Source organism: Bacillus cereus group sp. N24, from assembly GCF_016483345.1.
GTDB classification, from domain to species: Bacteria; Bacillota; Bacilli; order Bacillales; family Bacillaceae_G; genus Bacillus_A; species Bacillus_A toyonensis.
In genome coordinates this window covers 115,344-156,369 of record NZ_JAEHCA010000013.1, presented here as the reverse complement: position 1 = coordinate 156,369, position 41,026 = coordinate 115,344, and the positions used below count along the sequence as shown (strand labels likewise).

Below are 41,026 nucleotides of genomic sequence, written 5' to 3'. Positions count from 1 at the left end.
ACATATAGTCTGCGCTCATGTGAAAACATGAGAAGTTCATAAGAGAACTGGCTAAGGAATTGCGCCCTTAGTTGAACGAGATACATTTAATTAAATCTATCAAACCTCATTGAATCTATCGAACGTATGTGCTATGTTAAATTCAATGAGGTAAGGATAATAATGAAATTTTTACGAGTTAGTCAAGTATCAGAATTAACAGGTTTGCATCCGAGTGCTCTCAGGAGAATGCTAGTGGAACACGCTACTATTCAGAAGAACAAATCTTTCATTAAAGGAGTTAAATTCTGATGATATTGGCGAAGAAAGTCAGACTAATTCCAAAGCCTGAACAAGAAAAAGTGCTTAGAAACCATGCTGGTGCTGCAAGATTTGCTTATAACTATTGTAAAAGAATGAGTGATAGATACTATAAGCTATTTGGAAAATCTGTTTCACAGTTAGCTTTACAGAAACGATTTACAAAGATCAAGAAGCGAAAGAGATATGAGTGGTTAGAAGACATCAATGCACAAGTTCCCAAACAGGCTTCAAAAGATTTTGATAAGGCGAGAAAAAATTCGTTCAAAAAGTACAAAAATGGTTATCACACTTCTTATAAATCCAAAAAAGATTTAATCCAAGGATTTTATGCCAATTATGAAAGACTGATTATAGGAAAGAAAGTAGTTCATATTCAGTCCATTGGAGTAGTGAAAACAAGCCAACAACTACCAAGAAACAAAAAAACATCCAATCCAAGAGTTACATTTGATGGTCGTCACTGGTGGATGAGTGTAGGGTTCCAAGAAGACTTTGAATTACAAGAACTAACCGATGAGTCGATTGGTGTGGATGTTGGTTTAAAAGAGCTTTTTGTAGCTTCTAATGGTATGAAAGAACGAAATATAAACAAAGATGCTAAGGTTAAAAAACTTTTGAAAAGGAAAAAGTCAGCACAAAGAGATATGTCTAGGAGATTTAAAAAAGGTGTAAAAATTCAATCTGTCGGATATGAAAAAGCTAAAGCTGAGCACCTGCGGTTATCTAGGAAAATTACGAATATCCGAAATAACCATATCCATCAAGCATCAGCTACATTGGTGAAAACCAAACCAATGAGGATTGTTGTGGAAGACTTATCTATCTCAAACCTGTTAAAAAACAAAAAACTATCAAAAGCATTTTCATTTCAAAAATTAAACTTCTTCTTTCAATGTTTATCATACAAGTGTGAGAAGTACGGCACTGAGTATGTAAAAGCTGATAAATGGTTCGCCTCAAGTAAGATTTGCTCATGTTGCGGCGTTAAATACGACCATTCAGTCCAACCAGAAGGACAGTGGAGTTTAAAAATACGTGAGTGGCGTTGTGTTAGGTGCAATAGCCATCATGATAGGGATGTAAATGCTGCGATAAATTTATCAAGATGGGTAAAATAAATGCTTGATAATAGGAGGTAACGATACTGCCTCGTGTGGAGTGTTATACCCCTCGTCCCTTCGGGGTTGCGAGAACACGATGAAGCACTAACTTGTGTAAATTTGATTGAATTATATAGATTTAGTTAAGTTTATCGTATCGGGATGAAAGCTATGTTCTATTGCATTAACTGTTCTGACATTCACCATGAAAAACATCCGAATGATAAAGTATTCAAAAACGGTTTTTATATTGATCCATTTTTAGGTGATCGTTATCACCTTGGTATGTGTAAAGATGCCCAAGATCATGAAACAGAGGCAAACCTTTTAACGACAAAGAAATTAGGCGCACCCCAATCTATTATGAACGTATTACCAACCCATGTTGTCCCAACATAAAGCATAAAAAAGAGCTGGCTCACCCAGCTCTTTTTTATGCTTTATAAACAATCATTGCTGAAAAACAATAAATTTGGTTTTCATCATCGTTAATAGAAACACCAACTTGGTACTTAATATCTACAAAGTGACTATCATCAATCTTTTTCAAAAACACATTTACAGCGTCTTCTAAGTCTTTTTCGTGACTTTCATCAAACACTTTCACACGAATCATGTTAACACCATCCTAGATCGCAGCCCTCCGCCGCTTGATTATTGCCACGGTGCGTATCTATGATGCGATAAAACTTTCCATTTTCATATATATATCCGTCTTCTAACACATATTGTTTATCTTCAGTATAGACATAAAACTTACCTATCATAAATTTACTCGTATATAATTCCAAATAATTTGATCTAAATTTAGCTACAACTTTATTTGTAATATCAATTTTTATTGTGTGCCCCACCTTCTCTCCCTCCTTTGCAAAGAACGGATTTAGGTATATTGTATTAGCGATTTTACATTTTATGCTTAAAAATAAGTGGATATGCCCCTTCTTCATCCTGTACTATTTTTCTAAAAAAGTCACCTATATTTATTTCACATAAAACCATAAAAAAATACATAAAAAAAGACCTTTTACATATTGACTCAAATGTATTCAATATGGTATTATATAAAATTTGACATTTTTACGAACTTATGTTATCATTAAAAGTGGTTACCACATATGGAGGTGGATGATTTGTTTCAAATTGGTGATAAAATCGTTTATCCAATGCACGGTGCAGGGATCATCGAAGCAATTGAGGAGAAAGAAATATTAGGTACTTCGCGTCAATATTGTGTGATACGCATCCTTAGTAAAGATATGCAAGTAATGCTTCCGATGGATCAATTACAAAAATCAGGTATTCGTTATATCGTCGATAAAGGTACGTTAAATGATATACTTCTTGAATTTCAAAATGGGGAATCAGACCCATCACTCTCATGGAAACAAAGATATACAATGAATATGGAAAAAATGAAAAACGGCAATCTGCAAGATAGTGCAGAAGTTGTTCGGGATTTACTTCGCCGTAATAAAGAAAGAGCATTAAATGCGAGCGAAAAACAAATGCTAGATAATGCACGTAAAATGATGATTAGTGAAGTTGCGCTCGTACAAGACGTTTCTGAACATCAAGCGACAGAATTTCTTCAAGAGACAATTAATCACTAATTTTAAAATAGCTGGCCGCTATTTTTTTTTGTGAAAAAAGGACGAAGAGTTTTATCTCTTCGTCCTTTTATATTACCCACGCCCAGCTTGAAACGATGGATATAACGTCATTCCACCATCTGCAAATAACGTAATTCCAGTTACGTAACTCGCCTCTGATGAAGCGAGCCAAGTTGCTACTGCTGCGATTTCTTCAGGTTTTCCAATGTAGCCCATCGGTATCATACTTTCTACGTCAGCACGCTGCTTTGGATCAGCAAACTTTTCAGCATTAATTGGCGTATTTATTGCACCTGGTCCAATATTATTTACTCGAATACCTTTTGGTGCATACTCTAACGCTAACGTTTCTGTCATAAGTTTAATACCGCCCTTACTCGCTGCGTAGTGCACGAATAGTGGCCACGGAATTTTCTCATGAACGCTAGACATATTAATGACAGATCCTTTAATGTCGTGTTCCACAAAATATTTAATCGCTTCACGGCTCCCTAAAAAAGCGCCTGTTAAATTTGTATTGATTACTTTATTCCAATCTTCTAACGGCATCTCATGCGACGGTACCGCGTTTTCTATTCCTGCATTATTAATCATAACGTCGAGCGTACCAAACTCTTTCACAGCAGATTGAATGAGATTCATAACATCAGCCTCGACCGTCACATCACCTTTTACAGCAATCGCTTCTCCGCCTACCTTTTTAATTTCTTCTAACACATCATTCGCTTCTGAATCTCGCGAGCGATAGTTAATAACGACCTTTGCTTTCTCCTTAGCAAACCTTACTCCCATCGCTCTTCCGAGACCCGTTGCTGATCCTGTAATAACGACGACTTTCCCTTCTAAATCACTATACATTTCCATACCTCCTTAACCTTTTGCAATTCCTAACATAATTCCGGCTGCAATAATAAAAACGATGCCAACAACGATACCTGTTAATTGACGTTTCGTTTTTCTTTCGCCTAATATAAGAATCCCGCCAAGCGTCGAAATAACAATTCCCATTTGCGATAGCGAAAAGCTTGTTGCGACTCCGACACGTGGCTGCGAAATGAATAAAAACATATTTCCAGCTGCCCAAATTAATCCTGGAATAATATTTCGTATCGCATATTTATTAAATGGATGATGTTTAAACGTAAGTAAAATACCTCCTAACACCATACCAACTGCCTGTGGTAATAAAGCCGACCAACCATCTACGTTAAATAGCCTAATAACTACTACATAAACTAAATAACCGACTGTTGAAATTAATAAAATTATGATGCCCCTTTTAAAATTTGCCGCTTGCTCTGCATTTTTTTCTTCTTCACTTTGAAGTGACGTTAAAATAACACCGATAAGAATACAAACGAGCGCTAAAATTCCAAGGACGACTGAAATTGTCGTGGACCATTCATGAAATACGATAACGCCAAATAAAGTCGTCGCAACTAATTGCAGTCCTGTTGAAATTGGCATCGTCCTCGAAACACCCATTAAATCAATACTTTTCAATTGATTCGCCTGACCAAGTGCCCAAAATAAACCTGACACAATCCCAACTCCAATAACGGTAGGAGTTAATACTGGCTTTACAAAAATATAAACAACAATCGAGAAAATAAGTGCACCAAGCGTTGTGCCAAGCGTTTGACTATACGGTCCACCGCCCAGTTTCACGTTAAATAGCACAATACTTCCCCAAAATATAGCTGGTAAAATCGCTAAAAATATATCCATGGCTCATTACCTTTCTTTACGAAATGTCATCAGTTACCGCTCTACACCGTTAGAGTGTGCTTTCATTTTTTCCTTCGCTCGTGCGCAAACCTTTTCTGCGATCGCACTAGAAACATTTTTTTCTCTTTCCACTTTCTTGATCTTTATGTGATCTAAATTATCTTCCAAAGTAAGTGTAACTTTGTCATTTGGCGGATTATGTGCACCTTGAAAAGTAAGAAATTGTAGCGTCACTTCAAATCGAGGAACGAATTCATCTTTCTTGCCGAGACGCTTTATATTTATAACTGAATCACATTCATATTGATCTTCTGTCGCTTGCCTTATAACGGAGTAATATCGATTTAAGAGCGCACTCTCTAAAAGTTGTTCTTTCGATTCTTTCGCCAAAGAGTCGCTTGGAGAAAAGAGAAAGATAGAACATATCATCGTCATCATTACACATATTTTTTTCATAATGCCCTCCTTGTTCTATAAATTAGTGTTCTCAAAAATGCCATAAAAAAACGACTTCCCCTATTCAGGAAAGTCGTTTTAATGAATCCAATATTAACCACCGCTCACTGGTGGTATGAGTGCAACAACATCACCAGATTGAATTTTATCATCTTCATTTGCGTATTCTTCATTAATTGCAACCATAATTGGCGCTGATACTGGTACATTATATTCATTGGCAACAATATCTTTTAACTCTGCAACCGTAATATTTTCTTTCTCTATTCGTAATTCACTTGTTCCTGCTTCTTCTTGCAAATGCGCAAATAACAATACTCGAATCATACTTATAACTCCTTCCCAGGCTCTCCCGCCGGATATGGCGTTTTTTCTAATTGGTCACCAATCCACGAGTCACCATCTTCCCAAAACTCCTTTTTCCAAATGGGAACAATTTGTTTTATGCGTTCCATAATATATTCATTCGCTTCATAGGCCGCTTTACGATGCGGTGTTGAAACAGCCACAACAACCGCGATATCAGAAATTTGCAATGTACCGATGCGATGCGTGATCGCAACGTGTGTACCTGGCCATTTCTCCTTCACTTCTGAGCCGATTTTCTGTAGCATCTTTTCTGCCATCGTCTTATAAGCGACATACTCTAAGTATAATGTACGACGCCCTTTCGTAAACTCCCTAACCGTTCCAATAAACGTTGTAACAGCACCGCATTCACGGCGAATTACTTTCTTGGCTACCTCTTCAATCGAGATTTCTGTATCAATTACTTCATAATATGTATTTGTCATTTCGCACTCCTAACCGTTTGTAAAAACCAGTCTATGTACAACTTTTCTTCTGTTATATGAAATACTTTATATTCTTCTCGTAAATTTACCGGCGCATTATACCACGTAATGACCGCTACTACATTTTCTACTTTATGTACAAGTTCAATGTCTTCTGCAGAACGAAGTAATACTACTTTCGGATAGTTCTCTTTTTTATAGCCCTCTATTAAAATTGTATCCACTTCAAAAAACTCATATAAGTGAATAATTTCTTGTAAGGACCATTCCTCTCTTAACGAAGAAAGTGAAAGTAATCCCGCACCTTCTACACTACTTACGACAGCACCGGCTTTTCTGTGTCTTTCACTATCTTTTTGCGCTACTGTTGGAAAACCTCCGTGCCCGTGATGTTTAATTGTAGCAACTTTCATTTCACTTTCGGCTAAAGCATGCACAACTTTTTCTACAAGTGTTGTTTTCCCGCTATTTTGATATCCTACTATTTGTATGATTGAAGAGGCTTTGCCCAAGGCCAATCACATCCCTCCGAGTGCTCTAACAATAATACGGATACTTTCATCCCTGCCTCAAATCCTCTCGTTCCTCCGGGCAACACGATAAACGCATTTGCATCCGCAAGTGAAGAGACCGCACTCGATTTATCTAAACCGACCGGCATCGCTTGTAATGCCCCATCCACGATCGTCACGTTTGCTCTTACGAAACGAGTAAATGGATTTGGCTTTGGAAAATCTTTTTGTAAAATAGCATCAGCTCTATATACGTGAGGCTCCTTCGCATACAAATACGTTTTTATAATCGGATGCACAAATAATTCAAAGCCTACATAACAAGCGGACGGATTTCCTGATAAACCGAAAAGTAACTTCCCATCAACTTCAGCTACTGTCGTTACACTTCCTGGTCTCATAGCTATTTTATTAAAGAGGACATTCGCCTGTAATCTTTCATATATAGCTGGTAAGTAGTCATAATCTCCTACCGAAACACCGCCTGTTGTAATTAAAATATCAACCTCATCCATCGCCGATTGAACAGCTGTAAAACATGCATCTAGCTCATCAGCAAGTTGGCCATAATATCGGACCTTTCCACCAGCTTTCATAATTTGAGCGGCAATCATATAAGAGTTACTATTTCTAATCTTTCCTGGCTCTAACGACTCGTGTACTTCTAGTAATTCACTCCCTGTCGTTACAATACCGACAACAGGCTGTTTTACAACTTTCACAGTACTATATCCAAACGTCGCTAATAGCGCAGCAACACCTGGATTAATTGCAACACCTTTCTTAACGAGAACTTGATTTTGTTTTATATCTTCTCCTTTAAATGACACATTGTCACCACTATTAAAAGGACGCTTTAACCTCATATATGTTTTTCCGTTCTTCTCAAATCCTTCTGTCAGTTCTAGCATTACGACTGCATTGCAATCCTCTGGAATAGCTGCTCCCGTCATAATACGAACTGCTTCAAAAGAACCTACCTCTTCTACAAAAACAGACCCCGCTCCAATTTCTCCTATCACTTCAAATTCAACTGGATTCTCTTGATTCGCTTCTTTCGTATCTTCTGCTCGAATTGCGAAACCATCGTAAGGAGAACGATCAAAATGAGGAACGTCATGATCTGAGACAACATCTTCCCCAAGAATTCTCCCGTAACTTTCCGTAATAGAAACTTCTTCTACTTCACCATGCTTCGCATATTTCATTACCCGCTCTACTGCCTCAGCAACTTGAATTGGAATTCGTTTTTCTACCATCGTTTCTCACCTCATATTTGCAATTTTTTTTATCTCGATTAAACTTTATATATTAAACAGAAATTACTTCAAGGAGGAATTCCATGTCTTCATTCACACACTTTAATGACCAAGGACGCGCGAAGATGGTTGATATAAGCGACAAAAAAACAACCGTTCGAACAGCAATTGCGTGCTCTAGCATTGTAGTTACGAAAGAAATTTACGATAAAATCTCTCACAATGAAATTGGGAAAGGTGACGTATTAGCAGTTGCCCAAATCGCAGGCATTATGGCTGCAAAACGTACTTCTGATATTATCCCAATGTGCCATCCTTTATTATTAAAAGGTGTTGACGTTTCTTTCGATTGGAAACAATCAGAAGAACAATATCGATTACTTATTGAAGTAAAAGTTAAAACAGAAGGTAGCACTGGCGTTGAAATGGAAGCTTTAACAGCTGCTTCTGCTACGGCTCTTACCGTGTATGATATGTGTAAAGCTGTTGATAAAGGTATGATTATTGGTGAAACGTACTTACTTGAAAAAACAGGTGGAAAAAGTGGAGATTATACGAGAAATTCGTAATCCTCTCCGTTGAACCTAAAGGATTTCCTTTAGGTTCAACCTATATATCTTGCATATAAACTTTTCGCTACATTCATATCATTTGTCCCATGAATAAATGCCCTACCATCTGTAAATAGAACAAATCGATATTCTTCTATCGGGAATGATAATAAATAAGGTGTTGCCTTTACCTCTACACTTTTTTGTAAGCGCTTTTTAATTTCTTCTAAATTAAAATCTTTCCGCACCCCTGGACGAATTTGTACTGTATTCCGCCCACATAACACTTCCGTTTTCGTTTGTGCTTCAAATGTTAAACTCGGATATGTACGTAATCTTCCACAAGATAAACACGTATCTTTTTTCTGCCTATTCACTTTAAATGCCATCTGCTGATTATTCCAAAGGTCAAACGATAGCATCGTTTCACGAAGCGCACCAAAGTCTTCTACTAATATTTTCAATGCCTCTGTTATTTGATGCGCAACTACTAACTGCACCGCTGGCTGTATAATACCAACTGTATCACATGTTGCTCCACTCGCCGGATGCTCCATTAAACAGCGGAAACACGGTGTTTTCCCTGGTAAAATTGTATAAGTCACTCCGTAACTTCCGACACAACCACCATATATCCACGGAATATTATACTTTTGTGAAATATCATTAATGAGAAGACGCGTTTCAAAATTATCTGTCGCATCTAATATTAAGTCTACACTATTCACTAGTTCTTCCATTTCTTGCACCGTTACATCAGTTACAACTGGATTAATTTCCACCTCAGAATTAATCGCTTTTAAATGTTCTGCTGCCGCTACCGCCTTCGGTTTATACTGCTTTGCATCTTCTTCTGTATATAATTGTTGTCTTTGTAAATTGCTCCATTCTACATAATCACGATCTGCAATCGTTACTTTTCCAACACCTGCTCTAACAATCGCTTCTGCATTTGCCGCACCTAGGGCACCAGCGCCGATAATAAGCACATGCTTCTCTCTTATTTTTCGCTGCCCTTCTTCTCCAACACCAGGAAATAATATTTGTCTTGAATATCGCTCCTGCATACGATAGCCCCCTTCCTTATCCTCCTATATAAGACATTTCAATTTTCGGACGATTTTTTGCACTTTCTTCTGTCCGTTCATCTGAATATCTATCTTTTCTATTCATCCATACATCTTGTATAACATGTAATAGCTCTTCATCCGAAAGATTATCTCTAAGAAGTTCCCTTATATCCAATCCTTCCGTCGCAAACAAACAAGTATAGAACTTTCCATCCGCCGAAATTCTCGCTCTCGTACAAGAAGAACAAAATGACTCAGAAACAGAAGTAATAAAACCGACCTCTACATTTGTTCCAACATACCGATATCGTTTCGCAACTTCACCAAAATAATGCGCTTCAGCTTGCTCAAGCGGATACACTCCATGAATCGTCTCAATTAATTCCCGCTTTGTAACTACTTGATCAAAATTCCATCCATTCGTACTACCAACGTCCATAAACTCAATAAATCTAAGCGTGATTCCTTGTTCTTTAAAATATGCAGCCATCGGTAGTACTTGATGATCGTTCATCCCTTGTTTCACAACCATATTTACTTTTACTTCAAGTCCTGCCTCTTTTGCTGCTATAATGCCCTTAATCACAGGTTTCGTATTAATATTTCGACCATTAATATTTCTAAATGTATCATCATCTATCGCATCTAAACTAACATTCACTCTATGTAATCCAGCTTCTTTTAATGCCTTCGCTTGTTTCGTTAAATGAATCGCATTTGTCGTTAACCCTATATCTACTAGCCCGTCAATTTTCACGAGACGTGCAATAAGTTTTGTTAAATCTTTACGAAGCAGTGGTTCGCCACCAGTAAGTCTAATTTTTCGTACACCGATGCTAACAAACACTTTTGCCAAACGTTCAATTTCATCAAATGTCAGTAAAAACTCATCTTTCAAAAAAGCATAATCAGGTCCAAATACTTCTGCTGGCATACAATATGTACATCTAAAATTGCAACGATCAATGACAGATATGCGTAAATCTTGAAGTGGGCGTCCAAAAAAGTCTTTAACCATCTCCTGCATCGCCACCCTCCCTTTCTGCCAAATTTCTTTCTTTTCATTCTATTATAATATATTTTCGAACTGCGATGTTTTTGCTAAGGCGAATAAAGTGAAACTTTAAACAATAGGAGGTTATCCATTCCCCTCTGATTAGCCAGGTTGCTTCTTAAATACTAGGATAAAAAAACCTTGAAACATAAAAGTTCCAAGGTTTTCTGTTTATTAACTTAATCTAATAATAGTTAGAGTAGCTCCTGGCGTTATTGTAGATAATGTAGCTATTGCAACTAATCCAAATAATTGCAAGCTAACAGCGGCTCCAGCAGGTAAGTTAGCAATTATCGGTGCACTAAATGAACCAGTAGCCACTGCCGGGGAGTTTATCGTTCCCGCAAGCGGACTGCCATTTACAGTTATACGAGAACTTACAACTAATCCTGCCGTTAGATTAATTGTATAGGCTATATAATAATTCCCTGCATTCGCAACTGTAAATACAGTATTTCCACCACTAACGGTTATTCCTGGTCCAATATTTTGATTGTTTGGTAATGGGATATTCGTACCGCCTAATAAAACGGAAATAGCGGTTCCTGATGTATTATTCGCAAATGCATACGTTGCAGTTGTACTAACTCCAGTCACCCCGGTCGCCCCAGTGGCTCCGGTTGCTCCAGCTCCGGTTGGGCCTGTTGGACCTTGGATTCCTTGTGAACCTGTTGGACCCGTATCACCAGTTGAACCTTGTGAACCGGTTACTCCCGTGGCTCCGGTTGGACCTTGGATTCCTTGCGGGCCTTGAATTCCTTGTAGCCCTGTTGCTCCGGTTGCTCCGGTTGCTCCGGTCGCTCCCGTGACTCCCGTTGGGCCTTGAATTCCCTGTGGGCCTTGTAAGCCTTGCACTCCTTGAGGACCTGTTGGACCTATTTCCCCTTGCACTCCTTGTATTCCAGTTGGGCCTTGTGGACCGGTCGGACCTTGGATTCCTTGTATCCCTTGAATTCCCTGTGGTCCTTGTGCTCCCGTCGCCCCGGTTACTCCTTGTATCCCTTGTAGACCTTGTTCTCCTTGAATTCCTTGTGGTCCAGTTGGCCCTTGAATTCCTTGAGGACCTTGTATTCCTTGTGGACCTTGATCTCCCGTCGCCCCAGTTACTCCTTGTATCCCTTGTGGACCTTGTATTCCTTGCGGGCCTGTTGGACCTATTTCTCCTTGCACACCTTGGATTCCTTGTGGACCCTGTAAACCCGTCACTCCGGTTGCTCCCGTTTCTCCTGTCGCTCCTGTCACTCCAACCGGCCCTGTCGCTCCGGTATCTCCGGTTGCCCCTGTCGAACCGGTTGCTCCGGTCGGGCCAGGTGGCCCACCGGATGGACCTGTCACTCCTGTCGGACCTGATGGTCCCGTTGGGCCAGTCGGTCCTGCTGGTCCTCCTGAAGGTCCCGTTACCCCTGTTGGACCTGTTGTTCCAGTTGGACCTGTAGTTCCTTCCCCTGTCGCCCCAGTTGCTCCCGTATCTCCTGTCGCTCCCGTCGGACCTTGTATCCCTTGAATTCCTTGTGGTCCTTGCACTCCTTGTGCACCTGTTGCTCCTTGAATCCCTTGAATTCCTTGCACTCCCTGTGGCCCCATCGGACCTGTTGGACCAATTGCCCCTTGAGCACCTTGCACTCCTTGCGGGCCCTCTGGACCGGTTGCTCCTATTTCCCCTTGTATCCCTTGAATTCCGGTTGCTCCTTGTGCTCCTGTTGCTCCCGTTATCCCTTGCACACCTTGTATTCCCTGTATTCCTTGTGGACCTTGTGGACCTGTCGCTCCTACTGGCCCTTGAATTCCCTGGATCCCTTGAGGACCCTCTGGGCCTGTTGCTCCAACTGGTCCTGGCACTCCTTGGATTCCTTGCGGGCCCTGAAGTCCTTCTGGCCCTTCCGGACCTGTCGGTCCTATATCTCCCATCGGACCTTGAATCCCTTGAACTCCTTGCGGGCCCGTTGCTCCTTCTGGACCTGGTACTCCTTGTATACCTTGTGGACCTTGATCTCCTGTTGCTCCTGTTACACCTTGAGGTCCTATAGCTCCCTGTATACCTTGTGGGCCTTGATCTCCGGTTGCTCCCGTTATTCCTTGAATCCCCTGAACACCTTGGATCCCTTGCTCACCAGTTACTCCCGTCGGACCAGGAATACCTTGAATTCCCTGTGGCCCTTCTGGACCTGTTGGGCCAATTGGCCCTTGAATTCCTTGTATCCCTTGTAGCCCCTGCGCACCTGTTTCTCCTGTACTTCCTGTCGGACCGGTTAGCCCCTGACCTGTTGCTCCAGTATTTCCAGTTGCTCCTGTTGGTCCTGTCACCCCTGTACTTCCACTCGGTCCACCCCCAGGACCTGTTGCTCCTGTCGGGCCAGTTGGACCTGGAGGGCCTCCTGAAGGTCCAGTTATACCTGTTGGACCTGTTATTCCTGTCGGGCCTGTAATCCCTTGACCTGTTGCTCCTGTTGTTCCCGTACTTCCACTCGGTCCCTCTGTCCCTTGGATTCCTTGCACTCCTTGAATCCCTTGTGGACCTGTTGCTCCCGGTATCCCTTGCACTCCTTGGATTCCTTGAGAACCCTCAGGTCCGGTAGCTCCAATCGGACCCTGTAATCCCTGTACACCCTGTATCCCTTGTACTCCAATCGGACCTGTTGGACCAATGGGCCCTTGTAATCCTTGCACACCCTGTAAACCTGTCGCTCCAGTTTCTCCTTGTGGTCCTCTCAATCCTTGTGGCCCCTGCTGTCCTTCTGGTCCTGTCGCACCTATTTGTCCGACTGGCCCTTGAATTCCTTGCACACCTTGAGGTCCTGTTGGGCCCATCTCCCCCATCGGGCCTTGAAATCCTCTTGGTCCTTGTGGGCCAGTTGGACCTTGTGGACCTGTTGGGCCAGTAATCCCAATGCCAGTAAATCCCGTTGGAACGGGAGGAAAAGTAGGGCCAATAAGATTTGGTGAAATTCTGAAATTAGAGTTTAATGAATTTTGTTTATCGCGCTCTTTCACACTTTCACCACCTACATACCATCTTTTTTTGACATTAAACAAACCTTTTCTTCTTAATATGTATTTACAAAAACAATCTCAAAGACTATTTTTATTTCAAATAAATAAAAACCCCCTTAATTCCTTAAGGGAGTCCAGCAATCGAATCCATATTATCTGTATTCGGGACAGCTTGCGCTATACTCGATGCATTTACACTTTGCCCCATATTTGTTCCTGTTACAGTACCAGCAGGAGTACCTCGTGTATATGTTGTCGTCACAGAATCACCCGGCTGTAAACAAAGCTTCGTCTCTGTTCCTATTACTGTAACAACATCAATCCAAGTACATCCCATTGAACCACTATACGATTTCGTAGCAGTAAATGAAGTATCACTCAAATTGTCACCTGTAAATATATTCCCAGTATTATTAACAATAACAAACTCTTTTATATGCGCAGGCATAATTACACTCTACCTTTCCTCTACGAACCTAATGTACGTGTACTCGTTGCTAATGGCGGAAGGAATACTGATGTTCTAATCACCGCTTCTGGCTGCCTTTTTCCATTTAAAAAAATAGCCGCACTCGATCCTCCAGCACCCGCGTATATTTTCGCTACAGCTAAAGGTGAGATATCATAACAGTCACCGACATTAACAGCTCCTGTATTATTAATAATTTTTACTTTACGCAAATTAATCCCCATTTCCCCCTCCTCCTTTTGTATACTGTATGCAAAAGAAAAAAACTTGAAACAGACTCGTTTCAAGTTTTTAGTAATTAACTATTTCATTTCGCCTTCATATTGAAGCATACCGCCAACCATATTCACTGTTTTAAATCCTTGCTCATTTAAATAATGGCATACATTCTCACTGCGCATTCCCGAACGGCAAATAAAGATATATTCATTCTCTTTATTAAAGAAGTCTACTTTATTTGGGATATCACCCATTTTAATATGTACCGCTTCTGGAATTTTCCCTGCTGCTACTTCTTCATCTTCCCTTACATCTACTAAAAATAACGTTTCTCCATTTTCTAAACGCTCTTGTACTTCTTCTGTTGTAATTGTTTTTACTTCTGTCATATGTCGTTCCTCCTTATATACAATAAAACCTTTCGTTTCTTCTTTAAACAACCATTTCTAATCAATTTTAGCATGCAAAAGAAGGAACGCAAAGAATGGAGAATTTATTTCTCAATTTCTCCGTAAAACTTATTCTTTACAAACATCTCTATCGCATTGTATCCTCAATATACTTGTTTTATGAAAGGAGTCGATTAAAATGACACTTTTTCTTTTCATTATGAGCATTATTTTTTTAACCGCCGCAATTATTGTACTCAGTATGAAAAATAATAAAAAGTTAAAATCTCCCCAAGAAATGTCATTCTTATTTCTATTACTTAGTATAGCGTTCTTCGGTATAGCAATCGCTACATATATTTTCCGTCTACAAATCATGTAAAAAAAGGTGCCTACTACACATATTGCACCTTTTTCACATCATTTATTTTCTACACAAAACTAGACACTTTCCGATTTAAAAATTCATAAACTTTCTTTTCAAATAAATGAATATCTAACGCTCCCGCCATATGCCCATTTATACTTTCTATTTCATAGACCTCCGCATACTTCCCTTGTTTTTGCAAAATGTCTACCATTTTATAATTGTAACGAGACGGCTGAAGTAAATCTTGTTTACACGGAATCATAAGTACATTCGCTTCTATGTTAGAAAGAGCCTCTTCCAAAGAAGAAAATCCATGCCCAATATCATGCAATAAAACTGCTTTCGCAGTGTACATCCACGAATTTGCATCTACTAACTCTATACTTTTGTATGTCACTTTATTTATCTCTTTCTCAAATGATGTTAATGTAGAAAACTTTTCATAAGGTTCTACCTCAATACTGTTACGAGGAAATGCCGTTTCATAAAAATGCTCATCAAAAGCGTTCATAAACATCATTCTGTTTGCTAAATGAAGCCCCTGCATTGGCTGTGTTTCTCCATATTTCCCGCCCTTCCAACTTGAATCTAGTTGAATTGCTTCAATCGCATTTTGCGCTACATTTACTGACGTTATAATTGGATTTTGGGGGTTCGTAATAACGCCAATCATTCGCTCTACCATATAAGAGTAGTGAACAGCCCATTGCTGCGCAATCATTCCACCCGCCGACGGCCCTATTACAGCATGTAATCTTGAGATTCCCATATTTTTCATTAACTCATATTGTATACGAGCTACATCAAGAAAGGTAAACACAGGGAAATCCATAACATATTCTTCCCCTGTTTCTGGATTAATCGACTTCGGTCCCGTTGTAATTACATACGGGTTCTTCACCTGTACATTACAAAGATTATCAGTACATATAACAAAATATTTATTTGTATCAATCGCTTTCCCAGGTCCAATTAGCCCATCCCACCAACCAGACTCCTCATCATGCACAGTATATTTTCCTGCTGCATGACTTGTTGCACTAAAATAATGACAAACCAAAATGGCATTTGACCTTTCTCTATTTAAAATACCATACGTCTCATATCCCATTTGAACAGGAATTTCCCTACCATTCTCAAATGTAAACTCATTTAATGCAAACTTCTCTTTTTTTACAATTTGCACAGCCTCTCCCTCTTCCCGTTATAGTATGAACTGCTTACTAAAGGTTTTTTTCTATGCAAATCAATCTCCTTCTTCTTTTCATAAATAAATGAATAATATACAAAATTAGCCACAAAATAGCACTATATTACAAACTCAAAGAGGGCATACATATGATTTGGAATTGGCTACGTAAGAAAAAAAAATCAAATTCAACAGAAACAAAAGAAGCAGATAACCCGAAGCAGCAGCCTAGTAATCAAGAGAATGAGAACAAAGATCAGACTAGAAGTATGAAACATAATAAAGGTGATAGTAGCGAGCAAAAAAAATCGAAACAAGATGATTACTCTCATGAGAAACAACAAAATTCTAAACAAGACGACTCTTCCCATGAGAAACAACAAAATTCTAAACAAGACGACTCTTCTCATGAGAAACAACAAAATTCTAAACAAGACGACTCTTCTCATGAGAAACAGCAAAACTCGAAACAAAATAATTCTTCTCAGAATAAACAACAAAGCTCTGAAAGTAATAGTATTTATGATTTTTCGAAGCCAGAAAAAGACCGTCTTCATTCACTACAAGATTTAATAGAGAAGCTCAAGAAGTCTAGTGATTTTGTTAATTATCACACATCTGATGATGAAACGATGCCATATTGGATTTCTTACTATCGTCCTTCACTTGATGGGGAGAAATTGCAAAAGTATTTAATGCCTACTCTTTTGGAACGACCTAATGCTTCACTAGAAGAACTGAAGGAACATATTCCGATGAGTGGTATCACAATTACGAATGACTTACAAAAAATTGAGGATATGGTTTTAAAGGGGCATGCGATCATTCAATTGAATCAGCAAGATCAAAAATGTATGCTTGCAAACATTGCAATCGATAATTATCGTGCACCAACTCCTCCTTTAAATGAATCGACTGTTATCGGTCCTCAAGAAGGTTTCGTAGAGGATATTGATACGAACATTAATTTAGTACGAAAACGTCTTCCAGTTTTAGATTTACAAACAAAAGAGATGATTATCGGCGAATTTTCAAAAACAAAAGTTGTCATGATGTATTTAGACAACCTCGCTGAAAAAGATAACGTTGATTTTCTAGAGGAATCTTTACGCGCTCTTGAATACGATCAAATTAATGATAGTGCTTATATACAAGAATTGATGGGAGAAAAGTCGATTTTCCCTCTCTATATCAATACAGAACGCACTGATAGAGTTACAAAAGCACTCATTGATGGAAAAATCGCTATTTTTGTCGATGGTTCTCCAAGCGTGCTACTTACTCCAGTATCCTATTTTGATTTTTTCATTTCACCAGAAGACTATAACGTCTCTTGGCTGTATGCTACATTTTCAAGAATTTTAAGATTAATCGCCGTTCTATTTTCAATTTGTGCTACACCGTTATACGTTGCAGTTTTAAATTATCATTATGAACTCATTCCAAGTGATTTACTTGAGACTTTAATTTTATCAAGGGCACAAGTACCGTTCCCCCCTTTAATTGAAGCGCTCTTTTTAGAACTCGCAATCGACTTATTAAGAGAAGCCGGTGCAAGGTTACCGATGAAAGTCGGGCAAACACTCGGTATTGTAGGCGGTATCGTAATCGGGCAAGCCTCTGTACAAGCTGGTTTAACGAGTAATATTTTATTAATTATCGTTGCACTATCAGCACTCGCTTCCTTTATTACACCTATTTATAAAATGGGTAACGCTGTTCGATTACTACGCTTCCCGTTTCTCATATTTGCAGAAATAGGTGGACTTTTCGGTATTTCTCTTGGATTTATCTTTTTATTTACTCATCTATTTAGACTTACTTCCTTACGTAAGCCATACGCTTTATTTTACCCGACAAGGCAACAATCAGTTAAAGATTCTTGGATTCGTTTCCCTTTAACAATGATTGATACAAGAGATGTGCAAGCAAGACCACAACATGTAAAAAAAGCAGCGAAAGGAATTTCAACAAAACATAGATCGGACTTCGATGATTAAGAAATGAGGTGCATTGATGAGTAAAGTTCAAGAAAAATATCAAATATCTCCTGTCTTTGTTTTCTTCTTAATTCACAGTGCACAGTTTGGTGCCGGAGTTCTCGGGTTCGCTCGAATTATTGCAAAAGCTGCTGGATACGACGGCTGGATGGGAGTTTTAATCACAGGATTTTGTATCCATATTCTTATATGGATGATGTATGTCTTATTAAAAGAAACAAACGGTAATTTAATTGATTTACATCGGCAAACATTTGGAAAATGGCTTGGGGACTGTATTAATATCATCTTTGCTGCTTATTTTTTAATCGTCAGTATTTCCGTCATTCGAACATACGTTGAAATTATTCAAGTGTGGATGTTTCCTACCGCTTCAACTTGGATGTTAACACTTTTTTTATGCTTAGTTAGCTACTACATTATTTCTTCTGGCTTTCGTGTCATTACTGGTATTTGTGTTATATCTGTTGGTGGTACATTGGGATATTTATTGCTTAGCCTATTTGTTTTGAAATACTCACATTGGGATAATCTACTTCCTATATTCACACATTCTTTTTCAAATATTTTAAAAGCCTCTCAACTGTCCATCTACAGTATGACCGGTTTTGAGATTTACCTCATGGTTTATCCATTTGTGAAAAAACCTATGCAATCTCATAAATACGCTCAATACGGGGCACTATTTTCAAATCTTCTATATTTATTTAGTACCCTTTTAGCCTTTGCATTTTTTAGTGAGAAACAATTGTTAAAAACGATATGGTCGCAACTTTCTATGACCCAAGTAATCCAATTACCATTTATAGAAAGACTAGAATATATTGCAATTTCAGCTTATGCACTCGTTATTGTCACTAGTTTCATCCTCCCCTTATGGGCTGCAGTGAGAGGAACTCACGAAATATTTCGCGTAAAACAAAGAGGTGTTTTAATCGCTTTCATCCTTATCACCCTCATTGTTTCACAACTTTTAACAAGCAGACACGATATTAATAATTTTATTAGTAATGCATCGAAAGTTAGTTTTTGGCTCATTTATGTATACATCCCAATTCTATTTATTATTGTGTGGGTGAAAAGAAAATGGAAAAAATCAAAAGCAAATTAATACTTATTTCTTGTATAACATTCTTCAGTTTAACTGGATGTTTACAAAAAAATATTATCGATGATGTACAACTTATTCAAGGAAGCGTTTTTGATGTAGCAAAAGGTAATAAAGTAAAAGTGACATTCGTTTGTCCCATTCAGAAAAAAGGAAATAAAGTTCAAGTTTTTGAAGGTAGCGCAAATGCGGTAAAACAAGTAAAAGCAGACACATCTTTAGAGTCTTCTCAACCGTTTGCTAGCGGACAAATGCGTGTCGCTCTATATACGATAAGACTTGCAAAAAAAGGAATGTCTACTTCATTCGATACATTACTTCGAGATGTGAATATAGGAAACGCTTTATATGTTGCTTTATTAGAGGGGAATGGTACCGAACTTTTAAAAGGCAAATATACAACTTCATATAACGTTGCAATTTATATAAAAAAGTTGCTAGAACATAATATGGAGACCGGTCCTTTACCAAGAGATAATCTGCATGTAGGAGCATTCCGTTATTATCAAGAAGGGCAAGACTACTATATTCCAATTTTAAAGAAACATGGTGATAAAATAAAAATCACCGGAATTGGTCTTTTTAAAAAAGATAAATATATCGGTAAAATTGCGCAAAAAGATATGTTCATATTTAAAGGACTGTTAGAGAAACATAAATTAGATTCACATGAATTTAAAACAGATTCTGCGTACGTAATGATTAATAATATTCGTTCTGTTCCAACTTACGATATAAAGATTAAAAACGGAAAGCCTTCTTTTTTCATTCACGTTCATCTTGATGCACGTATTCAAGAACTATCGAAACAAATTAACTTAGAAAATAACAAGAACACAAAAAACATTGAAAAAAATGTCCAAAAACAATTGGATGTACAGGCTGCCAAATTAATTAAGCAGTTCAAATCTTTAGGCGTCGATCCCCTCGGGCTAGGAGCAAAATATAAACACCATTATCGCCCATTCAAATTAGAAGAGTGGAGACAAATGTACAAAGATGTTCCGATTCATATAAAATACACCGTAAATATTACAAATTCTGGTGTGATTGAATGAGAAATGATTGAACTCCTCTCTCCGGCATGATACAACGGATAGAGGAGTTTTTATTTTAGATAGAGAGAGAAGATATTTATGGGGGAGCTTATGTCTAAAAAATTAGTAAAGCCTATTTTAAACGGTATTTTATTTCTCGGCGTCTTTTTATTTGCTCATACATACTTAAAAAATGTTTCCTTCACACGTTATTTACTTGTCGTTATACCGATGTTACTCGTTGGTATGTTCGGCATCGACCTTATTTTATCCATTTTAATAAAAAAAGAAGAATAACGAGCGAGGATGTCTCATAAGTCGAGATTTTTGACTAGATGACATCCTTTTTATTTTCTATTTTGGAATCAGCGCTACAGTACATGAATTTATATCAACGATTTTTCAAATATATCTACCATAACTCAAAATATATCAACGATTCGACACAAAATATCGATTTACCAACAAAAATTGACAATAGTAACACCCCATACTAAGAAGAGAATGTTTCAATATATTTTTAGAACATCCTTTTTTTATTTAATAATCACCTTATGTTACAATGAAATTCGGCACAAAGTGAGAAAGGATGAAACAACATGACAAACGAAAAAGGTTTAGATAAAGGGTACGAGCTTGTTGCAAAAATGCATGAAGATTTCGGACACCCTGTAACAAATACTCCAACAAAACTAACAGAAGAGCGCGCAAAAATCCGTGCAAGTTTTATGCAAGAAGAGCTAGAAGAATTTCTAGAAGCAACTACTGTTGAAGATCAATACGATGCACTTATTGACCTTATTTACTTTGCATTCGGAACGTTTGCAGAAATGGGCGTACGTCCAGATAAAGGATTCGAGATTGTAAACAACGCAAACATGGCAAAACTATTCCCTGATGGGAAACCTCGATTCCGTGAAGGCGACGGCAAAATTTTAAAACCAGAAGGCTGGCAAGCACCAGAACCACAACTTCGTGCTGAAATTGAACGTCAGCGCCAAGAAGCTGAAAAAAACTGCTAGGATTTCCTAGCAGTTTTTTATTATGTCTTTTTTTCTGCAGCTCATTAATGACCCACGTGCCCCGCGTGTCCTGCTGCTCCACTAATACTAGCTGCTCCTGCTGCTGCCCCCGCTCCTCCTGCTCCAATTCCACCTGTCCAAGGAGACGATTGTTGCTGTTGTTGATATTGCTGATATTGTTGTTGGCCTTGATGATGCTGTTGGCCTTGATGATGCTGTTGGCCTTGGTGATGATGTTGACCTTGGTGATGGTGTTGACCTTGATGATGCTGTTGACCTTGGTGATGGTGTTGACCTTGGTGGTGGTGTTGACCTTGGTGATGATGTTGGCCTTGGTGGTGGTGTTGACCTTGGTGATGATGTTGGCCTTGGTGTGTTTGGAAAAGAACAGCTTGCGGATGAATATGGTGGTGACCGTGATGATGTACCTGTTGCTGATGATGGCCATGATGTTGGTGATGACCATGATGTTGGTGATGACCATGATGTTGGTGATGACCATGATGTTGGTGATGGCCGTGGTGCACATGATGACCGTGAACACCTTGAGGGAAGCCTCCGACTCCACCAGCTACAACACCGACGCCAGGTACAGGAAATCCTGTTTGTACTCCTCCCACAAAAGATGGAAATGTAGTTGGCATACCTACAGGTACTCCTCCTTGTGCTCCTCCTACGAAAGATGGAAATGTAGTTGGCATACCTACAGGTACTCCCCCTTGTGCTCCTCCTACCAATGTCGGAATCCCTGTTTGTGCTCCAGCCACCGATGTTGGAAATCCTCCATGTGCTCCACCCATCCAGCTCGGAATTCCACCGTATCCTTGTTGCCCTGCTCCTCCCATTAACATCATTTGTTCATAACTATCCGATCCACCTCCGAAGAAGCCATGTGGTGCATTATTGTCCATCCCTTTCATTCCTTTCACCCCTTGTTTTCAATTTAACCTACCTTTTGTATCATATTTCCTAGTTAAAAATAGGTGTTTGTCTGCATAAGAATTCCTCACCTTTTTCCTCATCCGTGATAGAATCAATTGACTGATTATTCTTTCTCCACTTTAAAAGGAGGTATTTCTATTGAAGAACGTAACAAAAGCTTCAAACGACGATTTAGATTCAATCTTACATATAGATATTGATGTAATCGGAGACGATAGTAGACGAAATTATATTAAACACGCTATTGATGAGGAGAAATGCATCATTGTAAAAGAAGACAATTCTATTTTAGGTTTTCTGACGTATGATACGAACTTCTTTAGCTACACGTTCCTCTCATTAATCATTGTTTCGCCAACAAAAAGAAGACAAGGCCATGCAAGCTCATTAATCTCCTATATGTTAAGTAATTCTCCTACGCAAAAAATTTTTTCTTCAACGAACGAATCGAATGCAAATATGCAAAAAGTTTTTAAAGCGAATGGATTTATGCGTAGTGGAATAATTGAAAACTTAGATGAAGGTGATCCAGAAATTATTTTCTATATAAAAAAGCTCAGAGCATAAAGGCTCTGAGCTTTTCTTTCATTCATTAGTTTGCAACAACGTTAACAAGTTTGCCAGGAACGACAATTACTTTACGAACTGTTTTTCCTTCGATTTGTTCTTTAATTGCTTCAAGTGCAAGTTGTTCCATTTCTTCTTTTGATGCGTCTTTACTCATTGTTAATTTTGCGCGAACTTTGCCCATAATTTGAACAACGATTTCAACTTCATCTTCTACAAGTTTAGACTCATCAAATGTTGGCCAGCTTGCATATGTGATTGTTTCATTGTAACCAAGCTTGCTCCAAAGTTCTTCCCCAATATGAGGTGCAACTGGTGCAATCATTTTTACGAAACCTTCTACATATTCTTTCGGAAGTGTATTAGCTTTGTATGCATCGTTGATGAATACCATCATTTGAGAAATCGCTGTGTTGAAGCGAAGCTCTGCATAGTCTTCTGTTACTTTCTTCACTGTTTGATGGTAAGCTTTTTCAAGCTCTTTATTTGGTGCATCAGTAATTTTCTCACTTAATTCACCGTTATCTTGAACGAATAGGCGCCATACGCGGTCTAGGAAACGACGAGCTCCGTCAAGACCATTTTCAGACCAAGCAATTGAAGCATCTAATGGTCCCATGAACATTTCGTATAGACGAAGTGTATCTGCACCATGGCTCGCTACGATATCATCAGGGTTTACAACGTTACCTTTTGATTTACTCATTTTCTCGTTGTTTTCACCTAGAATCATACCTTGGTTGAATAATTGTTGGAACGGCTCTTTCGTTGGAACTACACCGATATCATATAATACTTTATGCCAGAAACGAGCATATAGTAAGTGAAGTACAGCGTGCTCTGCACCGCCGATATAAATATCAACTGGAAGCCATTGTTTTACTTTTTCAGGATCTACAAGTGCTTCGTTATTGTTTGGATCCATGTAGCGTAAGTAGTACCAACAGCTACCAGCCCATTGTGGCATTGTGTTCGTTTCACGACGACCTTTTTTACCAGTTTCAGGATCAACAACATTTACCCACTCGTCAATGTTAGCAAGTGGTGATTCACCTGTACCTGAAGGACGGATGTTTTCTGTTTTCGGAAGAACTAATGGTAATTCTTCTTCTTTCACAGCTGTCATTGTGCCATCTTCCCAGTGGATTACTGGAATTGGCTCACCCCAGTAACGTTGACGGCTAAATAACCAGTCACGTAGACGGTACGTTACTTTTTGATTTCCTGCGCTCGTCACTTCAAGCCATTCAATCATTTTTGCGATTGCTTCTTCTTTATTTAAGCCATCAAGGAATGCTGAGTTTACGTGTGCACCATCACCTGTGTATGCTTCTTTCGTAATGTCTCCGCCTTTTACAACTTCCTTCATTGGAAGATTGAACGTTGATGCGAATTCATAGTCACGCTCATCGTGAGCTGGAACCGCCATTACAGCACCTGTTCCGTAAGTTGCAAGAACGTAATCAGCGATCCAGATTGGTAATTTCTCACCGTTTACTGGGTTAACTGCGTAAGCACCAGTGAATACACCAGTTTTCTCTTTCGCAAGTTCTGTACGCTCTAAATCACTCTTCATTTTTACAGAATTAATGTAAGCTTCTACAGCTTCTTTTTGCTCAGCAGTTGTAATGTCAGCAACAAGTGCATGCTCTGGAGCAAGTACACAGTAGCTTGCACCGAATAGTGTATCAGGACGCGTTGTGAAAACTGTGAATTTTTCATCTGTACCGTCGATGTTAAAGTGTACTTCTGCACCTTCAGAACGACCAATCCAGTTACGTTGCATATCTTTTAAGCTTTCTGGCCAATCAAGCTCATCTAGATCTTCTAATAGACGATCTCCGTAAGCTGTAATTTTTAACATCCACTGTCTCATCGGACGACGCTCAACCGGATGCCCACCGCGCTCACTCTTACCATCAATGATTTCTTCGTTTGCAAGTACTGTACCAAGTGCTGGGCACCAGTTTACAGGTACTTCATCAACGTAAGCTAAGCCTTTTTCAAATAGTTTTAGGAAAATCCATTGTGTCCACTTGTAGTAGTTTGGATCCGTTGTATTTACTTCACGATCCCAATCGTAAGAGAAGCCTAATGCTTTAATTTGATTACGGAACGTATTAATATTAAGCTCTGTAAATTCTGCCGGGCTGTTTCCAGTATCAAGTGCATATTGCTCTGCTGGAAGACCGAATGCATCCCATCCCATTGGATGAAGAACGTTATATCCTTGCATACGCTTCATACGAGATAAAATATCTGTCGCTGTATAACCTTCTGGATGTCCTACGTGTAAGCCTGCACCTGATGGATATGGAAACATATCTAGTGCATAAAATTTTGGTTTTTCTGTCTCATCTGGCGTACGGAATGTTTTATTCTCTTCCCAATATCCTTGCCACTTCTTCTCAATTTCTTGATGATTAAAGCTCATGAGATACCCTCCTTGAAATTCTATTTATTTTCACCGCCCAAAATACAAAAAACCTCTCATCCCTAGAAAGGGACGAGAGGTTATAGATTCCCGCGGTACCACCCTAAATTAATGTAAAATATACATTCGCTTAGATCCGTAACGTGGATTAACGGCAATTGCTACTATTAGTTTCACAACTGCAACTCAAAGGCGAGTTCATAACGAAACGTGGATTGACTTGCACCGACCGTCAACTCTCTAAACCAGCTTCTATTACTACTACTCCTTTTCACTGTTATTACAAATATGAGTTAATTTAAATATATTCTAAAACATGTTACATGTTCCGTCAAACTAAACTGCAATTTTTTCTTCAACTGTTTCTTCTACTTTTACTCGTTTATCATAAATGCTCGTTGCTATAAGCGCTACTACAAGCATTACCATGATTGCGATAAACAATACTTCCATATTGTATAAATCAACAATTGCTCCGCCAACGACTGGTCCGAACATTTTCCCTACAGTCGCCGCACTATTTACGACCCCTTGATAAAATCCTAATTTATCTTTCGGTGCAAGTATATTTGCAATGGTCGGAACCGCTGGCCATACGAATAACTCACCAATCGTTAATGTTACCATCGCAACGAGGAACATCGTAAATTGCTGCGCTTGACTTAACACAATGAATGAAGCCGCAAAAATGAAAATCCCAATCATAATTTGTTGTTTTAAAGAACGCTTCATCCAGCGAATTAGCATACTAACGAGCGGCTGCGCACAAACAATCATCGCTCCGTTTATCGTCCATAATAAACTATAGTGACGAAGGCTAATATTTAATTCTTGCATATGTGTTGCAATCGCCCCTTGCCACTGTACGTATGTAACCCAGCATAAAGCATATGCTACACACACAATAAGAAGTGCTTTGAATCCCGGTGTAAGTGACCACCCTTTTTTCGTTTCGACTTCTTTTTGTACCTCTGACCCTTTTTTGTCTTCCATACCACGGAATCCAATAAAAGCAATTAAGAAGAAAACAAAGTATAAAATAAAGTTCGCTAAGAAAATATAATCAAAACGATACGACGCAACTAAACCACCGCACGCTGTTCCAATCGCAATACCAACGTTTTGTCCAACATACATCGCATTAAATGCTCGTCTTCCGCCCTCTGGCCAAACTGTACCAACCATCGCATACATCGATGGAAAGACCATTCCAGAACCAAAGCCAATTAATGCTAGCCATACAACATATAACGGCCAACCGTGGAAGAACACAAGACCTAAAATCGATACGAGTGTAATGACAATTCCTACTAAAATTGATTTATAACCGCCCCATTTATCAAATAAAACACCGCCGAGCAAGTTTCCGATTACACCAGTAAGCGAGTTGATCATTAATACCATTCCAGCCACTGATAAAGATTTCCCTAGATGATCATGCAAATAAATTGTATTAAAAGGCCATAAAAAAGAAGCACCCGTGACATTAATAATCATCCCAGCTACTAATAGCCATACTTTCCTTGGCATATTCTCCCCTCCTATTCTATTTTTTTCGTTCATATATAACAGTAAAATTGTAGTCGTTTTTAAATAGGAAGGCAACTGATTAATAGTTGATGAAATTCAGATAATGGTTTATCGGTAAATGAAATTATATTGATTGTCGCTTGAAAATATATCAGAGATTTTCTAATTATATCAACTTACCGAAAAAAAACGACAGCAGCAACAATCTATAAAAAAGAGGAGACTGCATTCACTTCATGCAGTCTCCTCTTTTTTATATTACCCAACTTCTTTTTCTCGCTTCGCACGTTCTTTAGCGCTCCATTTAAATATTTTATCCAACAGAGAGTATATCCTCCCAGACTCTTTCGTTAACAAAGGACCTAACGATGCCAATATTAACACGTATAAAGCTGAGAATGGTTTAATCGTCGCCATTAAGCCGCCCGCAATTCCAATATTCGCGACAATAATGGAGAACTCTCCGCGTGATACAAGCGTTAATCCGATATTCGTAGATGCCTTATGTGATAACCCTGCTTTACGTCCCGCAGCCATTCCAGCGATAAAATTACCGATGAGAGTAATGAAAACTGCTCCTAAGGCCAACCACACGGCTCCTCCAAGAGAAAATGGATCTATACTTAAACCGAAACTGAAAAAGAATATAGCTCCAAAGAAATCACGAAACGGAACGACAAAATGCTCGATTCGATCACTATGCTCTGTTTCAGAAAAGACAAGCCCTAATAATAACGCTCCAATCGCCTCAGCAACATGAATCGTTTCTGAAAAACCAGCCACAAAGAATAAAATAGCGAATATTACGATAATAAAAATTTCATTAGACGAAATATCTAATACTTTATTTAGGAACGGCGTAGCTTTTCGAGCGATTATAAAGAACAATAACATATAGCCTACTGCGATTAAAACAGATGTAAGAGCACCTACAAATGACGTTGCCCCTCCGAGTACTAACCCTGAAACTACTGACAAATATACAGCTAAAAAGATATCATCAAACATAATGATTCCTAAAATTAGCTCCGTCTCTTTATTACCAGATCGCCTTAAATCAACAATTACTTTTGCGACAATTGCACTCGAGGAAATTGTTATGATTCCGGCAATAATTAATGTTTCTAATAAGGGGAAACTCATTATATATCCGTAAAGCAAACCTAATATAAAATTAAGCGATATATGAACAGTTCCCCCAAAAGCAATCGACTTTCCGGATTTAATTAATTTTTTTATTGAGAATTCTAAGCCTAAATAGAATAAGAGGAATATGACGCCAACACGGCCGAGGAAGGAAATTACTTCTCCGCTTTCAATAAACCTTAAATCGATAAGCCCTAAATCTGGGGCATGAGGCCCCACTAGCATACCGAGTATAATGAGAAACGGAATAATCGAAAACTTTAACTTTGCAGCGAGGATAGCTGCAAAAGCTACTAATACTAACGCAGTTCCAACTTCAAAGACTAAAGTATCCATCGATTATGAGTCACCTCCCGCTGAAAGCAACTCATTAATAATTCTCTTCACTTCATGTCTTTCACCCGATAATACGAGCATATCACCAGCCTCAATGATAGAATCTGGACCTGGATTGAAAAATTTCTTCATATTCTTTTTCAAAATAGCAATGATTGTTACGTTATATGTTTTTCGAACATGTAAACTACCAATTGTCTTTTGTACGACTGGTGCGTTATTTTCTATTTTAAACCACTCAATTGATAATCCTTCAAAAGCCATCTCAATCGTGTCTAACGCTTGTGGCCTATAGACCATTCCACCTAATATAGCCGCAATTTGTCTCGCTTCAGAATCGCGAAGAGAAATGCTTGAAATACTCTCATCATGATCCACATCAAAATGATACATTTCTCTTCTTCCATCATCATGAATAACGATAACCATTTTTTCATTACCTTTCGTAATTACTTCAAACTTACAACCAATACCCGGAAGTTCACTTTCTCTAATATTCATATTTTCCGCCCCCTAAAATTTTTAGTTACGGCTTTTACAAATCTACATCGATCTCCGTTTTAAACTTTTCATCTTTTGAAATACCTAAATATTTGAGCGTTTCTGATGGCGTAGCGTGATGGAAATGTTTTTGCAGTAGCGCAATCGCTATTCCTCTTTTGTACGCGTGAAACCCAAATGTTTTTCTCATTGAATTCGTTCCAATCTTCCCAACAATTCCAACTGCTTCCGCAGCATTATGAATCACCCGATAAGCTTGTTGACGCGTAATTGAATTTGTCGTTTTATTAGATTGAAATACGTAGTTTTCTCTTTGAGCATCAAAAGATTGTACGTACGCTAAAAGGGCTTCCTTTACTTTTGTATTTAAATAAATATCTTGTTTAAATTTTTCATCTTTCACAGGAAGAGAATAAAACTCTTTAGCAGTTCCATCTTCATTTAATACATCTTCAAACTTCATACTAAGGAGCTCAGTAATTTTTAAACCCGTGTTAATTCCAATAACGAATAAAAGATAATCTCGCTGGGAATGCTCTTTCAAATATTTTTTCATAGCCTCAATTTGGCTTATATCTTTTAATGCCTCTACAACTTCCATACATGTATTCTCCTCATCTTATGAACGGTAATTTTCTCATCATGTTGTCCATTTTACCTTATCATGCTATGGGAATTCCATGTATTATCCATTTCCTTTTAAATTTTTTACGCTATACAATTGAAGCGATATACTTTAATGCACCTAAAAATTCTGGATATTTATGATTTGGAAACTTACTATTGTAAAAATACGTTGCGGTTAGAAAAATAACGAGGAATAAAGATGAAAATAGTAAAACTTCTTTGGACCTTAGCGCTATACTTATAACTTCAAATAAAGATCCATCTTCTTTCTGCAAGTTGGATTCCTCCTTTCATTTCCTGCTACTTTATATGTTTAGTTTATGTTACTTAATTATATTTTATAACATAATTAAGTAACATATCAATGTTTTTCGTTATTTTTTCTGAAAATAACGAAAAATACCGAGCACCCTATGCTCGGTATTTTTGTTATTAGTCCTCTTTCGGAAGAACAATTCCTTTATACAATTGAACTGTAATGAAGTAATAAATCGCATAAATAACTACGAAAATTACAATTGGTACCCAAATACGGAAGTACGGATCAAGTAAAATAAATCCGAAAATATTCATACCAACTAATACGTGAGCAATACCGACAATTGCCGGGAATAAGAATACTAAGAATAACTCTTTATAAATAGATTTTGTTAATAATTCACGGCGCACCCCGATTTTACGAAGCATTTGATAACGCGTAATATCTTTTGATGCACCAGACAGAATTTTAAACATTAAGCAACTTGCCATCATCGCTAAGAAAGCAATGCCAAGGAAGAAGCCCATAAACACTGTTCCACTCGCAAAACCGTAGAACATGTCGTAAGCTTGATATTTACTGTTCATTCTTTCAGCCGTTACATTTTTATATTTATCTAGCTGCAACTCGTCAAGTTTTTTCCATTCTTTTGTATATGTTAAGAAATCATCTACTTTTCCGATAAATGCTATACCTTCTTTACCATTTATCCCATCGTACATTTTTTGATCTACAATTTTAATCGCATGATCTTCGTATATATAATATGGATGGATTGTACTAAAAGCATCAACCCATTCTTTTGGAAGTTCTTTAGCGTTCGCATCTGTTTCATTCATGTCTCTAGAAACTGCACCTACTGGTAGTTCCTCTGAAGCTTTCTTCGTATTCACTAAATCTTTCATCGATTTCATGTTTGCCATATCTTTTACTAAAGGACGATTTTTCTCTAAATCCTCTTTTATATAGTAAACGTATTTATCATCTACTTTGTAACGATATTCGTTTTTCTCTTTAAATGTAATACCGTCTAAAATTTTCTTTTCTTCAGCTGTTGGGTTATGAACTACTGAATCATATATTACTAAACCATCTACCATTTTTATAACATTATTTTTAAACGCCATACCACCTGAAATTGCACCCGCTCCAAGAGCAACTAACATTGCTACTGTCGCAAGCACTTTCGTTAAACTATTAATACGGAAGTTTAATTGTGCAAAAGTAAAAGCGTTAAGCCCTTTTTCGCTTCGTTTTTTATTACTTTTTAACTTTTTAATAATAACAGGAAGAAGCGATCCAAATAGCATGTAAGTACCAGCTGTTGTTGTAATTAATGCAATAATGATTCCCATTTCTCTTAGTTTTTCCATATAAATCATTGATGCATAGCCAATACCTAATAAAATAACCGCAAGGAATGCAACTAAACCTGTCATTTTCCCTTTTACCGCAACACGTTCTGTTTGTGCATCTGCATGTACAAGTTGTAATACAGAAATACGAGATAATTTAATACTATTCATAATTGCTGATAATACAAATAGTGCAAAGAAGAAGATGCAAGTAACAGTCATAGATGGTAAATAAAATGCTTTATAGCCTTCACCAGCAAATTCTAATTGTTTCATTAATAACTGTCCGATACCTTCTGCAAGTCCTACACCAACTATAATACCAATCGCAAGAGACGCAGCACCTAATACGATTGTTTCAATAAACATAAGTAATGTAACTTTATGTTTTTTTGCTCCTAACATCATATACATACCAAACTCTTTTTGACGAAGAGATAGTAAGAAAGAGTTCGCATACAAAATATAGAAGAACGTTATAATAGCTAGTAAAAATGAACCTGCTTGGAATACAAATCCAATTTGACCAATAGTAGAATTTTCCTTAAGGAAGGCCTCGTTTAACGCTAACGTTTGGAACATATAAAAAATTGAAATCGACATGACAAGACCAACCAGTAAGACGATATAATCTTTCAGCTTACTTTTTAGCCCTGACATGGAAAGTTTGAATAACATGCCAAAGTCTCCTTTCCTACGCTTTTTGTGTGCCTAAGTCTGCAAGCACATCTAAAATTTCTTTATAAAACTCTTCACGTGTACCACCACGGTGAATTTCTTTATATAGCTCACCATCTTGAATGAATAAAATACGCTGACAGTAACTTGCACTATACGGATCATGTGTAACCATCATAATAGATACGCCTTGATCTTTATTTAAGTTTGTCATCGCATCAAGTAAACTCGCTGCATTTTTAGAATCAAGCGCTCCTGTTGGCTCGTCCCCTAAAATAATTGCTGGCTCATGTACTAAAGCGCGCGCTGCTGCCGAACGTTGCTTTTGTCCACCAGATACTTCAGATGGATACTTTTGAAGTATTTCTGTGATTCCTAACATATCTGCTACTTTTTCTACTTTCGGTCCAATGTTACGTGATGAAACACCTTGAAGTGAAAGTGGAAGTGCAATGTTTTCATAAATAGATAAGTTTTCTAATAAATTAAAGTCTTGGAAGATGAATCCTAACTTTTGTGAACGGAAATCTGAAAGCTCACCTTGCTTCATTTTTGTAATATCCGTACCCGCAATTTCAACAACGCCGCCTGTTGCTTTATCTAACGTTGAAATTACATTTAATAATGTCGTTTTACCAGAACCAGATGGTCCCATAATTCCTACAAACTCACCCTCTTGAATTGAGAATGATACACCTTTTAACGCGTGTGATTGGTTCTCACCTTTTTTACCGTACACTTTTTGAACGTTTTTCACGTCTACAACTGGTTTCGTCATATATATCCTCCTACGCTTGTTTTTCCATTACCTATTTTGCGCTTTTTGGAGGGGAACTGCTATTTGTTAACATTACATTTACCTTACACTTTTGTAATATAAAAAGGCTGCGCATGTAAGGTTGGGGTTTTTCCTTTAAATACAAATTCGTTCACTTTTTGAAATGGTACATCGGTAAATGAAATTATATTGACTTACCGACAAAAGCTGAAAATAAAAATAGGCTGTTCCACAAAAGGAACAGCCTACTTCTCTCTTTATTTCTTTAAAGGCGTTACCGTCCAGTACGTAATAACACGCCAAATCCATTCTAGTGGACCCATCTTAAAGATTTCCATCCAAATCACACTAAACACAATTTGAATTGCGTAAATTGCAATACATACATATAACGTCTGTATGTACGTTAAGTTTCCCGCAAAGTTAAATGCACTTCCTGCAATTAAAATCATTGCAGTTTGTCCGATATAATTTGTTAACGCCATACGACCATAGTATTTGAGTGGTGCTAACAATGTTTGAACTGTTTTTAATTGAAGTAATAAAATTAATGCTCCCACATAGAAAGCTGAAATGACTGGTCCAACTGTAACACCAATTTTTAAAAATTGGCCTGCAGCATCCATTGTTCCGTCCTCATTCATAAGTATCATATTTACAAATGGCTCAGCAGGTACGTGCCCGTATTGATACCATACAGCTACGACACTTAAAACAAACATAATACCTGTAAAAATAGCGACTTTCTTTATGTTTTGCGTGAGATTTTCAAATAAACGATATTGGCCTGCAGCAAGACCTAATAAAATTAAGCCGAGTGGTAATAGTTCTTTAATCCCCATTAAACTAAAAGCAATTGTTAAAATAAGGCCAATAACTAAGTTCACTTGTTTTTTCGCTTTATAAAATGGTAAAACGATTAACCCGCAAATTGCATATAACGTTAATGCCTCTCCAGGCTGAAACATGTAATGAATCAAACCGAAAATAAATAGTGCAACTACTCGGCGTAGAAATAAAACATATCCATTCTTCCCTTTCGCAATTGCTCTCGTTATAAAGATATAGAATCCTACTCCAAATAAGAATGAGAAGATTGAGAAGAAACGACCTTCTACAAATAAGTATAGAAACCTTTGATAACTTGCATCCACTGTATTAGGATCTGGAATTTTAATATTAAGTAGTGCAAGAATATTTACTAAAATAATCCCCAGTAGTGCGAAACCACGAATGTAATCTAACTCATCAATTCGTTTATTTGTAATATTGTTCCCCATAAAGCAACTCCTTGTATAAAATTTAATCCTTCCTTACTCTACTGGAAAAGGACAATCGTAACTATCGGTTAACCTTACAGGAATCTTACATTATTGTAATATAATAAAATAAAACCAGGTCATATTGCGACCTGGTCTACTCTGATTGCTTCGATCTTTGAGGTTGTCCTTTTTTACTGTTGCGCTGTTTCACTTGCACAACTGGATCAAGCTCATTCGAAAACTCAGCGTTATGTCCATTTTGTGTTTTTTGTTCTGGGTTATTTTGATCTGAACGTTTCGCCATTACATTCACTCCTTATTAGTGCGGTGTAATAATCATTTGATGTTGCAATTGGCGAATTGCCATACGTGCTCTATTTAACTGCTCACGTTGCTCATCATTCGCATGTTGTTGCATCGTTTGTAAATCGTTATATGCTTGTTCTAATTGTAACTGTGCATCTGAATACTCCATCGTATTGTAATGCTCTTGTCTCATACCAAGATCTAATTGCTCTTTCGCATATTCCACCGCTTGTTCCGCCTGTGTAATATACGATTCAAGTGATTGACGCTCTGCCATAATTGTCCCTCCTTGCTTCAATTCCCCTTTAGTGTGTCCCTTCCATCTGAACCTTATGAGTATGTTATAATGGATTTTAATTGTTTCATTTTGACTCGTCTTAGGAGGGAAAGTAATGAAGGTTCAAAACCCTTTTCCATATACAAACGACAATAAACGTTATCATACATGGAATTACCATTTACGAAATGAATTTGGTGAAAAAATCTTTAAAGTTTCATTAGATGCTGGCTTCGATTGCCCGAACCGTGACGGTACAGTTGCTTATGGTGGCTGTACATTTTGCAGTGCCGCTGGATCTGGTGACTTCGCTGGTGATCGCCGCGATGATGTTATAACGCAATATCATGAAATGAAAGAAAAAATGCATGCAAAGTGGAAAGATGGAAAATGTATCGCTTATTTCCAGGCGTACACAAATACACATGCTCCACTTGAAGTGTTAAAAGAAAAATTTGAACCGCTTCTAGCAGAAAAAGACGTTGTCGGTCTTTCTATCGCAACTCGTCCAGATTGTTTACCGGACGATGTCGTTGCATATTTAGCGGACTTAAATAAACGCACTTATCTTTGGGTTGAGCTCGGACTACAAACTGTCCATGAACGTACTGCCAATCTTATTAACCGCGCCCACGATTATCCGTCTTACGTTGAAGGTGTAAATAAATTACGTAAGCACGGCATTAGAGTTTGCTCTCATATTATTAATGGTCTTCCACTTGAAGATTACGACATGATGATGGAAACAGCTCGTGAAGTAGCGAAGCTTGACGTACAAGGAATTAAAATTCATTTGCTTCATTTATTAAAAGGAACGCCAATGGTGAAGCAATATGAAAAAGGACAATTGGAGTTCCTTTCTCTTGAAGATTACGTAAGTCTCGTTGTTGACCAACTTGAAATTATTCCAGAAGACGTAATTGTGCACCGTATCACAGGTGACGGTCCACCTGATTTAATGATTGGCCCAATGTGGAGCTTAAATAAATGGGAAGTATTAAATTCCATCGATGCAGAATTTGTACGCCGCGGAAGCTGGCAAGGAAAATATGCAAATGAGGAGAAACAAAAATGAAATTAGAACGTGTATTACCGTTTGCTCGCTCGCTGCTGCAAACGGCTGTTAAAGAAGGCGATTACGCTGTAGATGCAACACTCGGAAATGGTCATGATGCTTGCTTCCTAGCTGAAATTGTTGGAGATAACGGAAAAGTATTTGGATTTGATATTCAAAAAGAAGCAATTGAAAGTTCTACTATCCGTCTAAAAGAAAAAAAACTTTTCGAACGTACTGTTTTAGTTCACGATAGTCACGATACACTTGTATCCGTATTACCAGAAGATGCAAAAGGAAAAGTAACAGGCGCAATCTTCAACTTAGGTTACCTTCCAGGCGGAGACAAACATATCGTTACAAAGCCGAACTCAACAATCTCGGCGATCGAACAATTATTAGAAGTAATGGCACCTGAAGGTATCATCGTCCTTGTCATTTACCACGGACATCCAGAAGGACAAGTAGAACGCGACGCTGTACTTAAATTTGCAGAAGAACTCGACCAAAAACAAGCTCACGTTTTGCGATACGGCTTCATTAACCAACAAAACAACCCGCCATTTATTGTGGCGATTGAGAAGCGATAAAGTGAAACTTTAATCAGTGGGGGCATCCCCCGCCGATTATCAGCCCTCACCAGTCGGGCATTTACGGGGTAATTATATCAACGATTTTTCAATTATATCTATCGTAACTCGGGATATATCAACGATTTTTTCGATATATCTATCATAACTTACAATATATCAACGATTTCTTGGATATATCGATGATTCGACAAAACATAACAGAAAAAGACGGGCATTCACTGCACGTCTTTTTCTTATCCTCCTATATAATGGATATATACAATGTTAAAGGAGACGAAAAAATGATTGGAATACTAGCAGGAATGGGCCCAAAATCAACTGGACCATTCACCGATACAGTTGTAGCAGAGTGCCAAACAATATACGGAGCAAAACATGATATAGACTTTCCTCATATGATGATTTATTCTTGCCCAACACCGTTTTACATGGATCATCCTATCGATCACGAAGCGATGAAAAAAGCGATTATTGAAGGAGCACAAAAACTCGAAAGTACTGGTGTAGACTTTATTGCTATGCCTTGCAATACAGCGCATCTTTATTTTGAAGAATTACAGCGTTCGCTTTCTATTCCAATTTTGAATATAGTCGATGAGACGTTACGGGCAATTCCTGAAACTGTAAAAAGAGTCGCTCTTCTCGCAACAGAAGCGACTGTTCAAGCTGGAATTTACCAAGACGGGATTGCAAAACGTAATATAGAATACCTCCATAATGAAAAATGGCAGGAGATGATTAATCAAATTATTACTTGTATTAAAAGCGGAGAAGTTGAAGAAGCCCGTAAATTATGGAGCGCGCTCGTTTTACAATTAAAAGATGAAATAGATACTGCCATTATCGCATGTACTGATTTGAATGTTGTGGCGAGTGAGGGCTTTGTTGATTCTTCTCAATGTCTTGCTGAAGCGGTTGTTAGGATGTATGTATCAAATATAAAGAAATCTTCATAAACATAGAAAACATCCTTTTGAAATGTGTTTCATGTTTGATGAAAATCCCCAAAACTTTTAATTTTCTTCACAATTCTTTCAAAGTATCCACACTTAATCTCGCTATATTAAATAAGTAGTTATTCATATAGGGAAGGTTAGGGGAACTGAAAGTATGAAAGTAAATCGTTCACTTCATTACATTTTTTGGCATTGGCATTTTTATGCTGGACTTTTTATTACGCCACTTCTTATTACTTTGTCACTGAGCGGAATTGGATATTTATTTCGGGAAGAGGTTGAAGATTTCATCTATAAAGATTTGTATTTTGGGAAGAGCGCCCAAACAGTATCTATTTCGATGGCTGATTCTATTTCCTTCACAGAGAAAAAATATCCACATTATAGTGTGGCGAAAATTAGTGAGTTTAATGGGGATTATAATACGAGGCTTACTATTGCAAATGAATATACTGGGCAACAAAAATATGTGTATTTAGATAGCAATAATCAAATTGTTGGGGATCAAAACGCAAGTGAAACGTTTGCCAATATCATGCGGGAATTACATAGTTCTCTTTTAGTTGGTGGTACTGTCGTCAACTATATTGTAGAACTCGCGGCATGCTGGACAATCTTTTTAATTATGACTGGTTTATATATGAGTATACGCCAATTCAAAAACACACCATCATCCAATAAGCGAGAAAAAGCAAAACGGCGTCATTCTATTATCGGTATTATATTTACAATTCCTCTCGTTCTGCTAGTCGCATCTGGATTGCCGTGGTCAGGATTTATGGGCAACCAAATTTATAAAATCGCAGCGTCGAATGAATCGATTGGATATCCCAAATTGTATATGGCACCGCCTGAATCGAAGGTAAAAGAATTGCCGTGGGCAACAAGAAAAGAAGCTCCGCCTGAATCGAATTCAAATGAACCGAAAGCAATTTCTGTCGATGAATTACAAAAAGGAATTGAAATAAAAAAGCCATATGTTATCTCACTACCAGCTGATCCGAAAGGTGTATTCACTGTTTCAAAATCGAGCGGTTCTGGTATTACCGGCATGCACGTCGCACCTAATGAAGAAATAACAGCTTACTTTGATCAATATAGCGGAGAACTCATTTCAAAAACGGACTATCGTGATTATGGCTTATTTGCACAATGGTTCACTTACGGTATCCCGCTTCACGAAGGACATTTATTCGGATGGCCAAATAAAATACTATGCTTACTAACGACATTATCTTTATTACTTCTCATTTATTACGGAATAAAAATGTGGTTAGCAAGAAAACCGAAAGGAAAATTAGCAGCACCGCCAAAGCAAAGAGATAAGAAAAGCGTACTCGTTTTCTTTATCATGATGGTTATACTAGGCGCTGTCATGCCTTTATTCGGACTATCTGTTTTAGTTATTTTTGCGATTGAACTTCTTATATATGTATTTTCAAAAATACGATCATAATAAAAAGCATTTGTACTCCCGTGTACAAATGCTTTTTATTTACTATTTTCTTTTTTTCTACCACTTATTAAAAAGACAATGTCTACTATAATAATCAATGCAATGATAACTTGAGCCACATAATCCATCGTTGTAGGACCGCCGGCTTTATTCATCATCATATACGTTCCAGTTACAAATGAAATGGAAAGTAGCACGAGTAATGTTACTTCCATATGGTCATATACCCTTTGAAACACTCTCTTCATTTCCACCACCTCTTTCCCATATTATAACAAGAAAACCACTCTACAAGAGTGGTTTTCTTCATCACTGCGCCATTTTCTTTCGGTACAACTTCCCGTTCCAGTAGAAGAATCGTGAAGTAAGCCCTCCGTATTTTACAATGCGCCGTGCCATTTTGTGCATATTCTTTTGTGCTGATACTTTTTGGTCTGATAAATAAATACCAAGTAACCCTCGGCTAATAAGACGATGAAACTTCGCATGAGGCAAATCACCAATGCTGTTCTCTGCTTCTTCTACAAAATGTTTCATCCGATCTAATATCGCTTGCTCGTTTTCGTAATAACTACAGAAATTCAAATCTCCGCCTATACGGTCTTCTTCTTGATCAATGAAATAATCAAGTAAGATATGAAGTCCTTGTACGTAAGGGAAGTACCCTTGTCTAATTTTCGCAATATCTTCATCATGTAATTCATCATGAAATGCATATGCTACAAGACAGAAAATTCCAAGTGTAGAACCGGCACATGCTGAAAATTCAAACCAGCTCATCTCAGGTAAGTTTTCTTTATGTGCTTCAAACCAAGTTTTCAGGCGCGGCTCTCTTTCTTCTAACTTCACGTGTTTATGAATTTGCAAATCACAATAATAACAAGCTAGTTCATGAAGAACAGGAGCAATTTTGTCATAGTGCTTCGTTTTCTTTAAAACATCTTGGCACGTTTCAACAAGTTCATCTAAATAACCACCATCATCTTGATCATCACGATAACGATAATAATTACCGCCACCTTCTACTTCAGGTGATAATGCCATTAACATGGATTCATGCAGCGCGGCAAAATCGTTCGGATCAAGTGATGTACTGCGATCACATAAATTATCTAAATAGTCGCTAATCGTTTGATACGCTACGATAAAACGAATACATTCCTCTCGGTGTTCATTTGCTAATAGCGCTAAAATACCACCGCCCTCGCAATGAAACGTTTTATGCTCAATACTTGCGATTGCCTGACTATGAAGCTCATCATTCGGAATATGGTAGGCACGCTCTTTCCACATCGCTAGCTCATGGTGTACAACCGGAAACACATCACGGTATACTTTCGCCATGAGCGTTATGGGATTACTCGGTACGTTCACTTCTTCCTTCATCTCCTCTATTCATTGTACAAATAATTTACTTATTTGTTTCTATTATGTTATTGATACGTATTTCAGTAAATGACTGAATATAATTCAAAATTTCATCACGCTCATACTCATTTAATAATTCATGATAACAATTAGGCCATTCTTTATATGCCTTATCACTTATTTTAACATTATCAAACCACATGCGGACACGTGTTTTATCTACAAGTTTATCCTCACATGCTTGCATTAGCAAGAGCGGAACATCTGGAAAATCGTTTATTTTCTTATGAGCCATTTCAATAGACTTAATTAATTCACTATACCAACGTACTGATACTTTGCGCAAGAACAATGAATCATTCTCCATCGCATCTCTCACTTCATGATTACGTGTCGACATTTCCACTGTAAGATTCGTTGCAAATTGCAATTTTGGTGCAACAACATTTAATATTTTCGAAGCCGCTCGAAGCGGAGCAGCAGGTGCAGCTAATACGCCTAAACATGGCGAACTTAAAATGATACCATCTATATCTTCTCTCTTCGTTTCTTGCATCATACGAATCACGATAAGACCGCCCATACTATGACCGAATAGAAAAATAGGTACCCGATATTTTCTAGCTTCTTTCACCCATAATTTAACTTCTTCTATGTATTCATCAAATGAATCAATATGTCCTCTATTTCTCGAAGTCGTTCCATGTGACGGAAGGTCTCCCATCACGACGTGGTAGCCGATATGATTCCACATTTCCGCGACCACTTCGTAGCGTCCGTGATATTCCATTGCGCCGTGTACAATAACGACTACAGCTTTCGCTTCCTCCGCTTCATAATTCCACATACAGACCTCCTCCATTTCACTCTTTTTCATAATTTGATACACTAAAACTAGTCTCTAGGAAAGGAAGGCTTTACATGATATATCCTTATAAAGAAAAAAACCCAAAAATTTCGAGTAGTGCTTTTATCGCTGACTATGTTACGATTACAGGCGATGTTTCCATTGGTGAAGAAGCAAGTATTTGGTTTAATACAGTCATCCGAGGTGACGTATCACCGACTATAATTGGAGACCGGGTAAATGTACAAGATCAATGTACACTCCACCAAAGCCCTCAGTATCCTCTTATTTTAGAAGATGACGTTACAGTTGGACATCAAGTCATTTTACATAGCTGTCACATTAAAAAGGATGCTTTAATTGGAATGGGATCTATTATATTAGATGGTGCTGAAATTGGTGAAGGAGCCTTTATCGGTGCTGGGAGTCTCGTTTCACAAGGGAAGAAAATTCCACCAAATACGTTAGCGTTCGGTCGCCCAGCGAAAGTCATTCGTGAATTAACAGAAGAAGACCGTAA

47 protein-coding genes and 1 other annotated feature (1 of these 48 running past the window's edge) are annotated in these 41,026 nt (G+C 38.0%); of the genes, 16 read left to right on the top strand and 31 right to left on the bottom strand.

From position 1 onward, the window contains the following. The first annotated feature begins 290 nt into the window (after nucleotides 1-290). Nucleotides 291-1,421: an RNA-guided endonuclease InsQ/TnpB family protein gene (locus JDS95_RS19140; protein WP_199690719.1), complete on the top strand. Its 1,131-nt coding sequence runs from the start codon at nucleotides 291-293 to the stop codon at nucleotides 1,419-1,421. A gap of 153 nt (nucleotides 1,422-1,574) precedes the next feature. Next, nucleotides 1,575-1,802 (top strand): DUF3973 domain-containing protein, encoded by a 228-nt coding sequence (locus JDS95_RS19135; RefSeq protein WP_000498976.1) that lies wholly within the window; start codon nucleotides 1,575-1,577, stop codon nucleotides 1,800-1,802. Between the two features lie 34 nt (nucleotides 1,803-1,836). Here the strand turns inward: JDS95_RS19135 and JDS95_RS19130 are convergent, their stop codons facing one another. Continuing rightward, a complete protein-coding gene (locus JDS95_RS19130) occupies nucleotides 1,837-2,019 on the bottom strand; it encodes a sporulation protein Cse60 (RefSeq protein ID WP_000621749.1) in 183 nt (60 codons plus the stop codon). A gap of 1 nt (nucleotide 2,020) precedes the next feature. Then, complete coding sequence (locus tag JDS95_RS31165) at nucleotides 2,021-2,257, bottom strand: DUF2553 family protein (RefSeq protein WP_000510185.1); 237 nt, start codon at nucleotides 2,255-2,257, stop codon at nucleotides 2,021-2,023. 264 nt (nucleotides 2,258-2,521) lie between these two features. Between JDS95_RS31165 and JDS95_RS19120 the strand changes: the two genes are divergently transcribed. After that, on the top strand, nucleotides 2,522-3,016 hold the full coding sequence (locus tag JDS95_RS19120) for a CarD family transcriptional regulator (protein WP_000451448.1): 495 nt from the start codon (nucleotides 2,522-2,524) through the stop codon (nucleotides 3,014-3,016). Nucleotides 3,017-3,088: 72 nt separating this feature from the next. Here the strand turns inward: JDS95_RS19120 and JDS95_RS19115 are convergent, their stop codons facing one another. From JDS95_RS19115 to moeA, 7 genes are all read right to left on the bottom strand, one after another. Further along, nucleotides 3,089-3,874: a glucose 1-dehydrogenase gene (locus JDS95_RS19115; protein WP_000286691.1), complete on the bottom strand. Its 786-nt coding sequence runs from the start codon at nucleotides 3,872-3,874 to the stop codon at nucleotides 3,089-3,091. Nucleotides 3,875-3,886: 12 nt separating this feature from the next. Then, entirely contained in the window at nucleotides 3,887-4,744 is an 858-nt protein-coding gene (gene glcU, locus JDS95_RS19110) for a glucose uptake protein GlcU (RefSeq protein WP_000350875.1), read from the bottom strand. 33 nt (nucleotides 4,745-4,777) lie between these two features. After that, a complete protein-coding gene (locus tag JDS95_RS19105; RefSeq protein WP_000717665.1) occupies nucleotides 4,778-5,200 on the bottom strand; it encodes a DUF3888 domain-containing protein in 423 nt (140 codons plus the stop codon). A gap of 93 nt (nucleotides 5,201-5,293) precedes the next feature. Next, nucleotides 5,294-5,527 (bottom strand): molybdopterin converting factor subunit 1, encoded by a 234-nt coding sequence (moaD, locus tag JDS95_RS19100; RefSeq protein WP_000621781.1) that lies wholly within the window; start codon nucleotides 5,525-5,527, stop codon nucleotides 5,294-5,296. Between the two features lie 2 nt (nucleotides 5,528-5,529). Beyond that, entirely contained in the window at nucleotides 5,530-5,994 is a 465-nt protein-coding gene (gene moaE, locus JDS95_RS19095; RefSeq protein ID WP_000185931.1) for a molybdopterin synthase catalytic subunit MoaE, read from the bottom strand. Next, on the bottom strand, nucleotides 5,991-6,512 hold the full coding sequence (gene mobB, locus JDS95_RS19090; RefSeq protein WP_033660824.1) for a molybdopterin-guanine dinucleotide biosynthesis protein B: 522 nt from the start codon (nucleotides 6,510-6,512) through the stop codon (nucleotides 5,991-5,993). The genes moaE and mobB overlap by 4 nt, the downstream gene beginning before the upstream one ends. Next, on the bottom strand, nucleotides 6,476-7,765 hold the full coding sequence (gene moeA, locus JDS95_RS19085; protein WP_000229709.1) for a molybdopterin molybdotransferase MoeA: 1,290 nt from the start codon (nucleotides 7,763-7,765) through the stop codon (nucleotides 6,476-6,478). The genes mobB and moeA overlap by 37 nt, the downstream gene beginning before the upstream one ends. An 83-nt stretch (nucleotides 7,766-7,848) precedes the next feature. Here moeA and moaC point away from each other — a divergent pair, with 83 nt between their 5' ends. After that, on the top strand, nucleotides 7,849-8,334 hold the full coding sequence (gene moaC, locus JDS95_RS19080; protein WP_000094153.1) for a cyclic pyranopterin monophosphate synthase MoaC: 486 nt from the start codon (nucleotides 7,849-7,851) through the stop codon (nucleotides 8,332-8,334). A gap of 35 nt (nucleotides 8,335-8,369) precedes the next feature. On the opposite strand, the gene JDS95_RS19075 is transcribed toward moaC, so the two are convergent. From JDS95_RS19075 to JDS95_RS19050, 6 genes are all read right to left on the bottom strand, one after another. Continuing rightward, complete coding sequence (locus JDS95_RS19075) at nucleotides 8,370-9,383, bottom strand: molybdopterin-synthase adenylyltransferase MoeB (RefSeq protein WP_001158078.1); 1,014 nt, start codon at nucleotides 9,381-9,383, stop codon at nucleotides 8,370-8,372. Between the two features lie 16 nt (nucleotides 9,384-9,399). After that, nucleotides 9,400-10,413 (bottom strand): GTP 3',8-cyclase MoaA, encoded by a 1,014-nt coding sequence (gene moaA, locus JDS95_RS19070; RefSeq protein WP_085450533.1) that lies wholly within the window; start codon nucleotides 10,411-10,413, stop codon nucleotides 9,400-9,402. A 201-nt stretch (nucleotides 10,414-10,614) separates the two neighbouring features. Further along, complete coding sequence (locus tag JDS95_RS19065; RefSeq protein WP_085450532.1) at nucleotides 10,615-13,431, bottom strand: BclA-related collagen-like exosporium protein; 2,817 nt, start codon at nucleotides 13,429-13,431, stop codon at nucleotides 10,615-10,617. Nucleotides 13,432-13,555: 124 nt separating this feature from the next. Next, the gene (locus JDS95_RS19060) at nucleotides 13,556-13,879 is read right to left on the bottom strand and encodes a hypothetical protein (RefSeq protein WP_001110863.1); all 324 of its coding nucleotides are present in this window, start codon (nucleotides 13,877-13,879) and stop codon (nucleotides 13,556-13,558) included. Nucleotides 13,880-13,899: 20 nt separating this feature from the next. Next, nucleotides 13,900-14,124, bottom strand: a complete 225-nt coding sequence (locus tag JDS95_RS19055; protein ID WP_000512461.1) for a spore germination protein — start codon at nucleotides 14,122-14,124, stop codon at nucleotides 13,900-13,902. Between the two features lie 78 nt (nucleotides 14,125-14,202). Next, nucleotides 14,203-14,508, bottom strand: coding sequence for a rhodanese-like domain-containing protein (locus JDS95_RS19050; protein WP_000141215.1), 306 nt, complete (start codon nucleotides 14,506-14,508; stop codon nucleotides 14,203-14,205). A gap of 199 nt (nucleotides 14,509-14,707) precedes the next feature. Between JDS95_RS19050 and JDS95_RS19045 the strand changes: the two genes are divergently transcribed. Beyond that, nucleotides 14,708-14,890, top strand: coding sequence for a hypothetical protein (locus JDS95_RS19045; RefSeq protein WP_000171892.1), 183 nt, complete (start codon nucleotides 14,708-14,710; stop codon nucleotides 14,888-14,890). Between the two features lie 49 nt (nucleotides 14,891-14,939). Here the strand turns inward: JDS95_RS19045 and JDS95_RS19040 are convergent, their stop codons facing one another. Then, nucleotides 14,940-16,064: a homoserine O-acetyltransferase family protein gene (locus JDS95_RS19040; protein ID WP_001167602.1), complete on the bottom strand. Its 1,125-nt coding sequence runs from the start codon at nucleotides 16,062-16,064 to the stop codon at nucleotides 14,940-14,942. Nucleotides 16,065-16,216: 152 nt separating this feature from the next. Between JDS95_RS19040 and JDS95_RS19035 the strand changes: the two genes are divergently transcribed. The 5 genes from JDS95_RS19035 to JDS95_RS19015 all read left to right on the top strand — a co-directional run bounded on the left by JDS95_RS19035 (nucleotide 16,217) and on the right by JDS95_RS19015 (nucleotide 21,234). Beyond that, the gene (locus JDS95_RS19035) at nucleotides 16,217-18,067 is read left to right on the top strand and encodes a spore germination protein (protein WP_199690718.1); all 1,851 of its coding nucleotides are present in this window, start codon (nucleotides 16,217-16,219) and stop codon (nucleotides 18,065-18,067) included. A 16-nt stretch (nucleotides 18,068-18,083) separates the two neighbouring features. Next, nucleotides 18,084-19,178 carry a spore germination protein gene (locus JDS95_RS19030; RefSeq protein ID WP_085450530.1) on the top strand — a complete coding sequence of 365 codons (1,095 nt, stop codon included), beginning with the start codon at nucleotides 18,084-18,086 and terminating at the stop codon, nucleotides 19,176-19,178. Beyond that, nucleotides 19,154-20,233 (top strand): spore germination protein GerHC, encoded by a 1,080-nt coding sequence (gerHC, locus tag JDS95_RS19025; RefSeq protein ID WP_000411380.1) that lies wholly within the window; start codon nucleotides 19,154-19,156, stop codon nucleotides 20,231-20,233. The genes JDS95_RS19030 and gerHC overlap by 25 nt, the downstream gene beginning before the upstream one ends. A gap of 90 nt (nucleotides 20,234-20,323) precedes the next feature. After that, complete coding sequence (locus JDS95_RS19020) at nucleotides 20,324-20,509, top strand: hypothetical protein (RefSeq protein WP_000038783.1); 186 nt, start codon at nucleotides 20,324-20,326, stop codon at nucleotides 20,507-20,509. A gap of 302 nt (nucleotides 20,510-20,811) precedes the next feature. Beyond that, nucleotides 20,812-21,234: a pyrophosphohydrolase domain-containing protein gene (locus JDS95_RS19015; RefSeq protein ID WP_000180546.1), complete on the top strand. Its 423-nt coding sequence runs from the start codon at nucleotides 20,812-20,814 to the stop codon at nucleotides 21,232-21,234. A gap of 44 nt (nucleotides 21,235-21,278) precedes the next feature. Here JDS95_RS19015 and JDS95_RS19010 read toward each other — a convergent pair whose 3' ends face one another. Then, nucleotides 21,279-22,154 (bottom strand): VrrB protein, encoded by an 876-nt coding sequence (locus JDS95_RS19010; RefSeq protein WP_085450529.1) that lies wholly within the window; start codon nucleotides 22,152-22,154, stop codon nucleotides 21,279-21,281. A 160-nt stretch (nucleotides 22,155-22,314) separates the two neighbouring features. On the opposite strand from JDS95_RS19010, the gene JDS95_RS19005 reads away from it, so the two are divergent. After that, nucleotides 22,315-22,743: a GNAT family N-acetyltransferase gene (locus JDS95_RS19005; RefSeq protein WP_000800326.1), complete on the top strand. Its 429-nt coding sequence runs from the start codon at nucleotides 22,315-22,317 to the stop codon at nucleotides 22,741-22,743. 25 nt (nucleotides 22,744-22,768) lie between these two features. On the opposite strand, the gene leuS is transcribed toward JDS95_RS19005, so the two are convergent. From leuS to JDS95_RS18950, 11 genes are all read right to left on the bottom strand, one after another. Further along, on the bottom strand, nucleotides 22,769-25,177 hold the full coding sequence (gene leuS, locus JDS95_RS19000; protein ID WP_000009469.1) for a leucine--tRNA ligase: 2,409 nt from the start codon (nucleotides 25,175-25,177) through the stop codon (nucleotides 22,769-22,771). Between the two features lie 65 nt (nucleotides 25,178-25,242). Further along, nucleotides 25,243-25,461 (bottom strand) — a binding site (T-box leader). A gap of 52 nt (nucleotides 25,462-25,513) precedes the next feature. Further along, the gene (locus JDS95_RS18995) at nucleotides 25,514-26,707 is read right to left on the bottom strand and encodes an MDR family MFS transporter (protein WP_001137542.1); all 1,194 of its coding nucleotides are present in this window, start codon (nucleotides 26,705-26,707) and stop codon (nucleotides 25,514-25,516) included. 258 nt (nucleotides 26,708-26,965) lie between these two features. Beyond that, the gene (locus JDS95_RS18990) at nucleotides 26,966-28,189 is read right to left on the bottom strand and encodes a cation:proton antiporter (protein WP_000380434.1); all 1,224 of its coding nucleotides are present in this window, start codon (nucleotides 28,187-28,189) and stop codon (nucleotides 26,966-26,968) included. A gap of 3 nt (nucleotides 28,190-28,192) precedes the next feature. Continuing rightward, entirely contained in the window at nucleotides 28,193-28,690 is a 498-nt protein-coding gene (locus tag JDS95_RS18985) for a cation:proton antiporter regulatory subunit (protein WP_001026058.1), read from the bottom strand. A 34-nt stretch (nucleotides 28,691-28,724) separates the two neighbouring features. Further along, complete coding sequence (locus JDS95_RS18980; RefSeq protein ID WP_000454203.1) at nucleotides 28,725-29,291, bottom strand: tyrosine-type recombinase/integrase; 567 nt, start codon at nucleotides 29,289-29,291, stop codon at nucleotides 28,725-28,727. A 112-nt stretch (nucleotides 29,292-29,403) separates the two neighbouring features. After that, nucleotides 29,404-29,592, bottom strand: coding sequence for a hypothetical protein (locus tag JDS95_RS18975; RefSeq protein WP_001168330.1), 189 nt, complete (start codon nucleotides 29,590-29,592; stop codon nucleotides 29,404-29,406). A 157-nt stretch (nucleotides 29,593-29,749) separates the two neighbouring features. After that, complete coding sequence (locus JDS95_RS18970; RefSeq protein ID WP_000897747.1) at nucleotides 29,750-31,609, bottom strand: FtsX-like permease family protein; 1,860 nt, start codon at nucleotides 31,607-31,609, stop codon at nucleotides 29,750-29,752. Between the two features lie 16 nt (nucleotides 31,610-31,625). Beyond that, nucleotides 31,626-32,387 (bottom strand): ABC transporter ATP-binding protein, encoded by a 762-nt coding sequence (locus JDS95_RS18965; protein WP_000165850.1) that lies wholly within the window; start codon nucleotides 32,385-32,387, stop codon nucleotides 31,626-31,628. A gap of 257 nt (nucleotides 32,388-32,644) precedes the next feature. Next, nucleotides 32,645-33,667: a DUF418 domain-containing protein gene (locus JDS95_RS18960; protein ID WP_085450528.1), complete on the bottom strand. Its 1,023-nt coding sequence runs from the start codon at nucleotides 33,665-33,667 to the stop codon at nucleotides 32,645-32,647. Between the two features lie 136 nt (nucleotides 33,668-33,803). Continuing rightward, a complete protein-coding gene (locus JDS95_RS18955) occupies nucleotides 33,804-33,953 on the bottom strand; it encodes a hypothetical protein (RefSeq protein WP_001129345.1) in 150 nt (49 codons plus the stop codon). A 15-nt stretch (nucleotides 33,954-33,968) separates the two neighbouring features. After that, on the bottom strand, nucleotides 33,969-34,232 hold the full coding sequence (locus tag JDS95_RS18950; protein WP_000840865.1) for a YtzC family protein: 264 nt from the start codon (nucleotides 34,230-34,232) through the stop codon (nucleotides 33,969-33,971). Nucleotides 34,233-34,347: 115 nt separating this feature from the next. Here JDS95_RS18950 and mnmL point away from each other — a divergent pair, with 115 nt between their 5' ends. The 4 genes from mnmL to JDS95_RS18930 all read left to right on the top strand — a co-directional run bounded on the left by mnmL (nucleotide 34,348) and on the right by JDS95_RS18930 (nucleotide 38,291). After that, entirely contained in the window at nucleotides 34,348-35,307 is a 960-nt protein-coding gene (mnmL, locus tag JDS95_RS18945) for a tRNA modification radical SAM protein MnmL/YtqA (RefSeq protein WP_000868009.1), read from the top strand. Continuing rightward, nucleotides 35,304-35,876, top strand: coding sequence for a tRNA 5-(aminomethyl)-2-thiouridylate-methyltransferase MnmM (gene mnmM / locus JDS95_RS18940; protein WP_000764466.1), 573 nt, complete (start codon nucleotides 35,304-35,306; stop codon nucleotides 35,874-35,876). The genes mnmL and mnmM overlap by 4 nt, the downstream gene beginning before the upstream one ends. A gap of 284 nt (nucleotides 35,877-36,160) precedes the next feature. Then, nucleotides 36,161-36,835 carry an aspartate/glutamate racemase family protein gene (locus JDS95_RS18935; protein WP_000579292.1) on the top strand — a complete coding sequence of 225 codons (675 nt, stop codon included), beginning with the start codon at nucleotides 36,161-36,163 and terminating at the stop codon, nucleotides 36,833-36,835. Between the two features lie 154 nt (nucleotides 36,836-36,989). Then, on the top strand, nucleotides 36,990-38,291 hold the full coding sequence (locus tag JDS95_RS18930; RefSeq protein WP_085450527.1) for a PepSY-associated TM helix domain-containing protein: 1,302 nt from the start codon (nucleotides 36,990-36,992) through the stop codon (nucleotides 38,289-38,291). 35 nt (nucleotides 38,292-38,326) lie between these two features. Here JDS95_RS18930 and JDS95_RS18925 read toward each other — a convergent pair whose 3' ends face one another. The 3 genes from JDS95_RS18925 to JDS95_RS18915 form a co-directional block, all read right to left on the bottom strand. Beyond that, nucleotides 38,327-38,539, bottom strand: coding sequence for a hypothetical protein (locus tag JDS95_RS18925; RefSeq protein WP_000832127.1), 213 nt, complete (start codon nucleotides 38,537-38,539; stop codon nucleotides 38,327-38,329). Between the two features lie 61 nt (nucleotides 38,540-38,600). Beyond that, on the bottom strand, nucleotides 38,601-39,665 hold the full coding sequence (locus JDS95_RS18920) for a tetraprenyl-beta-curcumene synthase family protein (protein WP_001102465.1): 1,065 nt from the start codon (nucleotides 39,663-39,665) through the stop codon (nucleotides 38,601-38,603). A 37-nt stretch (nucleotides 39,666-39,702) separates the two neighbouring features. Then, nucleotides 39,703-40,506, bottom strand: a complete 804-nt coding sequence (locus JDS95_RS18915; protein ID WP_085450526.1) for an alpha/beta hydrolase — start codon at nucleotides 40,504-40,506, stop codon at nucleotides 39,703-39,705. A 74-nt stretch (nucleotides 40,507-40,580) separates the two neighbouring features. Between JDS95_RS18915 and JDS95_RS18910 the strand changes: the two genes are divergently transcribed. Further along, nucleotides 40,581-41,026: the 5' portion of a gamma carbonic anhydrase gene (locus JDS95_RS18910; protein ID WP_000640217.1), read on the top strand. The gene runs 67 nt beyond the window's last position; the window shows 446 of its 513 coding nt (coding positions 1-446); its start codon is at nucleotides 40,581-40,583; the stop codon falls past the right edge of the window.

Excerpts from the sequence above, each read along its gene's own strand:
- JDS95_RS19115 (WP_000286691.1), bottom strand. The coding sequence starts at position 3,874 with ATGTATAGTGATTTAGAAGGGAAAGTCGTCGTTATTACAGGATCAGCA.
- JDS95_RS18950 (WP_000840865.1), bottom strand. The coding sequence starts at position 34,232 with ATGGCAGAGCGTCAATCACTTGAATCGTATATTACACAGGCGGAACAA.
- JDS95_RS19045 (WP_000171892.1), top strand. The coding sequence starts at position 14,708 with ATGACACTTTTTCTTTTCATTATGAGCATTATTTTTTTAACCGCCGCA.
- moeA (WP_000229709.1), bottom strand. The coding sequence starts at position 7,765 with ATGGTAGAAAAACGAATTCCAATTCAAGTTGCTGAGGCAGTAGAGCGG.
- JDS95_RS18980 (WP_000454203.1), bottom strand. The coding sequence starts at position 29,291 with ATGGAAGTTGTAGAGGCATTAAAAGATATAAGCCAAATTGAGGCTATG.
- JDS95_RS18990 (WP_000380434.1), bottom strand. The coding sequence starts at position 28,189 with ATGGATACTTTAGTCTTTGAAGTTGGAACTGCGTTAGTATTAGTAGCT.
- JDS95_RS18930 (WP_085450527.1), top strand. The coding sequence starts at position 36,990 with ATGAAAGTAAATCGTTCACTTCATTACATTTTTTGGCATTGGCATTTT.
- JDS95_RS19060 (WP_001110863.1), bottom strand. The coding sequence starts at position 13,879 with ATGCCTGCGCATATAAAAGAGTTTGTTATTGTTAATAATACTGGGAAT.
- JDS95_RS18995 (WP_001137542.1), bottom strand. The coding sequence starts at position 26,707 with ATGCCAAGGAAAGTATGGCTATTAGTAGCTGGGATGATTATTAATGTC.
- JDS95_RS19075 (WP_001158078.1), bottom strand. The coding sequence starts at position 9,383 with ATGCAGGAGCGATATTCAAGACAAATATTATTTCCTGGTGTTGGAGAA.
- JDS95_RS18960 (WP_085450528.1), bottom strand. The coding sequence starts at position 33,667 with ATGGGGAACAATATTACAAATAAACGAATTGATGAGTTAGATTACATT.
- JDS95_RS19010 (WP_085450529.1), bottom strand. The coding sequence starts at position 22,154 with ATGAAAGGGATGGACAATAATGCACCACATGGCTTCTTCGGAGGTGGA.
- JDS95_RS18970 (WP_000897747.1), bottom strand. The coding sequence starts at position 31,609 with ATGTTATTCAAACTTTCCATGTCAGGGCTAAAAAGTAAGCTGAAAGAT.
- JDS95_RS19105 (WP_000717665.1), bottom strand. The coding sequence starts at position 5,200 with ATGAAAAAAATATGTGTAATGATGACGATGATATGTTCTATCTTTCTC.
- JDS95_RS19050 (WP_000141215.1), bottom strand. The coding sequence starts at position 14,508 with ATGACAGAAGTAAAAACAATTACAACAGAAGAAGTACAAGAGCGTTTA.
- JDS95_RS19035 (WP_199690718.1), top strand. The coding sequence starts at position 16,217 with ATGATTTGGAATTGGCTACGTAAGAAAAAAAAATCAAATTCAACAGAA.
- JDS95_RS19130 (WP_000621749.1), bottom strand. The coding sequence starts at position 2,019 with ATGATTCGTGTGAAAGTGTTTGATGAAAGTCACGAAAAAGACTTAGAA.
- JDS95_RS19015 (WP_000180546.1), top strand. The coding sequence starts at position 20,812 with ATGACAAACGAAAAAGGTTTAGATAAAGGGTACGAGCTTGTTGCAAAA.
- JDS95_RS18955 (WP_001129345.1), bottom strand. The coding sequence starts at position 33,953 with ATGGCGAAACGTTCAGATCAAAATAACCCAGAACAAAAAACACAAAAT.
- JDS95_RS19135 (WP_000498976.1), top strand. The coding sequence starts at position 1,575 with ATGTTCTATTGCATTAACTGTTCTGACATTCACCATGAAAAACATCCG.
- glcU (WP_000350875.1), bottom strand. The coding sequence starts at position 4,744 with ATGGATATATTTTTAGCGATTTTACCAGCTATATTTTGGGGAAGTATT.
- mnmL (WP_000868009.1), top strand. The coding sequence starts at position 34,348 with ATGAAGGTTCAAAACCCTTTTCCATATACAAACGACAATAAACGTTAT.
- JDS95_RS19120 (WP_000451448.1), top strand. The coding sequence starts at position 2,522 with ATGGAGGTGGATGATTTGTTTCAAATTGGTGATAAAATCGTTTATCCA.
- moaD (WP_000621781.1), bottom strand. The coding sequence starts at position 5,527 with ATGATTCGAGTATTGTTATTTGCGCATTTGCAAGAAGAAGCAGGAACA.
- JDS95_RS19030 (WP_085450530.1), top strand. The coding sequence starts at position 18,084 with ATGAGTAAAGTTCAAGAAAAATATCAAATATCTCCTGTCTTTGTTTTC.
- JDS95_RS18935 (WP_000579292.1), top strand. The coding sequence starts at position 36,161 with ATGATTGGAATACTAGCAGGAATGGGCCCAAAATCAACTGGACCATTC.
- JDS95_RS18915 (WP_085450526.1), bottom strand. The coding sequence starts at position 40,506 with ATGTGGAATTATGAAGCGGAGGAAGCGAAAGCTGTAGTCGTTATTGTA.
- leuS (WP_000009469.1), bottom strand. The coding sequence starts at position 25,177 with ATGAGCTTTAATCATCAAGAAATTGAGAAGAAGTGGCAAGGATATTGG.
- JDS95_RS18965 (WP_000165850.1), bottom strand. The coding sequence starts at position 32,387 with ATGACGAAACCAGTTGTAGACGTGAAAAACGTTCAAAAAGTGTACGGT.
- JDS95_RS19055 (WP_000512461.1), bottom strand. The coding sequence starts at position 14,124 with ATGGGGATTAATTTGCGTAAAGTAAAAATTATTAATAATACAGGAGCT.
- JDS95_RS19020 (WP_000038783.1), top strand. The coding sequence starts at position 20,324 with ATGTCTAAAAAATTAGTAAAGCCTATTTTAAACGGTATTTTATTTCTC.
- JDS95_RS18985 (WP_001026058.1), bottom strand. The coding sequence starts at position 28,690 with ATGAATATTAGAGAAAGTGAACTTCCGGGTATTGGTTGTAAGTTTGAA.
- JDS95_RS18925 (WP_000832127.1), bottom strand. The coding sequence starts at position 38,539 with ATGAAGAGAGTGTTTCAAAGGGTATATGACCATATGGAAGTAACATTA.
- moaA (WP_085450533.1), bottom strand. The coding sequence starts at position 10,413 with ATGCAGGAGATGGTTAAAGACTTTTTTGGACGCCCACTTCAAGATTTA.
- moaE (WP_000185931.1), bottom strand. The coding sequence starts at position 5,994 with ATGACAAATACATATTATGAAGTAATTGATACAGAAATCTCGATTGAA.
- mnmM (WP_000764466.1), top strand. The coding sequence starts at position 35,304 with ATGAAATTAGAACGTGTATTACCGTTTGCTCGCTCGCTGCTGCAAACG.
- moaC (WP_000094153.1), top strand. The coding sequence starts at position 7,849 with ATGTCTTCATTCACACACTTTAATGACCAAGGACGCGCGAAGATGGTT.
- JDS95_RS19140 (WP_199690719.1), top strand. The coding sequence starts at position 291 with ATGATATTGGCGAAGAAAGTCAGACTAATTCCAAAGCCTGAACAAGAA.
- gerHC (WP_000411380.1), top strand. The coding sequence starts at position 19,154 with ATGGAAAAAATCAAAAGCAAATTAATACTTATTTCTTGTATAACATTC.